This window comes from Banduia mediterranea (assembly GCF_031846245.1).
Classification (GTDB): domain Bacteria; phylum Pseudomonadota; class Gammaproteobacteria; order Nevskiales; family Nevskiaceae; genus Banduia; species Banduia mediterranea.
This window is the reverse complement of record NZ_JAVRIC010000028.1, coordinates 1-49,296: the sequence shown is the minus strand read 5'-3', so window position 1 is coordinate 49,296 and position 49,296 is coordinate 1. Positions and strand designations below refer to the sequence as shown.

Annotated in this window: 46 protein-coding genes, 1 tRNA gene and 3 pseudogenes; 40 read left to right on the top strand and 10 right to left on the bottom strand. The window is 63.2% G+C overall.

Annotation, left to right across the window (positions count from 1 at the left end; genetic code table 11):
- The 5 genes from RM530_RS16215 to RM530_RS16195 form a co-directional block, all read left to right on the top strand.
- On the top strand, positions 1-220 hold a 220-nt coding region (locus RM530_RS16215; protein ID WP_311366303.1), incomplete at its 5' end, for a CcdB family protein.
- A 197-nt stretch (positions 221-417) separates the two neighbouring features.
- Complete coding sequence (gene leuS / locus RM530_RS16210) at positions 418-3,003, top strand: leucine--tRNA ligase (RefSeq protein ID WP_311366302.1); 2,586 nt, start codon at positions 418-420, stop codon at positions 3,001-3,003.
- Between the two features lie 62 nt (positions 3,004-3,065).
- Entirely contained in the window at positions 3,066-3,638 is a 573-nt protein-coding gene (locus RM530_RS16205) for an LPS-assembly lipoprotein LptE (RefSeq protein WP_311366301.1), read from the top strand.
- Between the two features lie 313 nt (positions 3,639-3,951).
- Complete coding sequence (locus RM530_RS16200; protein WP_311366300.1) at positions 3,952-4,668, top strand: DUF481 domain-containing protein; 717 nt, start codon at positions 3,952-3,954, stop codon at positions 4,666-4,668.
- A gap of 4 nt (positions 4,669-4,672) precedes the next feature.
- Positions 4,673-4,990 carry a (2Fe-2S) ferredoxin domain-containing protein gene (locus RM530_RS16195; RefSeq protein ID WP_311366299.1) on the top strand — a complete coding sequence of 106 codons (318 nt, stop codon included), beginning with the start codon at positions 4,673-4,675 and terminating at the stop codon, positions 4,988-4,990.
- A gap of 121 nt (positions 4,991-5,111) precedes the next feature.
- Here the strand turns inward: RM530_RS16195 and mltF are convergent, their stop codons facing one another.
- Positions 5,112-6,593, bottom strand: a complete 1,482-nt coding sequence (gene mltF, locus RM530_RS16190) for a membrane-bound lytic murein transglycosylase MltF (RefSeq protein WP_311366298.1) — start codon at positions 6,591-6,593, stop codon at positions 5,112-5,114.
- 138 nt (positions 6,594-6,731) lie between these two features.
- On the opposite strand from mltF, the gene RM530_RS16185 reads away from it, so the two are divergent.
- Positions 6,732-6,823, top strand: a tRNA-Ser gene (locus RM530_RS16185).
- Positions 6,824-7,293: 470 nt separating this feature from the next.
- On the opposite strand, the pseudogene RM530_RS16180 reads toward RM530_RS16185, so the two are convergent.
- Positions 7,294-7,737, bottom strand: a pseudogene (locus RM530_RS16180) (transposase); the annotation flags it as partial.
- Positions 7,725-7,859, bottom strand: a complete 135-nt coding sequence (locus RM530_RS16175) for a hypothetical protein (protein ID WP_311366297.1) — start codon at positions 7,857-7,859, stop codon at positions 7,725-7,727. The gene RM530_RS16175 and the pseudogene RM530_RS16180, both read right to left, overlap by 13 nt.
- A gap of 174 nt (positions 7,860-8,033) precedes the next feature.
- Between RM530_RS16175 and RM530_RS18805 the strand changes: the two are divergent.
- Both RM530_RS18805 and RM530_RS16170 read left to right on the top strand, forming a co-directional pair.
- Positions 8,034-8,255 (top strand): annotated as a pseudogene (locus tag RM530_RS18805) (conjugal transfer protein TraD); the annotation flags it as partial.
- Positions 8,237-8,365 (top strand): annotated as a pseudogene (locus RM530_RS16170) (transposase); the annotation flags it as partial. The pseudogenes RM530_RS18805 and RM530_RS16170, both read left to right, overlap by 19 nt.
- A 35-nt stretch (positions 8,366-8,400) precedes the next feature.
- On the opposite strand, the gene RM530_RS16165 reads toward RM530_RS16170, so the two are convergent.
- Entirely contained in the window at positions 8,401-8,529 is a 129-nt protein-coding gene (locus tag RM530_RS16165) for a hypothetical protein (RefSeq protein ID WP_311366296.1), read from the bottom strand.
- Between the two features lie 302 nt (positions 8,530-8,831).
- Between RM530_RS16165 and RM530_RS16160 the strand changes: the two genes are divergently transcribed.
- Positions 8,832-9,596 (top strand): competence/damage-inducible protein A, encoded by a 765-nt coding sequence (locus RM530_RS16160; RefSeq protein ID WP_311366295.1) that lies wholly within the window; start codon positions 8,832-8,834, stop codon positions 9,594-9,596.
- A gap of 94 nt (positions 9,597-9,690) precedes the next feature.
- Here RM530_RS16160 and ppsA read toward each other — a convergent pair whose 3' ends face one another.
- Entirely contained in the window at positions 9,691-12,066 is a 2,376-nt protein-coding gene (gene ppsA, locus RM530_RS16155) for a phosphoenolpyruvate synthase (RefSeq protein ID WP_311366294.1), read from the bottom strand.
- A 93-nt stretch (positions 12,067-12,159) separates the two neighbouring features.
- Here ppsA and ppsR point away from each other — a divergent pair, with 93 nt between their 5' ends.
- The 3 genes from ppsR (at position 12,160) to RM530_RS16140 (ending at position 15,503) form a co-directional block, all read left to right on the top strand.
- Positions 12,160-12,984, top strand: coding sequence for a posphoenolpyruvate synthetase regulatory kinase/phosphorylase PpsR (gene ppsR, locus RM530_RS16150; protein WP_311366293.1), 825 nt, complete (start codon positions 12,160-12,162; stop codon positions 12,982-12,984).
- Positions 12,985-13,063: 79 nt separating this feature from the next.
- Positions 13,064-14,764: an alkaline phosphatase D family protein gene (locus RM530_RS16145; protein WP_311366292.1), complete on the top strand. Its 1,701-nt coding sequence runs from the start codon at positions 13,064-13,066 to the stop codon at positions 14,762-14,764.
- A 79-nt stretch (positions 14,765-14,843) separates the two neighbouring features.
- The gene (locus RM530_RS16140; protein WP_311366291.1) at positions 14,844-15,503 is read left to right on the top strand and encodes a hypothetical protein; all 660 of its coding nucleotides are present in this window, start codon (positions 14,844-14,846) and stop codon (positions 15,501-15,503) included.
- Between the two features lie 32 nt (positions 15,504-15,535).
- Here the strand turns inward: RM530_RS16140 and RM530_RS16135 are convergent, their stop codons facing one another.
- On the bottom strand, positions 15,536-17,167 hold the full coding sequence (locus RM530_RS16135) for an alpha-D-glucose phosphate-specific phosphoglucomutase (protein ID WP_311366290.1): 1,632 nt from the start codon (positions 17,165-17,167) through the stop codon (positions 15,536-15,538).
- Between the two features lie 56 nt (positions 17,168-17,223).
- Between RM530_RS16135 and RM530_RS16130 the strand changes: the two genes are divergently transcribed.
- Positions 17,224-17,691, top strand: a complete 468-nt coding sequence (locus tag RM530_RS16130) for a DUF1249 domain-containing protein (protein ID WP_311366289.1) — start codon at positions 17,224-17,226, stop codon at positions 17,689-17,691.
- Here the strand turns inward: RM530_RS16130 and RM530_RS16125 are convergent.
- Complete coding sequence (locus tag RM530_RS16125; RefSeq protein ID WP_311366288.1) at positions 17,631-18,200, bottom strand: O-acetyl-ADP-ribose deacetylase; 570 nt, start codon at positions 18,198-18,200, stop codon at positions 17,631-17,633. The genes RM530_RS16130 and RM530_RS16125 overlap by 61 nt on opposite strands.
- Before the next feature lie 116 nt (positions 18,201-18,316).
- Between RM530_RS16125 and RM530_RS16120 the strand changes: the two genes are divergently transcribed.
- The 23 genes from RM530_RS16120 to RM530_RS16010 all read left to right on the top strand — a co-directional run bounded on the left by RM530_RS16120 (position 18,317) and on the right by RM530_RS16010 (position 41,417).
- The gene (locus RM530_RS16120) at positions 18,317-18,697 is read left to right on the top strand and encodes an FmdB family zinc ribbon protein (protein ID WP_311366287.1); all 381 of its coding nucleotides are present in this window, start codon (positions 18,317-18,319) and stop codon (positions 18,695-18,697) included.
- Positions 18,694-19,404: a DUF502 domain-containing protein gene (locus RM530_RS16115; protein ID WP_311366286.1), complete on the top strand. Its 711-nt coding sequence runs from the start codon at positions 18,694-18,696 to the stop codon at positions 19,402-19,404. The genes RM530_RS16120 and RM530_RS16115 overlap by 4 nt, the downstream gene beginning before the upstream one ends.
- Positions 19,405-19,494: 90 nt before the next feature.
- Positions 19,495-21,279, top strand: coding sequence for an aspartate--tRNA ligase (gene aspS, locus RM530_RS16110; protein WP_311366285.1), 1,785 nt, complete (start codon positions 19,495-19,497; stop codon positions 21,277-21,279).
- The gene (locus RM530_RS16105; protein WP_311366284.1) at positions 21,276-22,718 is read left to right on the top strand and encodes a hypothetical protein; all 1,443 of its coding nucleotides are present in this window, start codon (positions 21,276-21,278) and stop codon (positions 22,716-22,718) included. Before aspS ends, RM530_RS16105 begins: the two co-directional genes overlap by 4 nt.
- A 131-nt stretch (positions 22,719-22,849) precedes the next feature.
- A complete protein-coding gene (gene nadA, locus RM530_RS16100; protein WP_311366283.1) occupies positions 22,850-23,947 on the top strand; it encodes a quinolinate synthase NadA in 1,098 nt (365 codons plus the stop codon).
- Positions 23,948-23,984: 37 nt separating this feature from the next.
- A complete protein-coding gene (gene glyA / locus RM530_RS16095) occupies positions 23,985-25,271 on the top strand; it encodes a serine hydroxymethyltransferase (RefSeq protein ID WP_311366282.1) in 1,287 nt (428 codons plus the stop codon).
- Between the two features lie 171 nt (positions 25,272-25,442).
- Positions 25,443-25,973 carry a transcriptional regulator NrdR gene (nrdR, locus tag RM530_RS16090; RefSeq protein WP_311366281.1) on the top strand — a complete coding sequence of 177 codons (531 nt, stop codon included), beginning with the start codon at positions 25,443-25,445 and terminating at the stop codon, positions 25,971-25,973.
- A 13-nt stretch (positions 25,974-25,986) separates the two neighbouring features.
- Positions 25,987-27,069, top strand: a complete 1,083-nt coding sequence (gene ribD, locus RM530_RS16085) for a bifunctional diaminohydroxyphosphoribosylaminopyrimidine deaminase/5-amino-6-(5-phosphoribosylamino)uracil reductase RibD (RefSeq protein WP_349256264.1) — start codon at positions 25,987-25,989, stop codon at positions 27,067-27,069.
- 9 nt (positions 27,070-27,078) lie between these two features.
- On the top strand, positions 27,079-27,675 hold the full coding sequence (locus tag RM530_RS16080; protein WP_311366279.1) for a riboflavin synthase: 597 nt from the start codon (positions 27,079-27,081) through the stop codon (positions 27,673-27,675).
- A gap of 1 nt (position 27,676) precedes the next feature.
- A complete protein-coding gene (gene ribBA / locus RM530_RS16075; RefSeq protein ID WP_311366278.1) occupies positions 27,677-28,840 on the top strand; it encodes a bifunctional 3,4-dihydroxy-2-butanone-4-phosphate synthase/GTP cyclohydrolase II in 1,164 nt (387 codons plus the stop codon).
- 36 nt (positions 28,841-28,876) lie between these two features.
- Positions 28,877-29,377, top strand: coding sequence for a 6,7-dimethyl-8-ribityllumazine synthase (gene ribH / locus RM530_RS16070; RefSeq protein WP_349256263.1), 501 nt, complete (start codon positions 28,877-28,879; stop codon positions 29,375-29,377).
- Positions 29,374-29,835, top strand: coding sequence for a transcription antitermination factor NusB (gene nusB / locus RM530_RS16065; RefSeq protein ID WP_311366277.1), 462 nt, complete (start codon positions 29,374-29,376; stop codon positions 29,833-29,835). Before ribH ends, nusB begins: the two co-directional genes overlap by 4 nt.
- A gap of 3 nt (positions 29,836-29,838) precedes the next feature.
- Positions 29,839-30,789, top strand: coding sequence for a thiamine-phosphate kinase (gene thiL, locus RM530_RS16060; protein ID WP_311366276.1), 951 nt, complete (start codon positions 29,839-29,841; stop codon positions 30,787-30,789).
- The gene (locus RM530_RS16055; protein WP_311366275.1) at positions 30,786-31,325 is read left to right on the top strand and encodes a phosphatidylglycerophosphatase A family protein; all 540 of its coding nucleotides are present in this window, start codon (positions 30,786-30,788) and stop codon (positions 31,323-31,325) included. Before thiL ends, RM530_RS16055 begins: the two co-directional genes overlap by 4 nt.
- A gap of 106 nt (positions 31,326-31,431) precedes the next feature.
- Positions 31,432-33,090 (top strand): electron transfer flavoprotein-ubiquinone oxidoreductase, encoded by a 1,659-nt coding sequence (locus RM530_RS16050; protein ID WP_311366274.1) that lies wholly within the window; start codon positions 31,432-31,434, stop codon positions 33,088-33,090.
- A 72-nt stretch (positions 33,091-33,162) separates the two neighbouring features.
- Positions 33,163-33,909, top strand: a complete 747-nt coding sequence (locus RM530_RS16045; RefSeq protein WP_311366273.1) for an electron transfer flavoprotein subunit beta/FixA family protein — start codon at positions 33,163-33,165, stop codon at positions 33,907-33,909.
- A 31-nt stretch (positions 33,910-33,940) separates the two neighbouring features.
- Positions 33,941-34,879 (top strand): electron transfer flavoprotein subunit alpha/FixB family protein, encoded by a 939-nt coding sequence (locus RM530_RS16040; protein ID WP_311366272.1) that lies wholly within the window; start codon positions 33,941-33,943, stop codon positions 34,877-34,879.
- A 186-nt stretch (positions 34,880-35,065) separates the two neighbouring features.
- Positions 35,066-35,884 (top strand): enoyl-CoA hydratase/isomerase family protein, encoded by an 819-nt coding sequence (locus RM530_RS16035; RefSeq protein WP_311366271.1) that lies wholly within the window; start codon positions 35,066-35,068, stop codon positions 35,882-35,884.
- A gap of 220 nt (positions 35,885-36,104) precedes the next feature.
- Positions 36,105-36,875, top strand: a complete 771-nt coding sequence (locus tag RM530_RS16030) for a FecR domain-containing protein (protein WP_311366270.1) — start codon at positions 36,105-36,107, stop codon at positions 36,873-36,875.
- Positions 36,876-36,915: 40 nt separating this feature from the next.
- Positions 36,916-37,152 (top strand): hypothetical protein, encoded by a 237-nt coding sequence (locus tag RM530_RS16025; RefSeq protein WP_311366269.1) that lies wholly within the window; start codon positions 36,916-36,918, stop codon positions 37,150-37,152.
- Positions 37,153-37,237: 85 nt separating this feature from the next.
- On the top strand, positions 37,238-38,290 hold the full coding sequence (locus RM530_RS16020; protein ID WP_311366268.1) for a hypothetical protein: 1,053 nt from the start codon (positions 37,238-37,240) through the stop codon (positions 38,288-38,290).
- A 290-nt stretch (positions 38,291-38,580) separates the two neighbouring features.
- Entirely contained in the window at positions 38,581-40,317 is a 1,737-nt protein-coding gene (locus tag RM530_RS16015; protein WP_311366267.1) for a LysM peptidoglycan-binding domain-containing protein, read from the top strand.
- A gap of 47 nt (positions 40,318-40,364) precedes the next feature.
- Positions 40,365-41,417 (top strand): hypothetical protein, encoded by a 1,053-nt coding sequence (locus RM530_RS16010; protein WP_311366266.1) that lies wholly within the window; start codon positions 40,365-40,367, stop codon positions 41,415-41,417.
- 445 nt (positions 41,418-41,862) lie between these two features.
- On the opposite strand, the gene RM530_RS16005 is transcribed toward RM530_RS16010, so the two are convergent.
- Complete coding sequence (locus RM530_RS16005) at positions 41,863-42,744, bottom strand: LysR family transcriptional regulator (RefSeq protein ID WP_311366265.1); 882 nt, start codon at positions 42,742-42,744, stop codon at positions 41,863-41,865.
- Between the two features lie 161 nt (positions 42,745-42,905).
- On the opposite strand from RM530_RS16005, the gene cysC reads away from it, so the two are divergent.
- From cysC to RM530_RS15985, 4 genes are all read left to right on the top strand, one after another.
- Positions 42,906-43,523 carry an adenylyl-sulfate kinase gene (cysC, locus tag RM530_RS16000; protein WP_311366264.1) on the top strand — a complete coding sequence of 206 codons (618 nt, stop codon included), beginning with the start codon at positions 42,906-42,908 and terminating at the stop codon, positions 43,521-43,523.
- Between the two features lie 44 nt (positions 43,524-43,567).
- Positions 43,568-44,752 (top strand): sulfate adenylyltransferase, encoded by a 1,185-nt coding sequence (gene sat, locus RM530_RS15995; protein WP_311366263.1) that lies wholly within the window; start codon positions 43,568-43,570, stop codon positions 44,750-44,752.
- 1 nt (position 44,753) lies between these two features.
- Positions 44,754-45,719, top strand: coding sequence for a DHH family phosphoesterase (locus RM530_RS15990; RefSeq protein WP_311366262.1), 966 nt, complete (start codon positions 44,754-44,756; stop codon positions 45,717-45,719).
- 367 nt (positions 45,720-46,086) lie between these two features.
- Positions 46,087-47,385, top strand: a complete 1,299-nt coding sequence (locus tag RM530_RS15985; protein ID WP_311366261.1) for a hypothetical protein — start codon at positions 46,087-46,089, stop codon at positions 47,383-47,385.
- A gap of 258 nt (positions 47,386-47,643) precedes the next feature.
- Here the strand turns inward: RM530_RS15985 and RM530_RS15980 are convergent, their stop codons facing one another.
- Positions 47,644-48,789 (bottom strand): IS630 family transposase, encoded by a 1,146-nt coding sequence (locus RM530_RS15980; RefSeq protein ID WP_311366260.1) that lies wholly within the window; start codon positions 48,787-48,789, stop codon positions 47,644-47,646.
- Between the two features lie 145 nt (positions 48,790-48,934).
- Positions 48,935-49,296, bottom strand: a 362-nt coding sequence (locus RM530_RS15975) for a DUF932 domain-containing protein (RefSeq protein WP_311366259.1), incomplete at its 5' end; no start/stop codon positions are given.

Here is a 49,296-nt window from a genome sequence, read left to right as displayed (position 1 = left end):
CTTCGATGACTACAGCCGTCGGGTCGTCGTGCCGCTCGTATTGGGCTCGCAGGTGGAGGCGATCGGCCGCTCTGCGTTGAATCCGGTGTTCACGGTCGACGGCCTTTCCGTGGTCTTGCATTCGCTGGAGATCGTTTCAGTGTCCAGGGATCGCTTGGGGCCCGTTGCCGGTTCGCTGGCAGCGGAGGGCGACCGGATTATCGGGGCGCTCGAAGATTGATGTCTCGCGCCTACGGCTAGTCGGACGGCCCGAACCGATGCGCGCGGATCAGCGCGATGCGCCCTCATCTCCGCCCGGGTTGGTCCGGGTGCTGATATCGGCTTGACCCCCAGTTCGAGGCTGGCGATCCTCCCGGCGGCAGAAGGACGCCAGACAATCCGTCTAAACTACGCGCCCCTCAGGCACATCACCCGGTCATGCAGCAGGAATATTCACCGCGCGACGTCGAACAAGGCGCCCAGGCATTCTGGAACGAGAACGAGTCCTTCAAGGCGCGCGAGGACGCGGCGCGCGAGAAGTTCTATTGCCTATCGATGTTTCCCTACCCGAGCGGACGCCTGCACATGGGGCATGTGCGCAACTACACGATCGGGGACGTGATCACGCGCTATCAGCGCATGCTCGGCAAGAACGTGCTGCAGCCGATCGGTTTCGATGCCTTTGGTCTGCCGGCCGAGAACGCGGCGATGAAGAACGGCGTGCCGCCGGCGCAGTGGACGTATTCCAATATCGACTACATGTGCGGCCAGCTCAAGCAGCTGGGCATCGCCTATGACTGGGATCGGCGCCTGGCGACCTGTGAGCCGTCCTACTACCGCTGGCAGCAGTGGTTCTTCGTCCAGCTCTACCAGCAGGGCCTGGTCTACAAGAAGGCCTCGATCGTGAACTGGGATCCGGTCGACCAGACGGTGCTGGCCAATGAGCAGGTGATCGACGGACGCGGCTGGCGTTCCGGCGCCGTGGTGGAGCAGCGCGAGATTCCGCAGTGGTTCCTGAAGATCACGGACTACGCGGACGAGTTGCTGTCCGAGCTGGATCAGTTGCCGGACTGGCCGGACGCGGTCAAGACCATGCAGGCCAACTGGATCGGGCGCTCCGAAGGTCTGGAGATCGACTTCCGGCTGGCTGATCGCGACGAACACATCACCGTGTTCACCACGCGTCCGGACACGCTCTATGGCGTGAGCTTCGTTTCGGTGGCGGTGCAGCATCCGCTGGCGCTGGAAGCGGCGGCGCGCAGCGAGGCGGTTGCGGCGTTCGTCGATGAGACGAAGAAGACCGACGTCCAGGAGGCCACGCTGGAAACCATGGAAAAGCGCGGCGTGCCGCTGGGCATCGACGTGATCCATCCGCTGACCGGCGAGCGGGTGCCGGTGTGGGCGGCGAATTTCGTATTGATGAACTACGGCACGGGTTGCGTCATGGCGGTGCCGGCGCACGACCAGCGCGACTGGGAATTCGCCACGGCCTACGGGCTGCCGAAGATGCCGGTGATCGGTCCGGATGCGGAGACGCCGGCCGACATTTCGGAGGCGGCATTCACCGACAAGGCCACGACGCAGAATTCCGCTGAGTTCTCGGGGCTGAGATTCGACCAAGCCTTCGATGCGATCGCATCCCGTCTGGAGGCGCAGGGGCAGGGAAGGCGCCGCGTGAATTACCGTCTGCGCGACTGGGGCGTTTCGCGACAGCGCTATTGGGGCTGCCCGATTCCGGTGGTGTACTGCGAGGCCTGTGGCGCGGTGCCGGTGCCGGACGATCAGCTACCGGTGGTGTTGCCGGAGCATCTGGTGCCGGATGGCCGTGGCAACCCGTTGCTGCGCGAGGAGTCCTTCGTCAACTGCGAATGTCCCAGCTGCGGCAAGCCGGCCAGACGCGAGACCGACACCTTCGACACCTTCGTGGATTCGAGTTGGTACTACGCGCGATTTGCCTGCGCCGACCAGAACGAGAAGATGCTGGATGATCGCGCCAGATACTGGCTGCCGGTGGATCAGTACATCGGCGGCATCGAGCACGCTATCCTGCACTTGCTGTACGCCCGTTTCTTCACCAAGGCGATGCGCGACAACGGTCTGGTCGATACGCCGGAGCCGTTCGCGCGTTTGCTGACGCAGGGCATGGTGCTGGCCGAATCGTTTTACCGGACGACCGCCAATGGCGGGCGCGAATGGATCGCGCCGGGCGAAATCGAAGTGGAGCGCGACGCCAAGGGCGGCATGCTCGGCGCCCGGCTGAAGGCCGACGGTTCGGTGGTGCAGTCCGATGGCATGGGCACCATGTCCAAGTCCAGGAACAATGGCGTGGATCCGAACCGGATCATCGAGTCGCACGGCGCGGATGCGCTGCGCCTGTTCATGATGTTCACCGCGCCGCCGGAGCAGACCCTGGAATGGTCGGATGCCGGCATCGACGGCGCAGCGCGTTTTCTCAAGCGCTTGTGGAAGCGCGTCCTGGACCACACGGCGGGCGGGGCGGCACCGCCGTTGAATGCGTCGGCACTGGATTCTGCTCAGAAGGAGCTGCGACGCAAACTGCACGAGACGCTGCGCAAGATCGAGGATGATTTCTCGCGTCGCCATACTTTCAATACGGCCATCGCCGGCTGCATGGAGTTGCTCAACGCGCTCTACAAGTTCGACGACGCCAGCGACAACGGTCGCGCCGTAAGCCAGGAAACCCTGGAAGTGCTGGTGTTGGTGCTGGCGCCGATCGTGCCGCACCTGTCGCATGTGCTCTGGAACGCGCTGGGCCGCTCGGACGCGGTGATTGATGCGCACTGGCCGCGGCACGACCCGGCGGCGCTGGTGGCGGACACGGTGAAACTGGTGGTACAGGTCAACGGCAAGCTGCGTGGACACATCGAGGTGGCGGCCGATGCGACGCAGGAGACGATTCTGGACGCGGCGCTGGCCGAGGAAAACGTGAAGAAGTTCGTCGGGGAGCAGATCCTGCGCAAGAAGATCGTGGTGCCGGGCAAGTTGGTGAGTCTGGTGGTTTGATGCGAAGTCGGTATCGTTCAACGGGACAAGCGCAAGCGAAGTGCAGCATTAAGGATGGCGGCTTGAAGATCGATTCGTGGTTCTGCGCCGTGCGCGCAACCCGGCTGGCGGTGGTCGTCGCGGTCCTGTTGCTGGCCGGCTGTGGCTTTCGCCTGGCGGGTGACCGTCCCCTGCCCCTCGCATTGCAGCGTGTCTACATCGATACGGTCGAGCCCTACGCCGTGTCCGAGCCGCCGGTGGAGCAAGCCCTGCGCTCGCGGCTGCGTCGGCGCGGTGCGGACATCGTGGCGCAGCCGGAAGCGGGTGTGAGTACGCTGCGGCTGACCAAGCTGGACGAGCAGCGTTCGGTGCTGTCGATCGGGCCGGATGGCAAAGCCGTGGAATTCGAGCTGACGACGACAGTGGATTTCGTGCTGGTGCGCGACGGCAAGATCCTGGTGCCGTCCGATCGCTTGAACGCCTCGCGCGACTACAGTTTCAATGCCGAACAGATTCTGGCCAAGGAAGCCGAGGAAATTCGCTTGCAGCGCTATCTGCAGGACGAGCTGGCGGACCTGCTGCTGCTGCGTCTTGAGGCATCGCTGTCACGCCTGGTGCCGGAGCCGGCGTCCGCGAATGCGGGCATCGAGCAATAAACCGCTTGGTGTTCTTAACGTGAATCACGCGCCGCGTGATGCCGATCTACCCTCGCCGCGTTTGCGGGAGAGAGGGGGGCGCTCGCGACTGCGAGCGGTGGCTGAGGGGAACGGCCATGCCGCAGCAGATTCATTCTGCAGGGTGCCGCTTGGCGGCATGGCCGTTAGCCCTGGCCCGAAGCACTGGCCTGGTTCGGGTCGGGTCGCGCTGCGAGGCGACAAAATGGCGCCGGCCGCAGCCGGCGCTGCCCACTGTGTTCGGGACGCCTGGCGCCTGAACGTTGCCCCATTCAAGTTCGACAAGGAGTGCATGGTGAAACGTATCGCAACAGCCCTGATTCTCATGAGCGGATCGAGCGTGGCCCTGGCCGATGGATGGTCGGGCGACGTGACCGCTGGATTGATCATGACCAGCGGCAACAGCGAAACCACAACGTCCAACGGAAAGCTGAAGCTCGCGTATGTGACGGGGCCATGGGAGCATTCGTCCCACCTCTCGTTCACGCAGGCGCGTGACGAGGAGGAAACCACGGCGGAGCGTTACACGGTGGGCTACAAGGCGGACTTCAGTTTCACCGATACTGACTACATCTATTTCGCGGCCGATTGGCAGAAGGATCTGTTCGCGAGCGTGCGCGAACGCACCGTGGAAACGGTGGGCTACGGCCGCAGAATCTTCAACACGGATGCGCACCAGCTCGACCTCGAAGCCGGCGCCGGCGCGCGTCAGAACGAATATGCGGAGCCGCCAGACAGCCGCTCCGATGACTTTGTTGGCACGACCGGGCTGGACTATGCCTGGACGATCAGCCCCACCAGCAAGTTCACGCAGACCTTGCTGGCCGAATACGGCGAGTCCAACACCTATACCGAATCGGTGTCACAGTTGAAGCTGTCGATCATCGGCAATCTGTTCGCTGCCCTGGCGTTTACCGCGCGTCACAACAGCGTGGTCAGCGAGGGCAATGAAAAGACCGATACCGAGACCTCCATCAATCTGTCCTACGAGTTCGGCAAGGCCGATCCCTGAACGCATGAGTCACTACCGCCACCACGTCTTCTTCTGCTGCAATCAGCGCGCGCCCGGGGAGCGCAGTTGCTGCAATGACAAGGGCGCGACACGGGTGCGCGATTACGCCAAGAAGCGGATCAAGCACGCCGGAGCAGCCGGCGTGGGCAAGGTCCGCATCAATATGGCAGGATGCCTCGAGCGCTGCGAGGAAGGCCCGGTGATCGTCGTGTATCCGGACAACGTCTGGTACACCTACGTGGACGAAGACGACGTCGACGAGATCATCGACGAGCATCTGCTGGCCGGGCGGCCGGTGCCGCGGCTAATGCTCAAGGATTAGCAGGTATCCGGGAACGGGGCCACATTGTGAAACCTTGCTCCCGGATTCCGCTGCGCTCCATTCTGCCTGCGGCTTGTTTCGAAACGCTCGTGTAGCCGTTCCGGTTGCCGATCGCCGGACCTCACAACACCGGCGTATCGATGCCCAGAGGATCGAACGGTTTGCCTGTGTCGGGTGGTTCCTGCGGCGGCTTCGGTGGCGGTGACGGTTCGTTCTGCAGCTTCTGCGGGCCGCCGGTGATCCACACCAGCATGTCGTAATACGTGCGGATGTTGCCGACATAGGCCACGGCTTCGCGGCCACGCGCATAGCCGTACTTCAGCTCTCGGTAGTACTTGGGCTGCATCAGCAGCGGCAGACGCGAACGGACATCGGGCCAGCGGTTCGGATCGCCGCCTTGCGCGGCGGTGAGCTTGCGTACGTCGATGATGTGTCCCATGCCCATGTTGTAGGCAGCCAGCATCATCCAGCTGCGGTCCGGTTCCTGCACTTCGTCCGGGAGGCGGTCTCGGAGGGATTGCAGGTAGCGCGCCGCTCCGTCGATCGCTTCGGCCGGGTCGAGACGATCGGCGACGCCGAGAAATTCCGCGGTCTGCGCGGTGATCTGCATGAGCCCGCGCACACCGGTGGTGCTGGTGGCTTCCGGGTCCCACACCGATTCCTGATAGCCGACCGCCGCCAGCAGACGCCAGTCCAGACCATACTTTTCCGCTGCGGCTTCGAAGTCGGCGCGGTAGCGCGGCAAGCGCGATTCGGCGTGAGTGGCCAGCGCCACCGCGCCCAGGTAGCCGACGCGATCAATGTGCCCGAAGTAGCGGTCGTGCAACCAGCCCAACTCGGTTTCGCCGAGCTGGTTCAGATAGGCCTGCGCCGCGTCGAACAAAGGCCCGGCGTCGCTCGGCAGCGCCCAGGCGAGATCCTGCTTGTCGGCCAACGCGAATGCCACCCGCAGCTGCGGGTAATAGCGCTGATTGATCGTCACCAGATCGGAGTTCGCCACCGTGTAGCCGATGCGGCCCTCGACCACCTGCACCAGCAAATCCTCGGATTCGAACTCATCGGTCTCCTCCCAGGCCAGGTCCGGATGGTCCCGCTTGAGTCGTTCCAGCCATTCGGCATGCGCGCTGTCCTTGACGACGACCAGCTGGCGGCTCTCGTCGAGATCGTCAATGTCCCTGGGGCGGTTCTCGCCCATGCGGTACACGAGTTGCGGAACGATGGTTCGCAGGGGCGTGGTGAAACGCAGGTAGTCTCGACGATTCTCGGTGACCGCGAGACCGGCCGCGCCAAGTTGAGCGCCGCCGGTGCGCACCGCCTCGAGTACGTCAGCCACGGTATCCAGCACAATCAGATCCAGTTTGACGTCCAGGGCTTCCGCAAAACCCTTGGCCAGGTCGTACTCGAAGCCTTCATCGCCAAGCGGGCCGGTGTAGTAGGTGGTGGGGCTGTTGACCGTCGCCACGCGCAGCGTTCCGGTGGACCGGACCTGTTCGAAGATCGAAACCTTCGGTGAACACGTCGTGATCGGTAGCACGATTCCGGCGATGATCGCGAGCACAATCAGTTTTCCGATCACAATGGTGGGCGAAATGCGTAGCTTCATTTACAATGCGCGACCCTCGGGACGCGCAGCTTAGACTGCCCCTGAGGGATCGGTCGGAATACGGGACGGGATGGCTGGAATGGTCGCCTGGAATTCTTGGATGTTCGGCTGAAGTGCATCACGATGTTGACAGTGTACGGAGAGGTACCGAAGCGGTCACAACGGCACCGACTCGAAATCGGTTGGGGGCTTAACGCTCCACGTGGGTTCGAATCCCACCCTCTCCGCCAATTCTGGCGCTGGAAATTCGGTGGTTCAGTGGTCCAGTGCAAACGGGGATTCGAATCCTCGATAGACAAAACCGGGTTCGACGATTCGCGCCCGCGAATCGAACGCCCGCAGGGCGGCCCCGAAGGGGTGAGGGCGAAGCCCGAATAATCCCACCCTCTCCGCCATTCTCACATGGCACGCCGCAGGAGCCGCTAACGCCTTGAAAGGTAAAGTGGTTTTTGCGGTTCGAAAGCCCTCATTCCGCACATATTGCAAACGCTCTGAAAACGCTGGTTTCAGCAGCGCCTGCTTGTGCTAGAAGCGACCGGAAACCCAGAGTTCATAAGGGTTTTCGAGGAAGGTCAGCGCGGTTCGAAGTGCTTGCTCGAAAGGCCGTTTCGGCTGCGTGGTCTGAGCGGCTTTTTCACGCGAGGGACTTGCGAAATTCCCGCTGAAGTTGGGTTGAGAGCCTGCGCCAGCCGCGTTCTGGTCAAGTTGTGACCAAACCGGAAGCCTTTGACTGAAATCCGGATATCGATGTGGTCAAGAAGTGTCCATGTCTCGGTTTAGCGGGCACGCCGAACATCAGGTGGGTCATCACCTTGGCGGGGCCGCGCACGTTGACGCGTGCGGCGCCGAAGTCATCCTTGAGACGCGCATTGACGCGCTCGACGGTGCTGCGTTCTTTGTAGCGCTGGGCTTCATGGGGCGCGAACTCGATCTTCTCGCCACGGCGCGGGTTGTGATCGATCAACGGCACATGGCCCATGCCTTGACTGTGCGCGCGCAGGATCGGGCTGCAGCAGGCGGCATCCATCGGGTCGTAGAGGTGGGTCACGCGCTGCGCACTCATCGTCGCCAACGGGATCGCCAGCTGCGAGTCGTGGACGCTGGCCGAGGTGAGCACCGCTGAAATCGGGGTCATGCCGTCGGCTTGACGCTCAATGCGAGTGGGTTCCTTAGATGCTGGCCCAGATCGGCTTCCACCAGGGGCACCAGCTCCTGCTGGAAACGACGATGGAATTGCGTCAGGCCTTCGCGCAGGGCAGCATTCATTGAGCGGGTGTGCTGTGACTTTGACACTCCCATCATGCCTTCAATGGCAACACCCGCGCCTCTCTTTTTCACCGAAATCGCCGGTGAGAAAATCAGCCTCGTTCGGGAATTTCGCAAGAGGCTCCTCCCTCAAAAAATTTCGGGATGGACCGGGCCGTGCCAGACCGTCCCGACATTGCCACCGAGGCGGACAGCCTCAGCGCCGAGGAACTGGCCGGTGCGCTCGTCGCATTGGCGGAGACCAAGGACGCCGGAAAGAGGGAGGCGTGGGCCAAGCGCGGTGCTGCGTACTTTCAACAGCGGTCGCGGCGAGCTGCTCCGGCATCTGACCGCGACGGCAGCAGCCCTCCGCCGCAACCGGGCGGCGCGCAATCGGCATCAGGCGGCGCACACGCGTGGCGACGCTCTTCCCCAACGAGGACGCCTGCCTGCGCCTGGTGACCGCAGTGGCGATGGAGATTTCCGAGGAGTGGGTGACCGGTAAGGTCTACCTCACGATGGAGTAAACCGAGCAAGAGACCAACGAAGAATCAGCGAGAAATTACAGAAACGGGGTTGCCTTATCCTGCTCAAGGCGATCTGCTCGCTCGGCAAGGAACTGAATTTGTCCGTGGTTGCCGAGGGTGTCGAAGACGAAGAGGCCTTCCATCTGCTGTGCCGTATCGGCCATTCAGCGGTTTCAGGGGCATCTGTTTCACGCCGCCCGGCCGTGGCGCACGGCGCTGTCATATGCCGAAGCCGGCCCGGCCGAGTGAGACAGACCTCGATGTCGAAATGTCTCAGGCGGTCGGTGTGGGTCGGCGCAGTTCCGGAAACGGATCGACCAGGCGATTGAGTCCGAGCGGATCCTCGCCCCGCAGCACGACCGCTCCCCAAGCCCTGCGAAATAAATCAGCAAATGCGATGCCAGCGCGATCGCGCCGCCCGGTCCGCGCTGGGCGATAATGGAGTCCGGCATCCGAGGATCGATTCGTGAATCAGGTTCAATTGTTCGTCATAGGTGACGAAATCCTCTCGGGAAAGCGCCAGGACCGACATCTGACGCGAGTCATCGAGCTGCTGAACGAGCGCGGTATTGCCCTGGCCGCCGCGCATTTCCTGGCCGACGATGAAACCCGCATCGCGGACGCATTGCGCGCGGCAATCGACGAAGGCGACATCGTGCTGTCGTGTGGTGGGATTGGTGCCACCCCTGATGACGTGACCCGCCAGGCAGCGGCGCTGGCTTTCGGTGTACCGATCGAACGGCACCCCGAAGCGGCCGCCCTGATTCACCAACGCAGCGGCGGCGAGGCGTCGGGAAACCGGCTGATCATGGCCGATTTCCCGCAAGGGGCGGAGCTGATTCCGAATCCGATCAACACCATCGCTGGCTTTTCCTGCGACCACTGCTATTTCGTACCGGGGTTCCCGGAAATGGCTTGGCCCATGCTGGAATGGGTACTGGACGAACGCCTGCCGCAGTTGCACAACGCCGAACCGCCTGAAGAATTCAGGCTGCGTGTCTACGGCGTACGTGGCGAGAGCGATCTGCTGGATCTGATGCACGACATCCTGGCGCGTTTCGAGGGCATCAAGCTGTCCAGCCTGCCCTCACATGGCGGGCCCGGCATGCGGCCGCATATCGAGTTCGGCATTCGCGGTGCGCGCGGTTTCGCCGCCGAGGCCTTCATGTGCCTGCGTGCCACACTGAAGGCGGACGCTCAGATCGAGGTCGAGGATCTCAAGCTGCCGTAGATTTTCTAGGCGCGCTTCGGACATCGACACACAAACAGCGACGCCCGGGACCGTTGCGGTCCCGGGCGCCGAATTTTCCGGCGGTGCGCCGCGATCAGGCGGTTCGGCCTGCCAGGAACAACCAGGTTTCGACCACGGTGTCCGGATTCAGCGACATCGACTCGATACCTTCTTCCAGCAGCCACTTCGCGAGATCAGCATGGTCGGACGGCCCCTGGCCGCAGATGCCGACGTACTTGCCCTGCTTTTTGCAGGCCGAGATCGCCAGATGCAGCATGTGTTTGACGGCCTCGTCGCGCTCGTCGAACAGATGGGCGATCAGACCCGAATCGCGATCCAGACCCAGCGTGAGCTGCGTCATGTCGTTGGAACCGATCGAGAATCCGTCGAAGTGTTCGAGGAATTGCTCGGCCAGTACGGCGTTCGATGGCAGCTCGCACATCATGATCAGCTTGAGTCCGTTGTCGCCGCGTTTGAGCTCGTTCTCCGCCAGGATCTCGTTGACGCGCCTGGCTTCGCCCACGGTGCGCACGAACGGAATCATGATCTGGACGTTGGTCAGCCCCATTTCATCGCGTACGTACTTCATCGCCGCGCATTCCATGTCGAAACACGGACGGAATTTCTCGGAGATGTAGCGTGAGGCACCGCGGAAGCCCAGCATCGGGTTTTCCTCGTGTGGCTCATAGCGCGATCCGGCGATCAGATTGGCATATTCATTGGACTTGAAGTCCGACATGCGGAAGATCACCGGCTCCGGCGCAAAGGCGGCGGCGATCGTGGCGACGCCCTCGGCCACACGTTTGATGAAGTAGTCGCGCGGATTCTTGTAGGCGGCGATCATCGGGTCGATCAGCGCGCGGTTTTCCGGGGTCTGCTTGTCCAGCTCCAGCAGCGCCTGCGGATGAATCGCGACCTGCTTGTTGATGATGAACTCGAGGCGGGCCAGGCCGACGCCGCGGTGCGGCAGGCTGGCGAAGTCGAACGCCTGTTCGGGATTGCCGACGTTCATCATGATCTTGACCGGAATCTCCGGCATCTTGTCGAGCGCGATTTCGTCGACAGCGAAGTCGATCAGACCCTCGTAGATGTTGCCGGTATCGCCTTCGGCGCAGGATACCGTGACTTCGGCGCCATCCTTGAGCAACTCGGTGGCGTCACCGCAGCCGACGACCGCCGGAATGCCGAGTTCACGCGCGATGATCGCGGCGTGGCAGGTGCGGCCGCCACGGTTGGTGACGATCGCCGAGGCGCGCTTCATCACCGGTTCCCAGTCGGGATCGGTCATGTCGGTGACCAGCACATCGCCCTTCTGCACGCGGTTCATCTGGTCGATCGAATCAAGGATGCGGACCTTGCCGGCACCGATTTTCTGGCCGATCGCGCGTCCGGTGGACAGCAGCGGGCCCTTGTCCTTGAGCTTGTAGCGCTTGAGCACGGTGGTCGAGGCGCGCGACTGCACGGTTTCCGGCCGCGCCTGCAGGATGTAGAGCTTGCCGTCGAGACCGTCCTTGCCCCATTCGATGTCCATCGGGCGGCCGTAGTGCTTCTCGATGATCACGGCGTAGCGGGCGAGTTCGCTGACTTCCTCGTCGGTGAGGCAGAACAGCTGGCGATCGGCCACAGGGACATCGACGAACTCGACGGTCTTGCCGAGCGTCTTGTCGGCCGTGTAGACCATCTTCTTGGCCTTGGCGCCGACGGTGCGGCGCAGCACGGCCGGGCGGCCGGCCTCCAGCGCCGGCTTGTAGACGTAGAACTCGTCCGGATTCACCGCGCCCTGGACCACGGCCTCACCCAGGCCGTAGCTCGCTGTCACAAAGACCGCGTCACGGAAACCGGATTCAGTGTCCATCGTGAACAGCACGCCGGATGCGCCTTCGTCCGAGCGCACCATGCGCTGGATGCCGGCGGACAGCGCCACCTGCGAGTGCTCGAAGCCCTGATGATCGCGATAGGCGATGGCGCGGTCGTTGAACAGCGAGGCGAAGACTTCCTTCATCGCCAGCAACACGTTGTCCACGCCGTTGATGTTGAGGAAGGTTTCCTGCTGGCCGGCGAACGAAGCGTCGGGAAGATCCTCGGCGGTGGCCGAGGAACGCACCGCCACAGTGATCGGACCGCCGGCTTCTTCGATCAGCGTCTTGTAGGCGGTGCGGATGTCGGCTTCCAGTTCGGCCGGAAACGGCGCCCCGATCAAGAGTTCGCGGATGGTCTTGCCGGTTTTCGCGAGCGCCTGAACGTCATCGACATCCAGTTCGGCAAGCATCCCGTTAATACGGTCGGCGAGACCCTCGTGGGACAGAAATTCACGATAGGCACCGGCTGTGGTCGCAAAACCGCCCGGCACCTGCACTCCGGCCTTGGCCAGGTGCTGGATCATTTCGCCGAGTGAGGCATTCTTGCCGCCGACGATTTCCACGTCGGACATGCCAAGTTCCTGGAACCACAGTACGTTTGCTTTTTTCACTCAAGACCCCGCAAGCTGAAAACGGCCAAAAATGGCCAAAGACGTATCCCAAAGACATATATAAAACAACTTCTCTGAACGAACACTGGGCGCATGTCGATAAACGTCAACGTATTTTTCGTGTCCGATCGAACCGGGATCACGGCTGAAACCCTTGGAAACAGCCTGCTGACGCAGTTCGACGGCATCGATTTTCGCAAGAGCACGCTGCCGTTCATCAATACGGTCGAAAAGGCGCGCAGCACGGTCGACTATATCAACCACCTCGCCGAGACGTCTGGATCGCGACCAATTCTGGTCAGCACCACGGTCAGCGACGATATCCGCGCCATTTTACGCGGTGCGAACAGTCTGTTCCTGGATTTGTTCGATACCTTCATCCCGGTGCTCGAACTCGAGCTCAATCTGCACGCGACCAATACGGCGGGTCGTGCGCATGGCGTGGCTGATACCAAGCGCTATTACGCGCGTATCGACGCCATGAATTTTGCGCTCGAACACGATGACGGGCAGTCTTCTCGCGGCCTTGCCAGCGCCGACATCATCCTGATCGCGCCCTCGCGCTGCGGCAAGACGCCGACGACGCTGTATCTGGCGATGCAGCATGGCATTTTTGCCGCCAATTTTCCTTTGATCGAGGAAGACCTGGAGGATCAGAAACTGCCGCGCACGATCGTGCCGCTGAGCGAAAAGCTGTTTGGACTGATCGTCGACCCGGATCGCCTGCATCAGATTCGCAGCGAACGACGCCCCGGCAGTGAGTATGCCTCGCTGCGCCAGTGCAGCTTCGAACTGCGTCAGGCCGAGGCGATGTACCGCAGGCTCGGCATTCCCTACGTCAACAGCACCACGATGTCGATCGAGGAAATCGCGACGCTGGCAATGCAGGAAAAAGGCATTCGCAAGCAATCGTTCTGATTCGGCGCTCCGCTCGTGTCACGGCGGCGTCAACAAACCGTCATACGCTGACCCGATAACAACACTTTCGGGGGCTTTCATGGCCGGTCGGTCACGTAACAAGCGTGCGGCGCTGTCACGCCGTCATTTTCTGAAGCGCATGGGCCTGGCGTCCGCCGTGGTGGGCGGCGGCACACTCAGCGCCTGCGGCAACAGCCCACAAGCCGGTGGCCGCAGTGGAGAACAGGGCGAAAACCCCTTCAAGCACGGCGTCGCCAGCGGCGATCCCCTGAGCGATCGCGTCATTCTGTGGACGCGCATCAGCAGCGCCGCCAGCGGGACGGTTGCGGTGCGTTATGTGGTGGCTGAAGACGCGGAACTGGAGGAGCGGGTGCTCGAAGGCGAGGCGCAGGCCCATCCGGATCGGGATTACACGATCAAGATTGACGCGGCCGGTCTCGACGCCGGCACCAGCTACTACTACCGCTTTTCGGCCGAAGGCTGGGATTCTCCGGTGGGACGCACCCGGACCGCGCCGAGTGGCAGCCTGGACCGGCTGCGCGTGGGCGTAGTGTCCTGCGCCAGCTATGCGCACGGCTATTTCAATGCCTACCGACGTCTCGCGGATCGCAGCGACATCGACGTGGTGCTGCATCTGGGCGACTACATCTACGAATACGGCACCGGTCAGTACGGCGAGGTTCGCGAATATCAGCCGGCCGCAGAAATCCTCACGTTGGAGGATTACCGGACCCGTCATGGCTACTACAGGCTGGATACGGACCTTCAGGAAGTGCACCGCCAGCATCCATTCATCACCGTCTGGGACGACCACGAAACGGCCGACAATTCCTGGCGGGACGGGGCGAGCAATCACACCGAGGGCGACGAGGGCGTGTGGGCCCAGCGCAAGGCCTGGGGTATCCAGGCGTACTACGAATGGCTGCCGATCCGCGAGGTGGAAGCCGGCCGGCCCGAACGCATTTATCGCAGTTTCCGCTATGGCGACCTGGCCGATTTCGTGATGCTCGACACGCGTTTGATTGCGCGCGACGAGCAGGCGGGTCTGCTCGAAGCATCGAGTATCAACGACCAGGCACGCGAACTGCTCGGCTCCGAGCAGCGCGGCTTCCTTAATTCAGCGCTCGCGGACAGCGGCGTTGCCTGGAAGATTCTCGGCCAGCAGGTGATGTTCGGACAGTTGCGTATTCCCAGCCTCCCGGAGCTGTCGGTACTGACCGGCCTGCCGATTCCAGTGCTTGAAGCGCTGCTGAGATCCTTGCCGATCGTCGGCACCGGCGGTCTGATCATCAACACCGATCAATGGGATGGCTATCGCGCCGAACGCGCACGCGTGTTCGACATGATCGAGGCGCTGGCGCTCGACAATGTAGTGGTGCTGACCGGAGACATCCACACGTCCTGGGGCATGGACCTGACGCCCGACCCGGCGAACCCGCTGGTCTACAACCCTCTGAACGGAAACGGGTCTCTGGGCACCGAATTCGTCTGTACCTCGGTGACCTCACCAGGACTGGAGGCGGCCCAGAGACTGGTGCCTCTGCTCAAGCTTCTGAACCCGCACATGAAATACGTCGATCTGGCCCAGAAAGGCTATCTGCTGCTCGACATCACGCAGGAGCGGGTGCAGGGCGAGTGGTGGTACGTCGATACCGTTCTGGAACCCAGCGACGCCGAATTCCTGGGGGCGGCCTACGCCGTCGCATCGGGCAGCCGACATCTCGTCGAATCCGAGTCGGCGACGGAGCCTCGCGACAGCGCCGCTGCTCTGGCGCCGTAGAGCCTTCGTCTGGGCGGCAACGCTGGGATTCAGCCGGCTGCAGTAGCATGCCCGCTTCGATCGCCCGGGGACCCCGAGCATGAGCTTGGCTTGTCACACACGCTGCCTGCTGGTCCTGTCGCTGCTGCTGCCCGGCTTGGCGTGGGCGGATGGCCGCTACAGTCTGGACATCAACACCGGTACGTCGTACGGCGTGCAGACCGCCACTGTCGAGGTGCGCGGCGAGCTGATGCGCTGGAGCGGCCAGGATCAGCTCGTCAGTCGCTACGGCTATGTGCTGATCCGCGGCAGCCGGATGTATCAGGTGCTGACCTCGCCGTGGCCGATGGCGGTCGACATGGCCCTGGCGGTTCAGTCCTTCGGAGCACAGGGATTGGCGGCCTTGTCATTCGCGCCGCTGTTCGATGTCCTGGTATCCCTGGACAAGACGGACGCCGTGGAGACCGTGGCCGGCGTGCGCGGCGAGATCTGGATCGCGCGAGTAAAGATTGATGAGGAAATTCGTCGTATCGAACTGGTGCTGGATGGCGGCAAGGCGGCCATCGACCTGCGCGATGCGATTCAACGCACGCTCGCGCTGCAAAGCCAGGTATTTCACGAACCGATGCCGTCCGGCTATCTATTGCTCTACAACGCGCTGGCCGAACGCGGTCGCGGCGTGCTGCGTTACGGGCAGGCCTTTGCGCTGCAGGCCGCCGACACCACCGCGCCGGCAACGTCGCGCTTCGAGCTTCCGTAAGGGGCCTTAGCCAAGCGCGAAGCGGCGGCGGATCAGGTCACGACGTCTGGCGCGTCGCGTCCGCTACGGCTGCGAATCGAGCCGATCTGTTCGGCAATCGCGGCCAAGGGAGCGAGCGCCTCGCCGACGTCCCAGGCCAGCTTGTCGGTGTCTTTCTCATAGCGTTCCAGATACAGCCGTAGCGTGGCGCCCGAAGTGCCGGTGCCGGACAGGCGCAGGATGATGCGCGCGGCGTTGCCGAAGACAATGCGCAAGCCCTGGTTGCTGGCGCTGCTGCCATCGATCGGATCGGTATAGGCGAATGAGTCCGCCAGGCTGACTGTCCAGCCGCCAAAGCTCTGGCCGACCAGCTCCGGCAGTGCAGACTGCACGGCGGCGATCAGGCGCTTGGCGACGTCGCTGTCGAGTCCTTCGTAATCGTGGCGGGCGAAGTAGTGACGACCGTAGCTCGCCCAGTGCGCCTTGGCGATTTCTGCGACGGACTGCCCGGTTTCGGCCAGCACATTGAGCCAGGCCAGGGCCGCCCAGACGCCATCTTTTTCGCGGACGTGCATCGACGAGGTGCCGAAGCTCTCCTCACCGCAGATCGTGACGCGACCGGCGTCCAGCAGATTGCAGAAGAATTTCCAGCCGGTCGGCGTTTCGTGCGCCTCGATGCCCTTGGCAGCAGCGACCAGGTCGACCGCGCGGCAGGTCGGCATCGAACGTGCCACCCCGGCAAGCCCCTGGCGGTAGCCCGGCAGTTTGTCGAGATGCGCAGCCAGCATGGCGAGCGAGTCGCCCGGTGAGATGAACAGGCCGCGTCCGAGTATCATGTTGCGGTCGCCGTCACCGTCGCTGGCGGCGGCGAGATCCGGCGCATCGGCGGACATCATCAAATCCACCAGAGGCCTGGCGTAGATCAGGTTGGGGTCGGGATGGCCGCCGCCGAAGTCCTCAAGGGGGGTGCCGTTGATCACGCTGTCGGCCCTGGCGCCGAGCATGTCAACCAGTATCCGCTGCGCGTAGGGGCCGGTGATCGCATGCATGCCGTCGAAGCACACAGAATGTCCATCGGCGAGCCAGGCGCGAATCCGATCGAAGTCGAACAGGCTCTGCATCAGCTCGGCGTAGTCGTCGACGGGGTCGACCACTTCGACACGCAGTCCACCGAAGCTTTGTTGACCGAGCTGGTCGAGATCGACCGGCCCGGCTTCGAGGATCCGGTAGTGGGCGATTTCGCAGCTGTAGGCGTAAACCTTGTCGGTGAGGGCCTCGGGCGCTTGTCCGCCGCCGGCCATGCTGAACTTGAGACCGAAGTCGCCATCGGGTCCAGCGGGATTGTGCGAGGCCGTCAGCAACAGGCCACCGTCGGCCTTGCGCTTGGCGATCAGGTGCGAGGCCGCAGGAGTGGACAGGTGGCCGCGCTGGCCGACGATGACATGAGCGACCCCGTTGGCCGCCGCCATGGCGATGGCAGTCTGTATCGCTTCGCGGTTGAAGTAGCGCCCGTCTCCGCCGATCACCACGGTGCCGGCACTCCACTGCGGCATGTTGTCGAAAATCGACTGCAGGAAGTTTTCGAGGTAGTGCGGCTGCTGGAATACGGCGACGCTTTTGCGCAGGCCGGCGGTGCCGGGTTTCTGGTCGTCGTAGGGGCGGGTGGCGATTTCGCGGACGGTCATCGTACTGGTTTTGGCCCTTATGGTGTCAAGCGGGGAGCCTACCTTATAGTCCCCGCATGGCACAGATGAACCCAGACCTGCTGGTACGCGGTGGACGGATCGGTACGCTCATCGATCTGTTCGAGCGTAACTATCGCCTGATCGAGCGACTGGTTCCTGAACTGGACCTTCCGTTCGTGTCGGCGATATCCCGCGCCGAGAACGATCTGCCGCTGCATCTGATCGTGCTGGAGCGCGGCAAGTTCACGGCTTCGTTCCGGCTCAGCTACCAGATCGAGGGGCGCTTCGAGCCGGACGTCTGGGTCAAGCTCTACCGCGACGCCCAATTGGCCGAAACCCTGTATTGCGCCACGCGTCCGCCGTGGCTCGCGCTCGACGAAAGCGATCCCGAGGCCCTGCGTTATCTCAACGCGCAGTGGAAGCGCAACGTCATGCTCAACAAATGGCTGCACTATCTGCTGCATCACGGCCACGGCTTCGGCATGGCCTCGCGGCCGCGAGTGCTGACTGGTTCGACGCCGTGAGCCTTCAGGCGCGATGCGCCAAGCTGGGTCCGATAAAGCCCGAGCATCGATTCGTCAAAGCAGACGAAGCTGACCAGCCGAATCTTTGACTGGGTTTCCAGAATCGCTCGAACCGTTTCCACCGCAATCGTGACCGCGGCTTCGCGCGGATAGCCGTAGACGCCGCAGCTGATGGCCGGGAAGGCGATGCTGCTGCAGTCGTGCTCGATCGCAGCGTCCAGGCTGTTGCGATAGCAGGCTGCCAGCTGTTCCGGTTCACCCCGATGGCCGCCGGACCAGACTGGTCCTACGGTGTGAATCACAAAGCGCGCAGGCAAACGGTAGCCGGCGGTCGTTTTGGCGGCGCCGGTTTCGCAGCCGCCCAGGGTTCGGCATTCCTGCAAGAGTTCCGGACCGGCCGCGCGGTGGATTGCACCGTCCACGCCGCCACCGCCGAGTAGCGAGTGGTTGGCGGCGTTGACGATCGCATCGCAATCCATCCGCGTAATATCGGCACGGAGCGCGCGCATGCGGCTCGCCGGCTTCGTTGCCGAGGTCTCTTGAATTTCGCTCATGTCGTCCCAACTATGCCAAGCTCAGGAGCTTGGATACCAGGCGGCTTCAACTAGTTTCCTTCGAGGTGGAAATGCCGATTTACGAGTACGTCTGCAAGAGCTGCGGTGCGCAGCTCGAAATCATGCACAAGATCAGTGAAGGTCCGTCCGAGCCGTGCAGCAGCTGCGGCCGTGCGGAGCTGGAACGTCTGGTGTCCGCCGCCGGCTTTCGCCTCAAGGGGGGCGGCTGGTACGAAACCGACTTCAAGTCCGGCGGCAAACGAAATCTCGCTGGCGACAGCGGCGACGGCGGCGCCAAGAGCGCGGACAAGGCGGATTCCAAGTCTGAATCCAAATCCTCGGGGGGCGAGCCAGGCAAGTCTTCGAGCGAAGGCGGCAGCCAGTCGAAATCGGGTTCCAGCGGCGATGCAGGGGGCGGCGCCAAGAGCGGACCCAGCAGCGCGGCCGCATGAGCGAAAACAAGACCGCTAAGCCGAAAAAGGAATCCACCGCCTTCGGGCGTGTGTTGCGTCGCTGGTTCGTCGCCGGGCTGATCGTGTGGCTGCCGATCGCCGCCACCCTGGTCGTGGTGCGCTTCATCGTCAATCTGCTCGATGCGAGTCTGCTGCTGATCCCGCCATTCTGGCGCCCGGACATTCCGGGGCTCGGCGTATTGCTGAGCATCGTGCTGCTGATCGCGACCGGTGCGTTCGCCGCCAATTTTCTCGGCCGGCAGGCGCTGTCCTGGGCGGAGTCGATGCTCGACCGGATTCCGATCGTGCGCTCGGTCTACGGCGGCATCAAGAAGCTGGCGGAGACCGTGTTCGCGGACACCTCGGTGTCGTTCCGACAGCCGATCCTGTTCGAATATCCGCGCAAGGGCATCTGGTCGATTGGCTTCGTGACCGGCAATCCGATTGGTGAGGTGCAGAACAAGACGGCGGAGGAGGTCATTACGGCCTTCGTGCCGACCACGCCCAACCCGACGTCCGGCTGGATCATCTTCTTGCCGAAGAAGGACGTGATCTGGCTCGATATGAGCGTGGAGGATGCCATGCGCCTGATCATTTCCCTGGGCGTGGTCACGCCCGATTCACCATCGCTCAAGCGCCTGGTTGAAGAACTGTCACCTCCGGCGGATGCCCCGGCAGTGGATTCCACCGACCGGTCCTCCACGTAGGGCTGATCGGTGTCGCCTCCCGCGTCGACGCGGCGCGGCCCGACCGCTACAATCCCGCGCCCCTCGTTATTTCGGCCCTGTTAAGCCTTCATGAAGCGTTCCCATTATTGTGGTCAGGTCACCGAGACATTGGTTGACGCCCGTGTCGAAGTTTGCGGCTGGGTGCATCGCCGCCGGGATCATGGCGGCGTCATCTTCATTGATCTGCGCGACCGCGAAGGTTTGTTGCAGGTGGTTTTCGATCCCGATTGCGCGGAGACCTTCGTCCAGGCGGAGCGCCTGCGGTCCGAGTTCGTGATGGCGGTGCGCGGCACCGTACGGCCGCGTCCGGAAGGCACCATCAATGCCAATCTGCCGACCGGCCGCGTGGAGCTGTACGCGGATTCAGTGGAATTGCTCAACCGCGCCGAGACCCCGCCGTTTCATCTGGACGACGACACGGTCGGCGAGGAAACGCGCCTCAAGTTCCGCTACATGGACCTGCGGCGCCCGGAAATGCTGGGCAATCTTCGGCTGCGCCATCGGGTGACGCAGTACATCCGGCGCTACATGGACGACAACGGTTTCGTCGATGTGGAAACGCCGATTCTGACGCGCGCCACGCCCGAAGGGGCGCGTGATTACCTGGTGCCGTCGCGCACCCATCCCGGCAGCTTCTTCGCCTTGCCGCAGTCACCGCAGCTGTTCAAGCAGTTGCTGATGATGAGTGGCCTCGACCGCTACTACCAGATCGCGCGCTGTTTCCGCGATGAGGATCTGCGCGCCGACCGGCAGCCGGAATTCACCCAGCTCGACGTGGAAACCAGCTTCCTGTCGCAGGGCGAGATCATGGATCTCATGGAAGCGCTGATTCGCGGCCTGTTCGCCGAAACTCTGGGTGTCGACCTCGGAGACTCGTTCCAGCGCATGTCCTGGGCCGAGGCGATGGGACGCTTCGGTTCCGACAAGCCGGACCTGCGCAATCCGCTGGAACTGATCGACATCCAGGATCTCGTCGCCAACGAGGAGTTCAAGGTCTTTGCCGGTCCGGCGAATGATCCCGGCTGCCGGGTGACGGCGCTGTGCGTGCCCGGCGGGGCCGAAAAGCTGTCGCGCAGCCAGATCGACGGCTACACCGCCTTCGTCGGCAATTACGGCGCGCGCGGACTGGCCTGGATCAAGGTCAACGATCGCGCCAAGGGCCGTGAGGGCCTGCAGTCGCCGATCGTCAAGAACCTGTCGGACGCGGCACTGGACGGTATTCTGGAGCGAACCGGCGCCAGCAGCGGCGACATCCTGTTCTTCGGCGCTGCCAGCTTCAAGATCGTCTCCGATGCCCTGGGCGCGCTGCGGCTCAAGCTCGGCAATGATCTGGGTCTCGCCGCCGGCGGCTGGCGTGCCCTTTGGGTCGTCGATTGGCCGATGTTCGAATGGGATGACAAGGAAGCGCGCTGGCAGGCCACGAACCATCCGTTCACCGCGCCACAAACGGCCGATGCCGAAGCCCTCGCGAACGATCCGGCCGGTACGCTGTCACAGGGCTACGACATGGTGCTCAACGGCGTGGAGATCGGCGGCGGTTCGGTGCGTATTCATCGGCCCGAGATGCAGGCCGCTGTGTTCAAGATTCTGGGAATCTCGGACGAAGAAGCACGTGAGAAGTTCGGTTTTCTGCTGGACGCACTCAAATTCGGCGCGCCGCCACATGGCGGCTTGGCCTTCGGCATCGATCGTCTGGTGATGTTGATGGCCGGCGCGGGTTCGATTCGGGATGTGATCGCATTTCCGAAAACACAGACCGCGCATTGTCCGCTGACGAATGCGCCGGGTACGGTCGACACGCGGCAATTGCGCGAGCTTTCGATCAAGACAATGCTAGGGAGCAAGACGGCGTGAGATTCGTAACGATGGGTCCAGTGCCCGCATTTCGCGGAGCGAGCCCCTGGGCCGCGCCCTTCGTCGCGGTGGCGCTCAGCCTTGCGCTGGGTGCCTGCAGTGGCGTTGGTGATGGCAATGCGATCGAGAGCATCGAAGTCCTGCCCGGTGATGGCACTGTCGATGCGTCCGACGAGACTTTTCACGTCAACGAATGTATCCCGCAGAGCCTCGCCGTGGTCGGTACGTTTTCTGACGGAAGCCGGGGCAACTTCACGAGTCGCGCCACGTACAGTAGTGACAATCCGTCCGTCGCAGACGTCAGCGACGGCACGGTGCCGGCCGAAGGGGTCGAGGGGCAGGTCTACCTGAAGGGTGCGGTTCTTCCGGGTGCTCCCGGTACGGCCACGATCACTGCTGACTTCGCGGGCCTTACCGCGAGTCTGGTTGTTACGGTCGACCCACTCGGCGAGATCACCTTCACCAATCCGAATCCGACTGTGGGCGTAGACACGGGGTACCTGATCAATCTGGAAACGGTATTTCTGGATAATCCGGTCAACATGCGCACAAGTGCGTTCTGGTCGTTCGTCGAGCCGGATGAGGAGATCGCTGTGATTGGCGTCAGCGGCGATATTGCGGGGCGCGTTATCGGTATTGCAGAAGGCGGCCCGCTGCTGGCCAAGGCCAGCTTTCCGGTGTGTGGCCGCGAATACACTACCAATGTCACCATCGAGCCGGTCGACAGCCTCACGCTGGAACGCGAGTTCACCGGAACCGATGCGGTGCCGGCCACCGGCGACCTGGTCATCGAAACCAGCGAGCGTTTTTCGACTTACGGAAACTTCGCCAGCGGTGCCGCGCGCCAGGATCTGACCGGCCAGGTTAGCTACGGCTCCAGCGACAACGGAATCGCGATCATGGGTGTCGTCGGCGGCGCCAACTATGTCTATGGCTTCTCGCAAGGTGGGCCGGTCGAAATTACCTCGTACTTCGGCGTCAACGATGCCGAGACCGAGGAAGATGACCGCCTGCCGTCGAACAGCCTGCCGCTCAGCGTTGTCGATGCGGCTCTGGACAGTTTCAGCATTTCGCCGCAGGAACTGGTGCTTCCGCAGAATTGCGCGTATCAGTTCACTGCCACCGGTTCGTTCGATGGTGGCGCCTACGTTCAGGACATCACCCGGCATGTGGACTGGACGACGGAGGATTCCGAAATCGCTACGGTGGACAACAGCTTCGCGATTCGCGGCACCTTCGGGGCGGTCGGCGAGATCGGTGAATCCATCGAGGTCACGGCGACGTTCGTCGACGAAGGCGAGGATGAGGGCACCGAGGACGATATCGAAATCACCGATACCGCCACGCTGACCATCGGTGAGCCCGGCCTGTGTTCCGGCAGCGAAGAGCAACCCAGCGAGGATCTTCCGGAAGACGGCGAGGGTGATGCCAGCCCTTGAGGGCACCGCTCGGTCGCTTTGCCGTAAAATGACGGGCTCGATCGCGCGCCGACACGCGATGGGTATGGGGTTCCGGTCGCGGCCCGCAGATGCGGGATCGGCCGGGCCGGACCTTCTCAGGAGGTGAGGGAATGGCTGCTGCACTCAAAATCGATCAATTCTCACTGCTGGATGATGGCGAATGCGATGCCCGCATCGACGCCGCCAAGCGTCTGCTGGGCGATCGTCTGGTCATCCTTGGGCACCACTACCAGCGCAACGAGGTCTACAAGCACGCGCAACTGACGGGCGACTCGCTCAAGCTGTCGCGCCTTGCCGCCGAGACCGACGCCGAATTCATCGTGTTCTGCGGCGTGCACTTCATGGCCGAGGTCGCGGACATCGTGAGCTTCGGCAAGCGCACGGTGGTGCTGCCGGACCTCGCCGCCGGTTGCTCGATGGCAGACATGGCGAATCTTGCCAAGGTGCGCAAGTGCTGGGCGGAACTGTCGGAGATTCTTGATCCGGACGAGATCGTCACGCCGGTCACGTACATCAATTCTGCGGCCGATCTCAAGGCGTTCTGCGGTTCGCACGGCGGCATCGTCTGCACCTCATCGAACGCGCGCGGCGTGCTGGAATGGTCGTTCGCGCGCCGCGAGAAGGTGTTGTTCTTCCCCGACCAGCATCTGGGCCGCAACACCGCCTACAAGATGGGGGTGCCGCTCGACGAGATGGTGGTGTGGGACTTCACCCGGCCGCAGGGCGGGCTTACTGTCGACCAGATTCGCAAGGCGAAGATGATCCTGTGGAAGGGGCATTGCTCGGTTCATCAAATGTTCCAGCCGGCGCACATCGACAACTTCCGTAAGCAGCACCCGGATGGTCTGGTCATCAGCCATCCCGAAAACAATCTCGAGGTCTGCGAGAAGTCCGACTTCGTGGGTTCAACCGAAACCATCCTCAAGACGGTGCATGCCTCCGAGCCGGGCAAGCACTGGCTGGTCGGCACCGAACTGAATCTGGTCAATCGCCTCGCCGAGGAGATGAAACCCAAGAACGTCACCGTGCAGTTCATGTCGCCCATGGTGTGCATGTGCTCGACGATGTTCCGTGTCGACCCGCAGCATCTGGCCTGGACGCTGGACAATCTCGTGGCCGGCAATACCGTCAATCGGATCCGGGTGCCGGAAGCGGTCGCGGAACCGGCGCGGGCTGCGCTGGATCTGATGCTGTCCGTGGCGCCTTGAGCCTTTCCCGTACCCCGACTCAGAGTCTTAGAACATGATGTGGACCCAAGCTCAATCCATCGCCGAGTCCGACGCCGAGCTGTGGAAGGCGATTGAATCCGAGCGCGAGCGTCAGGAAGCGCATATCGAGCTGATCGCGTCCGAGAACTATACCAGTCCGGCGGTCATGGAAGCTCAGGGTTCCGAGCTGACCAACAAGTACGCCGAGGGCTATCCCGGCAAGCGCTACTACGGTGGTTGCGAGTTCGTCGATATTGCCGAGACGCTGGCAATCGAGCGGGTCAAGACCCTGTTCGGCGCCGACTACGCCAATGTTCAGCCGCATTCCGGCGCGCAGGCCAACGCCGCGGTGTTTTCGGCGCTGGTGCGCCCCGGTGACATCATCATGGGCATGAATCTCGCGCATGGCGGTCATCTCACGCATGGTCATCCGGCGAATTTCTCGGGCAAGGATTATCAGGTGGTCGCCTACGGTCTGGATCCGGAAACCGGGCTGATCAACTACGACGAAATGGAGCGCCTGGCGCTGGAGCACAAGCCGAAGATGATCATCGGCGGCTTTTCTGCGTACTCGCGATTCAAGGACTGGGCGCGCATGCGCGAGATCGCCGACAAGATCGGCGCCTGGTTCTGGGTGGACATGGCGCATGTGGCCGGTCTGGTGGCGGCCGGCGTCTACCCGAGCCCGATGGATCATGCGCATGTGGTCACCAGCACCACGCACAAGACCCTGCGCGGACCGCGCGGCGGCATCATCCTGTCCAAGGGTCAGGACGAAGCGCTGCACAAGAAGCTCAATTCCGCGGTGTTTCCGGGCATCCAGGGCGGCCCCCTGATGCACGTCATCGCCGCCAAGGCGGTGGCCTTCAAGGAGGCGTTGGCGGAGGACTTCAAGACCTATCAGCAGCAGGTGGTGGTCAACGCCCGCGCGATGGCGCAGGTGTTCGTGGATCGCGGTTACAAGGTGGTCTCAGGTGGTACCGATAACCATCTGTTCCTGCTCGACCTGGTCGCCAAGGACGTGACCGGCAAGGATGCAGAAGCCGCCCTGGGCCGTGCCCACATCACCGTGAACAAGAACGCCGTGCCGAACGACCCGCGTTCGCCGTTCGTGACCTCGGGTTTGCGTATCGGCAGCCCGGCCGGAACCACGCGCGGATTTTCCGCCGGCGACATGGCCGCGGTCGCGGGCTGGATCGGTGACATCGTCGACGCGATGAGCAGCAGCGGCGACGTGGACGCGGTGATCGCGCAGGTGCGCGCTCAGGTCGAAGCCCTGTGCGCGGCGCATCCCGTGTATCAAGCTGCGCGACGGGCGGCTTGAGATGGCGATTGGCGTTGGGGAAGGTGTTGCAGGCTTCGGGACCCGGGACCCGGGACCCGGGACCCGTGAGAAACACTTGGCGATGTGCCCCTGCTACAACAGCCACAAGCCGATCCGGACATCTCGGCGCAGGGGCGAAGCCTGTCTTTGCCCCGGGTCCCGGCCTTAACGATGCAATGCCCCTTCTGCAAGTTCGAGGACACACGGGTCGTCGATTCGCGCCTGACGGAGGAGGGGCTGGTGGTGCGGCGTCGCCGCGAGTGCGGCAATTGTAGCCAGCGTTTCACAACCTTCGAGAAGGCGCAGCTGTCGATGCCGCAGGTGCTCAAGCGTGACGGTACGCCAGAGCCGTTTTCCGAGGACAAGCTGCATCGCGGCATCGAGTCGGCCTGCTACAAGCGTCCGGTGCATCAGGAGCAGATCGATCAGGTGGTCGACCACGTCATGCGCGAACTGCGCGCCAGTGGCGAGCGCGAGGTGCCCTCGCGTCAGCTCGGCGAGCTGGTGATGCAGCAGCTCAGTGACATCGATCATGTGGCGTATGTGCGCTTTGCTTCGATCTACCGCCAGTTCGAGGATGCCAATGCGTTTCGCGAAGAGGTCGAGCGCCTGCTGTCGGCACCGACGGCCGAGCAACGGCGCGCGCAACTGTCGCTGATTCAATCAGACAAGCCCCTGAGTGGCCGCCGCAAGCCCGGTTGAGGCCGCCGCGTACATGGCGCAGGCGCTGCGTCTGGCCGAACGCGGAAGCACCTCCACCCATCCGAATCCACGTGTGGGCTGCGTCGTCGTCCGTGACGGCGAAATCGTCGGTCGCGGCTGGCACGAGCGCGCCGGTGAAGCCCACGCCGAAGTGATCGCATTGCGGCAAGCCGGCGATCGCGCGCGGGGCGCCGAGGTTTTCGTCAGCCTGGAGCCTTGCGCGCATCACGGACGCACGCCGCCGTGCTGCGAGGCCTTGGTCGCGGCCGGTGTCGCCAAGGTCTGGGTCGCCATGGAAGATCCGTATCCAGCGGTGGCCGGCCAGGGGATGAACCGCCTGCGTGGCGCCGGCATCGAGGTCGACTGCGGTTTGATGGAGACCGAGGCCGAGTCGCTCAATCGCGGATTCCTGTCGCGTGTGCGCCGTGGGCGGCCATGGTTGAGCCTGAAGCTGGCGTCGAGCCTGGATGGGCGGACAGCCATGGCCAGCGGTGAATCGCAGTGGATCACGGGTGAAGCCGCGCGCACCGATGTCCACCGCCTGCGTGCCAGTGCCGGAGCGGTGCTGACCAGCAGTGCCACTGTGCTCGCCGACAATCCGGCGCTGACCGTGCGCAAGGGACTCGAGCCCGGAGCAGCATTGCGTCAGCCCGACCGCATCGTGCTGGACACGCAGTTGCGCAGCCCGGCGACTGCGCAGGTCTGGCACCCGGATGCGCGACGTTTCGCGCTGACGGTTCGGCCGCGCGGCGCGATGGTCGATCGCCTGCGCGCGCAGGGCGTCGAGGTGCATCTGGTACGCGCCGGCCCCGGCGGGCAGGTCGAGCTGGGTGATGCCTTGCGCGTGCTCGGCACCGCCGGCGTCAATTCGGTGCTGGTGGAATGCGGGCCGATTCTGGCCGGCGCGTGGCTGCGCTCAGACCTGGTCGACGAACTGGTGCTGTATCTGGCGCCGTTGATGTTGGGCTCGGATGCCCGTCCAATGGCGCAGCTGCCGGGCTTGCGACAGTTGTCCGAGCGTGTGCAGCTCACATTCACCGATGTGCGGCAGATCGGAAGCGACCTGCGCATCATCGCCGAACCTCGTCTGGAGTGAGTCGTACCCATGTTTACAGGAATTGTCGAAGCGACCGGGACCGTCGTCGCCGCAGAGCATCGCGACGGAGACCGTCGTTTTCGCATCGAGGCCCCGGACGGATTCCTTCGCGACTCCGCGATCGGAGACAGCATTGCCGTGTCCGGTGTGTGCCTGACCGCGATCGCGTTCGAAGGCGCAAGCTTCGACGCTGATGTCTCGGTCGAAACTCTGCAGCTGACCACCGCTGCAGGCTGGGTGCCGGGCCGCAAGTTGAATCTTGAACGCTCGCTGACACCATCCAGGCAAATCGGCGGACATTTCGTCAGTGGTCATGTCGATGGCCTCAGCCGGCTGCTGGACGCACGCGAGGAGGCCCGGAGCTGGCGGCTGGAATTCGAGCTTCCGGCGGCGCTTTCGCGCTACGTTGCGCCAAAGGGGTCGATCACCATCGACGGCATCAGCCTGACCGTCAATGAAGTCGGCGAGTGCAGCTTTGGCGTTAACATCATCCCCCATACACGGGAGCAAACCTCGCTGGGTTCGCTGGAGGTCGGCGGCAGCGTCAATCTCGAAGTCGACCTGATCGCGCGCTACCTCGAACGCCTGACGGCGGCAAGGAACTGACATGAACAAAGCGGTACCCCCGGAAAGTCTCAGCGGAGCCGAACACGGTGCTCTGGATCCGATCGAGGATGTGGTCGCCGACATCGCGGCCGGCAAGATGGTCGTGGTGATGGATGACGAGGATCGGGAGAACGAAGGCGATCTGGTCATGGCGGCCGAGCGCGTCCGCGCCGAGGACATCAATTTCATGGCCCGCTATGGCCGCGGCCTGATCTGTCTGACGCTCACCGCCGATCGTTGTCGCCAGTTGCGCTTGCCGCCGATGGTTGCAGTCGGCGACGACAAGCACAAAACCGCGTTCACCGTGTCGATCGAGGCCGCCGAAGGTGTGACCACTGGAATTTCCGCCTTCGATCGCGCGCGCACCGTGCAGGCCGCAGTGGCCCGCGACGCGCGGCCCGAAGACCTGGTCCAGCCTGGCCACATCTTTCCGCTGACGGCGCAGGCGGGCGGCGTACTGACGCGTGCCGGCCATACCGAGGCAGGCTGCGATCTGGCGCGCATGGCCGGACTGGAGCCGGCCTCCGTAATCGTCGAAATCCTCAATGAAGACGGGACGATGGCGCGTCGCGATGACCTGCTCGCATTCGCGCGGCGGCATCAGATCAAGATCTGTACCATTGCCGATTTGATTCGATATCGCCTGCATAACGAGCATACGGTCGAGCGCGTCGCCGAAGCCCAGGTGCGGACCGAGTTCGGCGAATTTCGCCTGGTGACCTATCAGGACGCTATCGACAATGCCGTGCACCTCGCCATGGTTCACGGCAGCGTGAGTCCGGAAACGCCGACTCTGGTTCGCGTGCACGTGCGCAACACCCTGGCGGATCTGCTCGGTGTCGAACAGGCTGGCGCCGGCTGGCCCTTGCGTCGCGCGCTGCAACGTGTGGCACAGGCCGACAACGGAATCGTCGTGATTCTGCGCAAGACCGAGACGCCGCGAGACCTGGTTCAAGGTGTGTTGGGGCTGAATCCGCAGTCGACCGGCCAGGATCCGGCCGTTCAGGACCCCGAGTCGCGGCATACCCTGCGCACCTACGGCATCGGTGCGCAGATCCTCGTCGACCTGGGCGTACGACGCATGCGCGTACTGTCGGCGCCCAAGCGCATGCAATCGATCGTCGGATTCGGACTGGAAGTCGTGGGCTACGAGCATTGCGACTGATGGGCGAGCCAACAATCCGAGACAGGAACTGAATCCATGAGTGCGGACCAAAAATCCGGTTATGCGGCACCATCGCCGCCGGCGCCGGGCGAGCTGATGAATACCCGGATCGCGATCGTCGCCACGCGCTGGAATTGCGAGATCGTCGATGCGCTGATCGACGGCGCGCGGCAGGCGCTGTCGGATTGGGGCGTGCGCGGTTCCAATACCCGCCTGTACCGCGTGCCGGGGGCGTTCGAAGTGCCGCTGGCCTGCGAGCGTATCGCCCACGGCAAGCATTTCGACGCGGTGGTGGCGCTGGGCGCGGTGATTCGCGGCGAGACCCCGCATTTCGATTTCGTGGCCGGCGAATGCGCACGCGGCCTGCAGGATGTCATGCTGCGCTACGGAATCCCTCTGGGTTTCGGTGTGCTGACGGTCGATACGGTCGAGCAGGCCACCGCGCGATCAGGTGAGGGCAAGGATAACAAGGGTTACGAGTCCGCACAGGCGGTGCTCGAAATGATTCGATTCGAATGGGGGCTGGAAACGTCTTGAAAGATCAGGTTCGCAAAGATCCGATGCCGCAGAGCCGCCGCGGTCTGGCGCGCCGGCTGACCGTGCAGGCGCTGTACAGCTGGCTGTTCAACGAAACGCCGCCCGAGCGCCTGCTCAAGCAGTTCCGCGAGGATCCGGGCCTGGGGCGAGCCGATGCCGAATACTTTCAGGCGCTGCTCGACGGCACCGTGCGTGAGGCGCCGCAGTTGCTGACGCACTTCACGCCGCACCTGGACCGTCCCGTGCACGAGCTGGACCCGATGGAGCGCGCGATTCTGATGGTGGGAACCTACGAACTGGTGTTCTGTCCCGATGTGCCGTGGCGTGTCGTGGTCAACGAATCGGTCAATCTCGCCAAGATGTTCGGCGGCGTCGACGAAAGTTTCAAGTTCGTCAACGGCGTGCTCGACAAGGTCGCGCGCAGCACCCGTTCGGTGGAAGTCTCGGCCGGCCTTTGAGGCATGGGCGAGTTCGAGCTGATTCGCCGACACTTCGCCGAGTTGGCACCGGACGGTGATGGGATCGTTCTGGGCATCGGTGACGATGCCGCGATCCTTGATGTTCCGCCGGACCGGCAGCTCGTGGTCACGGCGGACACCCTGGTGGCCGGGCGCCATTTTCCGGAGCGGACCGCCGCAGCAGATGTCGGATGGAAGTCGCTGGCGGTGAACCTCTCGGATTTGGCGGCGATGGGCGCGGATGCCTGTTGGGTCACGCTGGCGCTGAGTCTGCCGACGCTCGACGATGCCTGGGTGGCCGGATTTTCGGAAGGCTTCGCCGAACTCGCGCGGTTGAGCGGCGTCGCCCTGGTCGGCGGTGACATCACGTGTGGGCCGCTCACGATTTCGGTGACGGCGATGGGGCTGGTTCCGCGCGCTCGTGCGTTGCGTCGCAGCGGCGCCAAATCCGGCGATTGGGTTGTGGTGACCGGTACGCTCGGCGATGCAGCAGCCGCATTGGCCCGATTCGGTCAGGCGCGCAGTGTCCCCATCGGAACCGAAGCCGAGCTGCGCCGTCGCTTGGAGCGCCCAGTTCCACGTCTCGACGAGGGCAGGGGATTGCTGGATCTGGCGTCTGCGGCGATCGACATTTCCGACGGCCTGCTGGCCGATCTCGGGCATATTTGCACCGCAAGCGGAACAGGCGCCGATCTTGAGGCTGCTCGTCTGCCCGCCTCGCCGGCACTGAGCGTCCTGGTTCCCGATCCAATGGCACGATTGCGCTATCAGGCGACCGGTGGCGACGACTACGAACTCTGCCTGTGCATACCCGATGAGCGTCTCGTCCTGGCCATGCATGTCTGCGCACTGACTCCGATCGGTCGGATTTCGCAGACCCCGGGCGTGCGCCTGCATGCTCTGGACGGTACCCTGCACAGCTTCGAAAATAACGGATTCGACCATTTCGCATGAAGAGCAGCGCTTTTCGCGTTGCGCCGAAGTTCCCGGCGCGCCTGATCATGACGACACCGGTACATTTTCTGGCCTTCGGGTTCGGCAGCGGGCTTGCACGCAAGGCGCCCGGCACCTGGGGCACGCTGGCTGCGCTGCCGATCGCACTCGCGCTGCTGTGGCTCCCATGGCCGGTCTACGCGGCCTTGCTGCTGATCCTGTCGATCGTCGGCGTGCGTATTTGCGGCGAGAGTTGCCGGCGTCTGGGCGTACCGGATCACCCTGGCGTGGTTTTCGACGAAATCGTGGCCTATCTGTTGACCGTCGTCCCGCTGCTGCCGGCGCTGGGACTTTGGCCATGGCCGATCTGGACCGGGCTGCTGGCCGGATTTGTTCTGTTCCGGATCTTCGACATTGCCAAGCCCTGGCCGATACGCTGGTTGGATGCGCACGTCGATGGTGGCCTCGGCGTGATGATTGACGATCTGGCGGCGGGTCTGGTGTCTGCCTTGCTGCTCGCGGGGGCCGCATGGCTCGGCACGGAGTTCCTTGCGTGAGCCGGAAAATCGGGTCTGACAGCCAGCCTTCGGTCGTCTCGCGTTATAATGGCAGACTTGATTGTCCAAACCGGACCCACTTCCATTCAGCCAGCCTGAGCAAGCAATGACTGTAGAACGTGATGTGATGGAGTATGACGTCGTCGTCGTCGGCGCCGGCCCTGCCGGTCTCGCCGCCGCATGCCGCCTGAAACAGATTGCCGAGGAAGCCGGCAAGGAAATCAACGTCTGCGTCGTTGAGAAAGGTTCGGAGGTCGGCGCCCACATCCTGTCCGGCGCGGTGTTTGAACCGCGTGCCCTGGACGAGCTGTTCCCTGACTGGAAAGACCGAGGCGCGCCCCTGAACGCGCCGGTCGTGCGGGACGACGTCTATCTGTTTCGCAGCGAAACGGCGGCCACCAAGCTGCCGAATCTGTTTGTGCCGAAAACCATGCACAACGAAGGCAACTACATCATCTCGCTGGGCAATCTGTGCCGCTGGCTCGGAGAACAGGCCGAAGCGCTCGGCGTTGAAATCTATCCGGGCTTCGCTGCGCAGGATGCGATCATCGAAGATGGAATCGTGCGCGGGATCGTTACCGGCGACCTCGGTGTCGACCGCGAAGGCAAGCCCAAGGAAGGCGCCTATACCCCGGGCATGGAACTGCGTGCCAAGTACACGCTATTTGCGGAAGGTTGCCGAGGCCATATCGGCAAGCGACTGCTCGAACAGTACAACTTGCGCGAAGGTGTCGATCCCCAGCATTTCGGCATCGGGCTCAAGGAGCTTTGGGAAATCGACCCGGCCAAGCACGAGAAGGGTCTGGTCGTGCACGGCGCCGGCTGGCCCCTGGACGACGCCAACCCGGGCGGCTCGTTCCTGTACCACCTTGAAGACAACATGGTGGTGGTCGGGCTGATCGTGGATCTGTCCTACACCAATCCGTTTCTGTCACCGTTCGACGAATTCCAGCGCTTCAAGCATCACCCGGTGATCAAGCAGTATCTGGAAGGCGGCAAGCGTGTTTCCTATGGCGCGCGTGCGATCACCAAGGGCGGTTACAACTCGCTGCCGAAGATGGTGTTCCCGGGCGGCGCCTTGATCGGCTGTGATCTCGGCACGCTCAACTTCGCCAAGATCAAGGGCAGCCATACCGCGATGAAGTCCGGTATGCTCGCGGCCGAAGCCGTGGCCGAGAAGCTGGCCGGCGGCGCCGAGGGCGGTGATGTGGTTTCGGCCTACCCCGAGAAGTTCAAGGCAAGCTGGCTGAGTGACGAGCTGTTCCGTAGCCGCAACTTCGGCCCCGCGATCCACAAGTACGGTGTACTGCTCGGCGGCGCATTCAATTACCTGGATCAGAACTGGTTCGGCGGCAAGCTGCCGTTGACGCTGCACGACACCAAACCGGATCACGAATGCCTGAAGAAGGCGGCGGAATCCAAGCGCATTACTTACGCCAAGCCGGACGGCAAGCTGAGCTTCGACAAGCTGTCCTCGGTGTTTCTCTCAAGCACCAATCATGAGGAAGACCAGCCGATACATCTGACGCTGAAGGATCCCAGCATCCCGATCGACAAGAACCTTCCGTTATATGACGAGCCGGCGCAGCGCTATTGCCCGGCCGGCGTCTACGAAGTCGTGGATGCCGACAATGGCGGCAAGCGTTTTCAGATCAACGCGCAGAACTGCGTGCACTGCAAGACCTGTGACATCAAGGACCCGGCGCAGAACATTGTGTGGATTGCGCCTGAAGGTTCGGGTGGGCCCAACTACCCGAACATGTAGAGTCGGTCGCACAGTCGACCCCGTAAGCAACATCCAATTTTTCGGACTGATTTAGAGGAACAGGAGAGGCGAATGAAGGTTCTGGTCAGCGTCAAGCGCGTGGTGGACTACAACGTCCGCATACAGGTGAAATCGGATGGTAGCGGTGTGGTCACGGATGGCGTCAAGCACTCGATGAACCCGTTCGACGAGATCGCGATGGAGGAGGCCGTGCGTCTTCGCGAGAAGGGCGTGGTCACTGAAATCGTCGCCGTGACGATCGGCGGACAGAAGTCCGAGGAAACCCTGCGTACCGCCCTGGCCTTCGGTGCTGACCGCGCCGTGCACGTCAAGGAAGAGGGCGACATCCAGCCCCTGACCGCCGCCAAGGCCCTGGCCGCGGTATTCAAGAAGGAAGAGGGCAAGCTATTCCTGCTGGGCAAGCAGGCGATCGACGACGACGCCAGTCAGACCGGCCAGATGGTCGCGGCGCTGCTGGACTGCCCGCAGGCCACGTTCGCCTCCAAGGTCGAGGTCGAAGGTGAAACCGCCAAAGTCACGCGCGAAATCGATTCCGGTCTGGAAACCCTGGACATCGATCTGCCGGCCGTGGTCACCGTCGACCTGCGCTTGAATGAACCGCGCTACCTCAAGCTGCCGGACATCATGAAGGCCAAGAAGAAGCCGATCGATGCGATGAGCTTCGCCGATCTGGGCATCACCCCGGGGGCCGGTCTCAAGGTGACCAAGACCTCGCCGCCGCCGTCGCGCTCCAAGGGCGTGATGGTCAAGACCGTCGACGAACTGGTCGAAGCGCTGAAGTCCAAGGGCCTGGTCTGAGCCGCCCGTTCAAATTCGAAAGAGGAAAGCAATGAGCAAGATTCTGATCGTCGGCGAACACGCCGAAGGCAAATTGAACGCGGGTGTCGGCAAGGTTGTAGCCGCTGCCCAGGGCATCGGCGGCGATATCGACATCGTGCTGTTCGGCGACAGTCTCGGTGAGGTCGCCTCGCAGGCGGCGGCGCTGGACGGCGTGGCCAAGGTCTGCACGGTGGAACGTGCCGAGAACGCCAAGCCGATGGCTGCGATTCTCGCGCCTCAGATCGTCGAGATTGCCAAGGCTGGTTACAGCCACGTGCTGTTCCCCGGTGGCACCTTCGGCAAGGACCTCGCGCCGCGCGTTTCCGCGCTGCTCGACGTCCAGCAGGTTTCGGACATCATGGCCGTGCACAGTGCCAGCAGTTTCGACCGTCCGACCTATGCAGGCAACGCCATTGTTACGGTTGAGGTACCCGCAGAGCCGATGATTGTCGCCACCGTGCGTCTTGCCTCGTTCACGGCGGTGGGCACCGGCGGCGCGGCGGCGGTCGAGGCCAAGAGTGTCGACGCGTCGCTGCCTTCCCACACCCGATACGTCGGTCTGGAAGCGCAGAGGTCGGATCGTCCCGATCTGCAATCGGCACCCAAGGTCGTTTCCGGTGGTCGGGCGCTCGGCAGCTCCGAGAACTTCGAGATCATCTTCAAGCTCGCGGACAAGATGGGCGCTGGCGTCGGCGCCTCACGCGCCGCGGTCGACTCCGGCTACGTGCCGAACGACATGCAGGTCGGCCAGACCGGCAAGATCATCGCGCCGTCGCTGTACGTGGCTTGCGGAATCTCGGGCGCGATCCAGCATCTTGCCGGCATCAAGGATGCCGGAACGATCGTTGCGATCAACAAGGACGAAGACGCACCGATCTTCGAGGTGGCCGACTTCGGCCTGGTCGGCGATCTGTTCCAGATCGTGCCGGAACTGACCGAAAAGCTTTGAGGCCGGGCTGAGCGTTGCTCGGCAGAGCCCTCAAGCTTTGAGGTCAACAATGGAGGCCGCCTACGGGCGGCCTTTTTCGTCAGAGATATTACGCTGCCCGGAAGCGGTCGCGCCGAAGAGGATTTCCGAAGTGCGTAGAACGCAATATCGCGGTATCGCTTTGCCGGCTTTTCAAGGAACCATCGCGTGACAGAGACTGACGGCGGAAGTTCCGAAGCCATCCTGAGTCGCCTTGAGGACGGAATTCTTCATCTCACCCTGAACCGGCCGAGTGCGCGCAATGCGCTGACTGCCGAGATGATCTCCACGCTGACTCGACAGTTTGCGGCGATTGCCGGGCTGCCGGAGTTGCGGGCGGTTGTACTGCGGGGTTCGCAAGGCCACTTCTGCGCCGGAGCCGACCTGCGCGCCGTGTTTGTGGGTGCAGATGCCGAGGGCCGGGATCCGGCGCTGGAATATTCCGAAGGATTGGCACGCTTGCTCAAAGCGGTGAGAGACACGCCTGCCGTGGTCATTGTGGTCTGCGAGGGCGCGGTGCTGGGCGATGGCCTGGGGCTGGCCTGCGTCGGCGATATCGTCATGGCGCACCGGGCCACGCGCTTCTCGGTGCCCGAGACCAGCCGAGGCCTGCCGCCCGCGCAGATCGCCCCCTATCTGGTCGAGCGCGTGGGTTTGCCTGTTGCGCGCCGCTTGTGCCTGACGGGCGCTCAGTTCGACGGCGTGGAAGCCTCCGCGATCGGCTTGGCGGACGACGTTTTTGATGGCGAAGAGGCCTTGCAACACCGCCTGACGGATCTGATCACCGATGTGATGCGCTGCGCGCCTCGCGCCAACGCCTTGACCAAGCACTTGCTGCTCAGTCTGGTCGCCGAGCCGGATGCCGAATTCACGCGGCAGGCCGGACTGCTGTTCACCAGCGCCGTTCGCGGGGCGGAGGCTCGTGAGGGCATCGAGGCCTTCCTGCAGAAGCGGAGGCCGCGCTGGGACTACGGCAGCGGGCGATAGCTGTCGACTGGTGCTTGGCCCGGGCCTGTCCGCAAAGTTGTGCTTTCGGCAGCGTGATTCAGTATTCTCTGTGGTGGATATTGTGGTTGGGGGTCTCACGGCGTAGCGCCGCTGAATTCTGGAATTCAGCGTGTCGCATTCGCCGCTGTGGCGGAAGTTAGAGTGGTTTCCAGGAGGTGTAAAAGGTCGTATGACCATCGGGAACAGGGATCGTTTTTTTTTGGCCACGCTGGGCCTGTTGATGCTCGCGTTCGTGCCCCCGGTCTGGGCTGAAGCGGGCGCCGTCGTCTCGGTATGGGGCCGGGCCGCGGCGCAGCGTGGCGGCCAGAACCTCCGGCTGGTCGAGAATTCCGCGGTCGAAAGCGGGGACGTGCTGACGACCGGTGGCAATGGCTACCTCTACGTGCGCATGACCAATGGTGAGGAAATCTACTTGCGGCCAAACGCGGAATTCGCGATCGAGGACTATCAGGCGCCGAGCAGCGAGGCCGCGCCGGAGACGGGTCGCAGCTACTACCGTCTGCTGAAGGGCGCATTTCGCGCCGTGACCCATTCCCTGGGGCGCCGGGACATGGATAGCTACCGGGTGGATTCGGTGGCCGCCACGATGGGAATTCGCGGTTCGATCATTCTCGGTGCGATCGACGCCGAGTCCGGCGATCTTTACTTCGGCGTGGAGGAAGGCGGTGGCGTGCTCGGTAATGCCAACGGCACCCTGAATCTGGATGCAGGCGACTACGCTGTTGTCAGCGGGCCGCAATTCGCGCCGCAGCCCCTGAGCGGCCAGCCCGGTATTCTCGCTGGCGAGTGGACGCCGCCAATCGGCGGCGGGGGAGGACTGGCCGGTGATTCGGCCGCAACGTCCGGCGCCACCGCTGCCGGGATCGGCGCGGCGGTTTCTGCTGCTGCCATCACTGGGATGGCGATCACCGTATTCGGCGATGACGGCAACGGTGCTGGCACGACCTCGACCACGGACACCGGCAAATGATCGCAGCCGCGGCAGCGAGGGGCGGCCAAAAAGAACCGGCGTGCGCCGGTTTTTTTTCGGTTTCCGGTCGCTGGCGGCTGCACTATTTCTGATCGATACCCAGGCGCAGCGCTGCACGCAGTTCGCGGGCTACTACGAAGATGAATATCGCAAGGAAGACGGCGCCTGGAAGATCAGTGCCTCCCGGTTTGTGGTGAGTTCCATCCTGGTGCTGGACCTCAGCGAAAGCCTGGCACAATGTGTGTTCGCCGGACGGGCATTGCCAATGGCGGCCTGAGGATTCGGCTATTGTCTTGCCTCGACCGGCGGGCGCGCAACGTCCGCCATGCGAACGGAATCAGCCGATCAGGAGCAAGCAATCAATGGGGACGCGCAAGAAAAGTTCAGGCAGTGATATCGCTGACCGCCTGCTGGATGCGCATACCCGCTTCGTGATCAGGCAGATCGACGGTGCTGCGCTGGAAACCTGGCTGAGCCAGGAGCTGGCCACCCTGCTGGTGGATGCCGAACGGCTCAAGGTCAAGGACATGGTCAAGCCCGCAGCGATCAAGGCGACGGCGCACACCTATGCCGTGGAGGTACGTTTCGGCGCCGGTTTGCCCGAACTGGTCGGGGAAATCGCACGCAGCCTGCATGCCCATCCGATTCATGACAAAACCCGGCTCGGAGATCTGCTGACCGATCGGCGGTTCGCAGAGTCCGTGGACAAGGTGCTGGAGCTGAGTTCCCTGCGCGAGAAGATACTGCGCGAATTGATGGCAGGGCCGGTCTACACCGCCTTTGCCTCGGACCTGTTGCTGTACGGCATCAAGGGGTATCTGTCGGACAACGCCTTTACCCGCAACTTTCCGGGTGCCGGATCGATGGTCAAGTTCGGCAAGGCCATGGTCAATCGCGCCACGCCCAGGCTCGAAGCCTCGGTCGAGGACGAGCTCAAGAAATATCTGTCGAAGAGCATCGAGACGACTTCGCGGCGCAGTGTCGAATTCCTGCTGGATCACCTCGACGATGACGCCCTGCGCAACATGGCGCAGGATGTCTGGAGTCGCCTCAAGCTCCGCCGCGCCTCCGAATTCCGCGAGCACTTCAGCGAACTCGACCTGGAGGAGTTGTTCGTCAACGGTTACGAGTACTGGCACGAACTGCGCCTGACGCCGTTCTACTCGGCCATGATCGATGCCGGCGTGGATGGGTTTTTCGACAAATACGGCGATACCAGCCTGCGCGAACTGCTGGACGAATTCGGGATCACGCCGGCGCTGATGATGGCCGAGGCGATGCGCTACGCGCCCCCCGCGATAAAGGCGCTCAAGCGCAAGAAGTTGCTGGAGCCGATGCTGCGTCGCCATCTGGAGCCATTCTATCGTTCCGAGGCGTTTGCGCAGGCTCTCGCTGGAAGGTCCCCCGAACTTTGAGAGGCCCGCTGTCGGCCCGCCTTACGGGGATGCTTGACGTGAATCACGCGCGGCGCGATGCCGACCGACCCTCGCCCGCTTGCGGAAGAGGGGGGCCGCTCGCGACTGCGAGCGGTGGATGAGGGGAACGGCCATGCCGCAGCAGATTCATTCTGCGGGAAGCGCTTGTGGCATGGCCGTTAGGGTTTTTCCCAGCTTGAGTCCGCATCGACACCTCTGAATACTCACCGCAAATCGGGAAATCGGGAATTGTCGATTTCGAAAGCCGCGATGATCGTGCGGAGGCAAGAATGACCAGCAGCTACGAGGTTCAGTCCGGCGACACACTGTCCGGCATCGCCAGCCGCAGCGGCAGCAGCGTCGACGCGCTGCTGGCTGCGAATCCGCAGATTGATGATCCCGATCGAATTCTCGTCGGGCAACGGATCAATCTCGATGGCGGCGAACAGCTGGCCAATGCCGAGCTGACCCACGTGGTGCGCCAGGGCGAGACGCTTTCCGGAATCGCGCAGCAGTACGGAATTGGTGTGCCCGATCTCACTGCCGCCAATCCGCAGATCAGCAACCCGGACCTGATCTATCCCGATGACCGGATCAATGTGCCCGTCGGTGCGGGTGATCGTCCGTCCGGCAGCGCAGCCTCCACCTATATCGTTCAGCCCGGTGACACCTTGTCCGGGATCGCCGCCCAACGCGGCAGTTCGGCCGCCGCCATCGCCGCGGCCAACGGCATCGCCAATCCGGATCTGATCTATCCCGGCGATACGCTGGTGGTCCCGGGTTCGAGCGCCGCGCCGCCGAACGGTCCCACCGTACCGGCACCGGAAACCGGTACGCCGAACGCACCGCCTGGCGCCGGCGAGTTCAACTACGAACAGATCGCCGGCGTCGCCGGCAATGCCAATGTCACGCCGGAATTCATCGCTGAAGTCGAGGCCATGGCGCAGCGTCTGGATACGCGCCCGGAATACCTGATGGCGGTGATGAGCTTCGAGACCGGCGGCAGCTTCTCGCCCAGCGTGCAGAATCCGGTCAGCGATGCCACCGGACTGATCCAGTTCCTGCCGAGTACCGCTCGCGGTCTGGGCACCAGCGTGGCCGAGCTGAAAGGCATGACGGCCACACAGCAACTGTCCGTAGTCGATCAGTACTTCCAGCAATATGAGGGGCGGTTAGGTTCCCTCGAAGGCGTCTACACCTCGGTGCTGTCCGGCACGGCGCGTCCGGATCCCGAGGCGGTGCTGTTTTCGCAGGGCACCGCGGCCTACACCCAGAACAGCGGTCTGGATTTCAACAGCGATGGTCGGATCACCTCCGGTGAGGCGACCTCGGCGGTGGCTTCGCGGCTGTACGGCAGCGTCAGCGCCGTGCAGCAGCAATTGATGGACCGTGGCTACGGTCACGGCGCAGGTTTTGTGGATGGCCAGTTTGGCCCCGACACCGCCGCGGCGATCAGGGATTTTCAGCAGGCCAATGGTCTGAACGCGACCGGGCTGCTGGATGACGCGACCGGCCGCGTGCTGTTCGCCGCCGACGTGGCTCCGGCGTCGCACGGACCGGGCGCCGCGCCCGAATACGATCCTTACACCGTCTATTCCACCGGCGGTGGCACCGTTCGCATCACCGATCCGAGCCAGTTGCGACCGCATCACGACTACCAGACCCAGCTGCGCGAAGGGCAGACGCTGGAAGTGCGCGACGTCACGATCGCGCATGCCGGCCAGGCCCACAACACGCAGACGATCCCGGCACCGGTCAGCGGGGAGGTGGTCAGCGCCGGCCCGATGGGCACGGCCGGCAACGCCGTGGTGCTGCGCGGCGACGATGGCGGGCTGGTCTATCTGTTCCACATGGCGCGCGTGGATGTGTCCGCCGGAGATCGGGTGAACTACGGTGATGCCGTTGGAATCCAGGGCACCACCGGGCATTCTACCGGCGAGCACGTGCATATCGAAGCCTCCTCCGCGACCATCGATCGATGGGTCGGTGATCTGCTGGATGGCCGCTTCGACGGGGCAGCCCACTGAGGTTGCGATCCCGCATGCTTGCTGAGGGGTGCAAGCGAACCGCAGGCTTGATCGTCCTTGGTGGCACGCTGCTCGTCGGCCAGAATGCCTGCGATGCCGCCGAGCCCGGGCCGGCGCCCTCGAAGCCGGGCCTGCCGTCATCGATACGCGATGGTCTGTCGGTCGACGAGCAGGTGCTCGCCTGTGCGACCGACGAGGCCACGGGTGAAGTACGGCTGGATGCACTCGAACTCGAAGTGCGGCGCGTCGATTTCAATCAGGACGGTACGCCCGACTGGTTGGTGGCCGGTCGGGACGCCTGCCTGCGCAACACCGGAGCCACGCCGTGGTGGGGATTTCTCGCTACCGCGCCGGGAGTCGACGACGGCCCCCCCAGGATTTTCGAAACGCGGGCTGAAGACGTTCGCTCGCAGGCCGGCACGTCCTCCAGTTTCGTGGAGCTGATCGCCAGCGGGCCGGGGCCCGAGCGTCACTATCGCTATCGCAATGGCCGCTACAGTCCGCTTCTTGGGCGGTCGCCCGAATCTGCGGCTGGCCGCGTCATCGACTTCGGAACCGCGCCGCTGGCGCTGGAGGTTCCCGAGGGCATCGACCGGGCGCACGTGATCGACAGCGTGCTGGGACACCGGCAGGACGCGACGATCACCTCCGGCGTGCGCGGTAGCTTCACCCAGGCCGGTGTCGACGAAACCCTGCTACTGCTGCAAGCGGGCGGTCCGCGCGCCGCGCACAACGTGCAGGGCGAGCAGCCGGCGGAATTGCTGCGTTATGTCGGCGACCGCTTGCAGGCCCGCTACCGGCTGCAGGGGCAGGACGGCCACTTCATCGTCGCCGCGCCGGATGTGGACGGAGACGGGCGCCAGGAATTGCTGTTACGGGCCGATGCCTACCAGATGGGCGTCAGCACCGGTGCCGCCAGTCTGCTGCGGATCGATCCCGAAACAGTGCAGGTTCTGCAGCGCTTCGGACGCGTCGTCGAGGATGCTTGCGAAGGTCCACCGATGAGTCGCAAGCGACGCAAAGCGGTGATTCATTGGAACGGCGGCGGTCTGGATGATCCAGCCGCCTACCAGTTGGATTGGCAGGACGAGTCTTGTTAGCGTGAATCACGCGCGGCGTGATGCCGATCTGCCCTCGCCTGCATGCGGGAAAGGGGGGCGCTCGCGAATGCGAGCGGTGGCTGAGGGGAACGGCCATGCCGCAGCAGATTCATTCTGCGGGGCGGTGTTAGTGACATGGCCGTTAGGCAAGCTTGCCGCGCCCCGCAAGTCTCAGGGCAGCGAATACCCGAAATAGTAGTAGTGCTGGCCGTCCTCGATGCGAATGTTCATGGCGCTGCCGAGGCCGTCACTGTGCGCGTCGAGCACACCGTGAAACTGCTTGTCCAGCACTAGTGTCGTGAGTCGCCGATTTCATCAAGGAACTTCCGACTCACGACACTAGCCCGGCGCGGCCGGCAGGGCGGAACCCGGGCTCGCGCGCACCGCGTTTCACGGGATGAAGCTGCGATGATGGGGCGTCGATTCCGGAGTATAGACAGGATTTTCAGCCCAGCTCGTGCATCAAGCCCAGAAAGGCTTCGAGTGCCGGGCTCGGCCAGGCGTTTCGCAGCTCCACGCGATACAGCGGGCGGCGCAGGCGCAAGCCCTTGATCGGCACCACGGCCAGGCTGCGCGCTTCCAACTCGGTACGGATTGCCTGCGCCGAGAGTATGGCCAGGCCGATGCCGGTGGCCACGGTCTGCTTCAGCGCCTCGGTACTCGCCAGCGTCATTGACGGACGAACCTCGATGCGTCGGTTGGCCAGGGCCTGTTCCGTAACGGCGCGCGTACCGGAGCCCACTTCATGCATCAGCAGCGGATAGTCCACCAGCGCGGAGGCGGGCAGGGGGGCGCGTGCCGTCACCGGGTGATCCGGCGCGGCAATCAGTACCAGTTCGTCCTCGGCGAATTCCGTGTAATAGAGCAGGTCGCGGCTGATCGTGCCCTCGGCAAAACCGATGTCGATTTCGCCGGCGAGGAGCTTGCTCTCGATGCTGTGCGTGGCCTCCACAGTCAGCGACAGGTCCACATCCGGATAGCGGCGCCGGAATTCGGCCAGCACGCGCGGCAGCAGGTAGGCGCCGATGGTGCGGCTCGCCCCGATCGCGATGCGGCCGCGCGCCAGCTGCCGCAGATCGCCGAGCGCGTGTTCGGCCTCTGCCTCGATCGTGAACAGGCGGTTGGCATAACCCAACAGCAGGCGTCCGGCCTCGGTCATGCGCATGCCGCGTGGCATGCGGTCGAACAGCACCATGCCCAAGGTCTGCTCGAACTCGCCAAGCTGTTTGGACACTGCGGACTGGCTGATGTGCAGCTGTCGCGCTCCGCCGGACACGCTGCTGTTGGCGGCGACGGCCCGGAAGATCGCCAGATGATTGAGATTCATGCTGCGCTGTGCCGTCAGAAACCAGATATGAATTAATAAGAACGCAGTTATCGTAATAATATATTTTTCTTATGGATCTGCGAAGCCTAGAATTCGGCTCCGCTTGTCGCCGTTGAGTCGGCGATGCCAGCGATCCTCACTGCACAGGGTATGGAAGGGCGATGACCGAACAAAAGGCGACCAATGTTTTCTGGCATGAAGGTGAAGTGACCCGTGCCGACCGCAACAAGCTGCTGGGCCAGAAGGGCGCAACCATCTGGTTCACCGGCCTGTCCGGTTCCGGCAAGAGCACCGTGGCCGTGGCGCTGGAAAAGGCGCTGCACGCCCAGGGCCGGCTGGTCTATCGCCTGGACGGCGACAATGTGCGCCTGGGCATCAACAAGAACCTGGGCTTTTCCGCCGAGGACCGTGCCGAGAACATCCGCCGCATCGGCGAGATCGCCAAGCTGTTCGTGGATGCCGGCGTGATCGTGCTGTCCAGCTTCGTCAGCCCGTATCGTGCCGACCGTGACACCGTGCGCGAACTGCATGTGGCCGGCGAGATGGATTTCATCGAAGCCTATGTCGATGTTCCGCTTGCGGAAGCCGAGAAGCGCGACCCCAAGGGTCTCTACAAGAAGGCGCGTGCCGGCCAGATCAAGAATTTCACCGGTATCGACGATCCGTACGAGGCGCCGACCGCGCCCGAGATCGTGCTTCCCAGCCACGAAATGTCGCTGGAGGACGAAGTCGAGGCGATGCTGGCGCTGTTGAAGGACCGCGACATCCTGCCCTTTTGAACCTGCGCACCGCGCTGCCAATTCCAGATAACGGACACACGACAATGATCAAACCCCACGGTTCCGAAACCCTCGATCCGCGGTACGTCGCGGACGATGCGCAGCGCGCCGCGCTGCTCGCCGAAGCCGAATCCCTGCCCAGCCTGCTCGTCAGCTCCGCCGCCGCCGCCAACGCGGTGATGATGGGCGGTGGCTACTTCAACCCGCTCACCGGTTACATGAACAAGGCGGACGCGCTGTCGGTCGCCAAGAATTTCAAGACGGCCGACGGCCTGTTCTGGCCGGTGCCGATCGTCAACCTCACCCAGAAAGCCGGCGTGAAGCCGGGCAAGCTGGCGCTGCGCGATCCCAATGTCGAGGGCAATCCAGTGCTGGCGATCATGGACGTGCAGGCGGTCGAAACCGTGAGCGACGAAGAACTGCGCGAGATGGCGCTGGAAATCTTCGGCAACCTCGACGAAGGCCACCCCGGCGTGCAGACCTTCCTCGGCCAGGGCAACACCCTGCTGTCCGGGCCGATTCAGGTGCTGAGCTACAGCTACTTCGCCAAGGATTTCCCCGGGACCTTCCGTACCGCCGTGGAGATTCGAGAGGAAATCGCCAAGCGCGGCTGGAACAAGATCGTGGCCTTCCAGACCCGCAACCCGATGCATCGCGCGCATGAAGAACTGTGCCGCATGGCGCAGGAGCGTCTCGGCGCCGACGGCATTGTCATCCACATGCTGCTCGGCAAGCTCAAGAAGGGCGACATTCCGGCCAATGTGCGCGATGCCTGCATCCGTACCATGGTCGAGAACTACTTCCCGGAAAACACGGTGATGATCACCGGCTACGGTTTCGACATGCTCTATGCCGGTCCACGCGAAGCGGTGCTGCATGCCGTGTTCCGCCAGAACATGGGCTGCAACTATCTCATCGTCGGCCGCGACCATGCCGGCGTCGGCGACTATTACGGCGCCTTCGACGCGCAGACCATCTTTGACGAAAAGGTGCCGGCCGACGCGCTGGAGATCGAAATCTTCCGCGCCGACAACACCGCGTTCTCGAAGAAGCTGGGCCGCGTGGTGATGATGCGCGAGGCGCCGGACCACACCAAGGAAGACTTCATCGCCCTGTCCGGCACCAAGGTGCGCGAAATGCTCGGCAACGGCATCGCGCCGCCGCCGGAGTTCTCGCGGCCGGAGGTCGCCAAGATTCTGATGGAGTATTACCAGTCGAACGGGGGCTGAGATGGCCCGGATCGACGTCTTCAATGGTGATGCGGACGGGATCTGCGCGCTGACGCAGCTGCGTCTGGCTGAACCGCACGAAGCCAGGCTGGTGACCGGCGTCAAGCGCGACATTGCGCTGATGGACCGGGTCGACGCCGAGGCCGGAGACCAGGTCACGGTGCTGGACGTGTCGCTGGACAAGAACCGCAAAGGCCTGGAGCGGGTCCTTCAGGCCGGCGCCAGCGTGTTCTATGTGGACCATCACTTCGCCGGTGATATCCCCGTTAGTACGAGCCTCAGCACGATCATCAACGAGGCGCCGGACGTCTGCACCTCGCTGCTGGTCAACGGCCATCTCAAGAACCGCTTTCTGGCCTGGGCGATCGTTGGCGCCTTCGGCGACAACCTCAAGGCCAGTGCCGAGATCATGGCGCGTCACATGGATCTTTCCGAAGCGCAGCTGCGCAAGCTGGAGGACCTCGGCACGTACATGAACTACAACGGCTACGGCGAGAAGATCGAGGACCTGCACTTCACGCCGGAGGAACTGTACCTCCATGTCAGTCGCTACCTGACGCCATTCACGTTCATGGAGGACGCCAAGGAAGCGTTCGGCAAGCTCGAAGATGGCTACAAGACCGACATGGACAAGGCCGAATCAACCCGGCCCGAATCCGTCTCCACCGAGCACGCTGCGCTGTTCATCCTGCCGTGCGAGGCCTGGGCGCGTCGTGTCAGCGGCGTCTACAGCAACGACCTCGCCAACCAGTCACCGGACCGTGCGCACGCCGTGCTCACGGAAAAGGCGGACGGCCACTACCTGATCAGCGTGCGCGCACCTTTGAACCGTAAGACCGGCGCAGACGAGCTGTGTCGCCAGTTCCCGACCGGGGGAGGGCGTGCTGCTGCGGCGGGCGTCAACGACCTGCCGGCCGACCAGTTCGGCGCCTTCGCCGAGGCATTCACGAGGCAGTTCGCGGTCTGAGTCCTGGCTTGTGACAAAACCCGCCCGGCTCCTGGCCGCGGCGGGTTTTTCATTTTCCAGCATGGCGCCCTTCGCCGCCTCGCCAGCGCTTTGGTTTTCCTGCTGTAGCGCGCATCCGACAGCCCGGTAAAGATTTCCCTACACGCAAAGCAGGAAGTCGCTCACACGCAATTCAGGCTTTTAATGCGCGCCAGCTTATCCATGCCGCTTATCTCTACCGTTCGTCGGCATGAGCGATTGAATCTCAATGCCAGCCCGTTTGATCGGTTCCGCGCCGCCGCTGTTTCCCGACCACAACGGGCAGCGAGGCAGCAGGGCTTGATCGAAAAGCCAATTGGGCAACAGAGCAAGTGCAAGGAGATTCGTCATGAATATCGCAGCCAACGACAGCGTAGCGGTGTGTGCGCTTCAGAGCAGCCGGCAGACAGGAGCGGACATCGTCCTGTCTGCAAAAGACAAGGCCATCGCAGCAGGCTTGCCGGATAATTCACCACAGCATCGATCTTTGCTGACGACGGGCGGTACGCATAAGCTGTCGGCCTGCTTCACTTCGCGCGGGGCGAACGCCAAGGCGGTGGAGAGGGTCGCAGCAATTTTTGGCGGCAGGATCGCTGCCATGCGGGAGGAGGCGTTGTACACAACAAAAAACTGGCTCACAGCAAGTGCGCTGATCGCACCGGCCTTGCTGATGGTGGGATGTACGCTTCCGCATCGGCTGGATGGTCCGGGTAGCGTCTCGCCAAACCCGCGCACGGTCACTGCGCCGGTTCATTCCGCGACGGGGACATCCTCCCCGACCGAGGAGCGGGAACCGGTCAGCCGCGCTGAATCCCAGTCTGCAGTGGCGCGGGCAAGCGCACCGGGCTCGGTCAAGCCAGCGGCGCAGTCCGCGTCCCGCGCCGCGGCCAGCCTGGCGCCGCCCCGTCCGGCGCAGGTTGTCGTACGGCGTCGTGCGCAACTTCCACTGGGTCCGCTGAACGCCTTCTACACGGAAAAGTACGCGGAAGCCGAAGCCGGAAATGCAGATGCGATGTATCAGCTGGGGCTGGTGCTGATGGAATGCAGCCAGTTCGACGCGACGCCGCATGCCTTGAAGACCAGCATCGAAAGCGCCCAGAAGACGCGCCAATGGGCCGGCAGCGCAACCGACCCTGAGTGGACGGCCGCAGAACTGCGCCGCCGCTATGCGCGTTGCGAAGGGATCAATGCCAAGATGCGCGATCGCTACTACGAGGTCATGGCGGCTGCGGCCGATCGTGGCTCGGTGGAGGCCATGGAATCGATGGTGTTCCAGCTCCCGCCGGATGACATCTGCCGCGAGAAGGAACTGCGTTCCTGCAACGTCCACGCCCAGACCGAGACGAAGAACCTGCGTGAACGCCAGGCGGCCTGGTTGCACCAGGCCCAGGAGAACGGCAGCGCCAACGCACTCTGGCACCTGGCCGCGGCCTATCTCAATGGCGAAATGGAGTCGACCGATAAGCAGGAAGCCTATGTCTACCTGCGCGCCTACCAGATCGTTTCCGAAGCCTTCGGCCAGGAGGTGCAGGCATCGCAGTTGCTGCGCGATCTGCAACGCCAGCTGAGTCGCGCCGAGATCACGCAGGCCGACGCGCGCGCGCGGTCGCTGGTCGCCAATCCGAATTGCTGTATCTATCTACGCTAGTACTCCATCCACTTGATAATTTCGGGCATTGAAAAAAACAATTTTCCCCCTCTCCCTCCGGGAGAAGGGGGCACCCCTCAATTCGGCTCACACCTTACATCCGTAGTCTTCTTATGTGAGGACTACTAGTTTTAGCGCTCTAATCACGCCGCCCACGGGCGGCGTTTCGGGAGGGCGGCAGCGGCACGCTTTACTGGGCGGACGGAGACGCCACGCCCAAGACGATCTAGTACTCTGTACCAGCAATATGCTTACACATCATGTCAATTCCAAGTCGAAGCGTTGCCATTGGAAGACGACGGGTTGCTCGTTCATTTCGGCGATTCCCTTGAGGATGCGTTGCTTCAATTCATCCTTGGACGACACGCGGATATGGCGGAGGAAACTTCGCGCCATCTTCGAGAAGGCGCACTCGATCAAGTTGAGCCAAGAGCCATGCTTGGGCGTATGAACGTATTCGAAGCGGCCGGGGCGTGTGGCGAGATAGGCCATGGTCTCTTTCGAGATGTGGGCGGAATGGTTGTCCAGCACGACTCGGATCGTGGCGGGCTCGGGGTAGTGGGCATCCAGGCGCTTCAGAAGCGCGATGAATTCCCGGCTGCGATGGCGGGGTTCGACCTCGGCGATGATTTCGCCGTTGTGAAGGTCCAGAGCGGCCAGGATGGACAGCGTGCCGTGGCGGACATACTCGTGATCACGCCTGATGGAAGCCTGCCGGCCTGGCACGGGCGGCAGATCGGGAGCGGTCACGCCGATGGCTTGGACGCCCGGCTTTTCGTCCACGCTCACCGAATAGATCGGCGCGGCCTTGGTCACGCTCACCGATGTGGGCGCCTGCGCGTGCAGGCTCAACTCGCGATACACCATCAGCACCTCACACATCTTCCGCTCAAAGTCCGCGTCACGCCGTTCCAGGTAGTAGCGGATCCGGTGCGGCTTGATGCCGCGCTCATTGAGAATGCGCCACACCGTGGTCTTGTTGGTATCCCGCAGGCGCGGGAATCCGGCCTCCAAGGCTCGGCTGCCCACGAACTTCGCCAGTGCAGGCAACGTCCACAACTCCGCAGACAAGCCGTGATCCTTGGGCTTGGTGCAGGCCAAGCTCACCACCCAGGCTTTGGCCTCTGGCGTAATCTCGGGTTCTCTGGGCCGATGAAACCGATCCTTGAGCCCAACCAGCACACCGGCCGCAACGGCCTTGTCGACGCATTTGTAAATCGTCGGCCGAGACACGCCCACCGCGCGCCTGATCTCCATAATCGACGCCCCATCGGCGTATTTCAGCAACACTTTGGCGCGCTCAACTTCACGAACCGGCGCCGTGCGCGAGCCGGCCAGCTCGGCCAGCATCGAACGGTGCGTATCGGTCAACGTCAACGGCGCGCGCTTGGTCTTTCCGGCCATGTCCGACTCCTGAAGGGACTCGGGAGAACATCATGCCATCAGTGGACATATGTGTAAATCTTTTATTGGAACGGAGTACTAGCGGTTGGGGTGCAGCAGCGAGAGAAGCGGCAAGGGCTGCTGCCTGCCCCTGCCGCGTGGGGATTCAGGCTTTCAACTGGCGCATGCCATCGGCCAGCAGCCAAAGCGCACGGTTGAGGCGGATGTTCTGGTCGATGCCCTGCACCGGGCGGGTTTGCTGGCGGCGTCCGTTGGCGCTGCGCCCGCGCAGGCCGCCTTGGGTCAAGTTCTCTTGCGTGCGGTTGAACACGCTCCACAAGTCCGGGCGGCGGTCGTCGTGGCGGCGCGGCATCAGGATTTGCGATTCCGTGATGGGCGCGGGCTTGTCGGGGTCGTCGTACTTGAGGGCCAGCGCGGCGCGGGCAAACACTCCGGATTCGCCATCGTTCAAGGTGATGGCGCGCATGGAATCGCGGGATTCCTGCACGCGGTCGAAGCCGCTCAAGA

Excerpts from the sequence above, each read along its gene's own strand:
- RM530_RS16080 (WP_311366279.1), top strand. The coding sequence starts at position 27,079 with ATGTTTACAGGAATTGTCGAAGCGACCGGGACCGTCGTCGCCGCAGAG.
- nrdR (WP_311366281.1), top strand. The coding sequence starts at position 25,443 with ATGCAATGCCCCTTCTGCAAGTTCGAGGACACACGGGTCGTCGATTCG.
- thiL (WP_311366276.1), top strand. The coding sequence starts at position 29,839 with ATGGGCGAGTTCGAGCTGATTCGCCGACACTTCGCCGAGTTGGCACCG.
- aspS (WP_311366285.1), top strand. The coding sequence starts at position 19,495 with ATGAAGCGTTCCCATTATTGTGGTCAGGTCACCGAGACATTGGTTGAC.
- RM530_RS15985 (WP_311366261.1), top strand. The coding sequence starts at position 46,087 with ATGAATATCGCAGCCAACGACAGCGTAGCGGTGTGTGCGCTTCAGAGC.
- RM530_RS16120 (WP_311366287.1), top strand. The coding sequence starts at position 18,317 with ATGCCGATTTACGAGTACGTCTGCAAGAGCTGCGGTGCGCAGCTCGAA.
- RM530_RS15980 (WP_311366260.1), bottom strand. The coding sequence starts at position 48,789 with ATGGCCGGAAAGACCAAGCGCGCGCCGTTGACGTTGACCGATACGCAC.
- RM530_RS16135 (WP_311366290.1), bottom strand. The coding sequence starts at position 17,167 with ATGACCGTCCGCGAAATCGCCACCCGCCCCTACGACGACCAGAAACCC.
- RM530_RS16115 (WP_311366286.1), top strand. The coding sequence starts at position 18,694 with ATGAGCGAAAACAAGACCGCTAAGCCGAAAAAGGAATCCACCGCCTTC.
- RM530_RS16130 (WP_311366289.1), top strand. The coding sequence starts at position 17,224 with ATGGCACAGATGAACCCAGACCTGCTGGTACGCGGTGGACGGATCGGT.
- RM530_RS16195 (WP_311366299.1), top strand. The coding sequence starts at position 4,673 with ATGAGTCACTACCGCCACCACGTCTTCTTCTGCTGCAATCAGCGCGCG.
- glyA (WP_311366282.1), top strand. The coding sequence starts at position 23,985 with ATGTGGACCCAAGCTCAATCCATCGCCGAGTCCGACGCCGAGCTGTGG.
- RM530_RS16045 (WP_311366273.1), top strand. The coding sequence starts at position 33,163 with ATGAAGGTTCTGGTCAGCGTCAAGCGCGTGGTGGACTACAACGTCCGC.
- RM530_RS16145 (WP_311366292.1), top strand. The coding sequence starts at position 13,064 with ATGGCCGGTCGGTCACGTAACAAGCGTGCGGCGCTGTCACGCCGTCAT.
- RM530_RS16125 (WP_311366288.1), bottom strand. The coding sequence starts at position 18,200 with ATGCGCGCGCTCCGTGCCGATATTACGCGGATGGATTGCGATGCGATC.
- ribH (WP_349256263.1), top strand. The coding sequence starts at position 28,877 with ATGAGTGCGGACCAAAAATCCGGTTATGCGGCACCATCGCCGCCGGCG.
- ppsR (WP_311366293.1), top strand. The coding sequence starts at position 12,160 with ATGTCGATAAACGTCAACGTATTTTTCGTGTCCGATCGAACCGGGATC.
- RM530_RS15990 (WP_311366262.1), top strand. The coding sequence starts at position 44,754 with ATGGCCCGGATCGACGTCTTCAATGGTGATGCGGACGGGATCTGCGCG.
- RM530_RS16040 (WP_311366272.1), top strand. The coding sequence starts at position 33,941 with ATGAGCAAGATTCTGATCGTCGGCGAACACGCCGAAGGCAAATTGAAC.
- leuS (WP_311366302.1), top strand. The coding sequence starts at position 418 with ATGCAGCAGGAATATTCACCGCGCGACGTCGAACAAGGCGCCCAGGCA.
- sat (WP_311366263.1), top strand. The coding sequence starts at position 43,568 with ATGATCAAACCCCACGGTTCCGAAACCCTCGATCCGCGGTACGTCGCG.
- RM530_RS16020 (WP_311366268.1), top strand. The coding sequence starts at position 37,238 with ATGGGGACGCGCAAGAAAAGTTCAGGCAGTGATATCGCTGACCGCCTG.
- ribD (WP_349256264.1), top strand. The coding sequence starts at position 25,987 with ATGGCGCAGGCGCTGCGTCTGGCCGAACGCGGAAGCACCTCCACCCAT.
- RM530_RS16165 (WP_311366296.1), bottom strand. The coding sequence starts at position 8,529 with ATGGCCGATACGGCACAGCAGATGGAAGGCCTCTTCGTCTTCGACACC.
- mltF (WP_311366298.1), bottom strand. The coding sequence starts at position 6,593 with ATGAAGCTACGCATTTCGCCCACCATTGTGATCGGAAAACTGATTGTG.
- RM530_RS16015 (WP_311366267.1), top strand. The coding sequence starts at position 38,581 with ATGACCAGCAGCTACGAGGTTCAGTCCGGCGACACACTGTCCGGCATC.
- nadA (WP_311366283.1), top strand. The coding sequence starts at position 22,850 with ATGGCTGCTGCACTCAAAATCGATCAATTCTCACTGCTGGATGATGGC.
- RM530_RS16140 (WP_311366291.1), top strand. The coding sequence starts at position 14,844 with ATGAGCTTGGCTTGTCACACACGCTGCCTGCTGGTCCTGTCGCTGCTG.
- RM530_RS16055 (WP_311366275.1), top strand. The coding sequence starts at position 30,786 with ATGAAGAGCAGCGCTTTTCGCGTTGCGCCGAAGTTCCCGGCGCGCCTG.
- RM530_RS16005 (WP_311366265.1), bottom strand. The coding sequence starts at position 42,744 with ATGAATCTCAATCATCTGGCGATCTTCCGGGCCGTCGCCGCCAACAGC.
- RM530_RS16175 (WP_311366297.1), bottom strand. The coding sequence starts at position 7,859 with ATGAATGCTGCCCTGCGCGAAGGCCTGACGCAATTCCATCGTCGTTTC.
- RM530_RS16050 (WP_311366274.1), top strand. The coding sequence starts at position 31,432 with ATGACTGTAGAACGTGATGTGATGGAGTATGACGTCGTCGTCGTCGGC.
- cysC (WP_311366264.1), top strand. The coding sequence starts at position 42,906 with ATGACCGAACAAAAGGCGACCAATGTTTTCTGGCATGAAGGTGAAGTG.
- ribBA (WP_311366278.1), top strand. The coding sequence starts at position 27,677 with ATGAACAAAGCGGTACCCCCGGAAAGTCTCAGCGGAGCCGAACACGGT.